This window comes from Halomonas sp. ANAO-440 (genome assembly GCF_019915905.1).
GTDB classification, from domain to species: Bacteria; Pseudomonadota; Gammaproteobacteria; order Pseudomonadales; family Halomonadaceae; genus Halomonas; species Halomonas chromatireducens.
Map to the genome: position 1 here is coordinate 1 of NZ_JAHXBV010000046.1, position 56,976 is coordinate 56,976.

Consider the following 56,976-nt stretch of genomic DNA (forward strand, 5'->3'; position numbering starts at 1 on the left):
TGCACGGTTCGGAGGGCGGGGAGGCTAAGCCTTCCCGACCCCTATCAGCGAGCCTCTCCACCAATGGTGCCACGCCGCTGTTGGAGGAAGCTTCAGCTCCGGTCCGACGTATCGGCGACTGGAGGCCGAAGGACTCCTGGCGGTGTTGCTGGTGTCTGACGATAACCACTGACGTTGCCGCCTCCGCCAGGCACCTGACGAGTCTTATGCGTCATCAGGATATGCTAAGCTGAGCGCTCATTTTTCGAGCGGCAGTACCCTTTCCATGGACGACGTCACGGCGATTCTCGATCAGTTGAACCCGGCTCAGCACGAGGCGGTCAGCGCTCCCCAGGGCAACATGCTGGTGCTGGCCGGGGCGGGTTCCGGCAAGACCCGCGTGCTGGTGCATCGCATCGCCTGGCTGATGCAGGTCGAGGGCCTGTCGCCCTACGCCGTGCTCGCCGTGACCTTCACCAACAAGGCCGCGCGGGAGATGCGCACCCGCCTCGAGGCGCTGCTGGGACTGTCGCTGCGCAACGTCTGGGTCGGCACCTTCCACTCCATCGCCCATCGCCTGCTGCGTACCCACTGGCAGGACGCCCGCCTGCCCCAGCACTTCCAGATCATCGACAGCGACGACCAGCTTCGCCTGGTCAAGCGCCTGCTCAAGGAGAATCACGTCGATGACGAGCGCTATCCGCCGCGCCAGGTGCAGTCATTCATTTCCGGCTGCAAGGAAGAGGGACTGCGGCCGCATCAGGTGGATGCTCATGGCGATGCCTACCTGGCACAGATGGTGGATCTCTATGAGCGCTACCAGCTGACCTGCGAGCGGGGCGGGCTGGTCGACTTCGGCGAACTGCTGCTGCGCAGCCTGGAGCTGCTGCGCGACAATCCGGCGCTGCTGGCCCATTACCAGGAGCGCTTCGGCCACGTGCTGGTCGACGAGTTCCAGGACACCAATACCCTGCAGTACGCCTGGCTCAAGCTGCTCTCCGGCATGAAGACACCGATGACGGTGGTCGGCGACGACGACCAGTCGATCTACGGCTGGCGCGGCGCCCGGGTGGAGAATATCCGCCGCTTCGAGCAGGAGTTTCGCGATACTCGCACCGTTCGGCTGGAGCAGAACTACCGCTCCACCAGCGCCATTCTCGAAGCCGCCAACGCCTTGATCAGCCACAACGCCGATCGCATGGGCAAGGAGCTGTGGACGGCTGGCAGCCGCGGTGAGCCGATCTCGCTCTATGCCGGCTTCAACGACCTGGATGAGGCGCGCTTCATCGTCGATACCATCAAGGAAAAGGTCGACGAGGGGTACAATCGCCGCGAGATCGCCATTCTCTACCGCTCCAACGCCCAGTCGCGGGTGCTGGAAGAGACCCTGATCCGCCAGGGGATGCCCTATCGCATCTACGGCGGCCATCGCTTCTACGAGCGTCTCGAGATCCGCAATGCCCTGGCCTACCTGCGCCTGCTGCTCAATCGCGACGATGACGCCTCGCTGGAGCGCATCATCAACGTGCCGGCCCGGGGCATCGGCACCCGCACCGTGGAGATCCTGCGCGAACGAGCCCGCCATGCCGACGTCACGCTGTGGCAGGCCCTGCACGACGGGCTTGCCGACGCGTCGCTCAAGGGGCGCGCCGGCAACGCCATCCAGGCGTTCGCCGACCTCATCGAGCGGCTGGACAACGAGACCGCCGGCATGGCGCTGCACGAGATCATCGCCCATGTGATCGAGCATTCGGGCCTGGTCGAGCACCACCGCAGCGAGAAAGGCGAGAAGGGACAGGCGCGGGTCGAGAACCTCGAGGAACTGATCAACGCCGCCCGCGCCTTCACCCAGGGCGAGGCACTCGAGCCGCCGGAGACGGGAGAGGGCGGCGTGGCACTGGAGGCCTTCCTTTCCGAGGCGGCGCTCAATTCTGGCGAGCACGAGGCCGACGAGTTCGAGGACTGCGTGCAGTTGATGACGCTGCACTCCGCCAAGGGGCTGGAGTTCCCTGTGGTGTTCATTGCCGGGGTCGAGGAGGGATTGTTTCCTCACAAGATGTCGCTGGAGGAGCCAGGGCGTCTCGAGGAGGAGCGCCGGCTCTGCTATGTGGGCCTGACCCGGGCCATGCGCAAGCTCTACCTGACCTATGCCGAGATCCGGCGCATGCACGGCAAGGAGACCTTCCAGCGGGCCTCGCGCTTCCTGCGCGAGATTCCCGACGAGTATATGGAAGAGGTACGGCTGCGGGGACAGATCTCCCGGCCGGTGACGGCCATGCGCCCTGCGGTCGGGCTCTCCCGCCAGACCTCGGTCAACGGCGGCGGCGATCTCCCCAGCCTGAGCCTGGGGCAGCGGGTGCTGCATCCGGTGTTCGGCGAAGGGGTGATCCTCAACGCCGAGGGCGAGGGAGAGCGAGCGCGGGTCCAGGTCAGCTTCGAAGGCGAGGGTGACAAGTGGTTGGTGTTGGGGTTTGCCAAGCTCACCCCGCTATAAGGAAACGCCGCGTTGCGGCTGCGCTCCCCTGGTACGTTGACGTCTACGTCAAAAGGCGTGCTTGCTGCCTATTTTTTCCTTACGCATACTCTCAGGCGGACACATCGCGCTGCACAAGACGCGAATCAGAATAATCACCCTTGGAGTCACGAACGCCATGCAACGCCGTAAATTCCTCAAGACCGTCGGCCTCGGGGCCGCCGGCGCCGCCGCTGCTCCTTTCGTTTCCACGGCCAGCGCGCAGGAAACCATCACCTGGGACATGGTTACCTCCTGGCCGACCAATTTCCCCGCTCTGGGCACCGGTGCCAATGACTTTGCCGAGCGTATCGAGAAGCTCTCCAATGGCCGCATGCGTGTTCGCGTTCATGGCGCGGGAGAGCTGGTTCCGGCAATGGAAGTCTTCGATGCGGTCGCCGCCGGTACCGCTGAAATGGGTCACTCCGCCGCCTACTACTGGCGGGGCAAGGTCGCCGCGTCGCAGTTTTTCACGGCGGTTCCCTTCGGCATGAACACCACCGAAACCAACGCCTGGCTCTATCATGGCGGCGGTCAGGAGCTGTGGGACGAGATCTACGCCAAGCACAACCTCAAGCCCTTCGCGGTGGGCAATACCGGCGCGCAGATGGCGGGCTGGTTCAAGAAGGAGATCAACTCACTGGCCGATATGCAGGGCATCCGTCTGCGCCTGCCCGGCCTGGCCGGCGAGGCCATGAACGGCATCGGCGTCACCACCGTCAATATGGCGGGTGGCGAGATCTTCACCTCCATGCAGACCGGCGTGCTCGATGCTGCCGACTGGGTGGGTCCCTACAACGACATGGCTTTCGGTCTGCATCAGGTTGCTGATTACTACTACACCTCGGTGTGGAACGAGCCCACGGCCGTGCTGGAAGGTACCGTTAACCTGGATGCCTGGAATGCGCTGCCGGACGATCTCAAGGATGTGGTGCGCGAAGCCGCCAAGGCGTCGAACATCGGTATGATCAGCGAGTTCGCCTACCGTAACGCCCAGGCGCTGGATACCTTGGTGGACGAACACGGTGTCCAACTGCGCACCTTCCCCGAGGATGTCATGGAGGCCCTCTACGAGTCCTCGCAGCAGGTCATCCAGAATCAGATCGACAGCGATCCGGATTCTGCGAAGGTCTACGAGTCTTACCAGGCCTTCCAGACGCTGGTGCGACCATTCAGTGATATCGGTGAGTATGCCTATCTGAAGGGACGCGATGCTGTCGGTGCGTGAGCGAGGCAAGACGTTATGACAAGAAGGGCGCCCAGGTGGCGCCCTTCTTGTGCCTGAAGGCAAGAAAAGGCTTCAGCCTTGCTGATGGACGCTGCGGATCCGCCCCTTGTCGTCGAGTGCCACCATCACGAAGCGCGCCTCGGTGACCTTGTGGAGCTCGTCCCCATCGCGCTCGTGGGGTTGGCGGATCCACACTTCCACGTCGATCTTGACGGAGCTATGGCCAATCTCGCGGACGGCAGTGAAGATATTGACGGTTGACCCAACCCGTACCGGGCAGAGGAAATCCATGGTTTCGATGGCCACGGTGGCAGTGCGGCCATGTGCCTCTCGGCCGGCTGCCAACTCGGCGGCCTGGTCCATGTGGCTGACCAGCCAGCCGCCGGGAATATCGCCATACAGATTGGTGTCCTGGCGAGAGGCCATTAGCTTGAGCGTCAGCTGTCCCTGGGGGGCGGGCACATCGTCGAGGTCGGTCATGGGTAGTCTGCTCGGCTTGTTGTTGTCAGTGGTCGGTACAGGTCGCAAAAGCGTTGAACAATATTGCGCTGCAGCGCATCTGTGCGCCATCTTATACGGCAAAGTCCCTATTGCTCCAGCCTTGCGACAACCTGTCACCCTAGGGCGGCATGCCACTACTACTCTCTTGTCTTGAGGAAAAACGGATGCTGGATGCCCTCACGGCTCTGGTACGCGGTACTCGTCTTGCCTACTCACCGGGCATGCGTCGTTACGTCTTTGTGCCTATTGGCATCAATCTGGTGGTCTACAGCCTGATGCTTTACTACGTGGTCGCCCATTTCGGAGGTTGGCTAGACGGCTGGATGGCCATGGTCCCAAGCTGGCTGGAGTGGCTCTCCTGGCTGATCTGGCCACTGTTCGTGCTCAGTCTGGTGTTGATCGTCTTTTTCACCTTTACGCTGGTGACTCACCTGATAGCTGCCCCCTTCTATGGCTTCCTGGCCGCCAGGGTGGAAGTGGTGGCCACCGGGCGGCCGCCGCTGGACGACCGGGGGTTGGCCAGGACGGCGGTGGATGCGTTGGGGCGCGAACTGGTCAAGCTCGGCTATATCCTCCCCAGGATGGCGTTGCTGTTCGTGGTGAGCTGGATTCCCGCCATCAACCTGATCGCTCCACTGCTCTGGCTCCTGTTTTCCGCCTGGATCATGGCCATCACCTATCTCGACTATCCTATGGACAACAACAAGGTCAGTTTCGCCGACATGCGGCGTCGTCTGTCGTCGCGTCGCTGGCCGACGCTGAGCTACGGGGCCTGGGTTACGCTGATCACCTGGATCCCGCTGGCCAATCTCTTCCTGCTTCCCGGCGCCGTGGCCGGTGCGGTACTGATGTGGGACAGCCACTATCGGGGGCTGCCAACCTCCTGAGCCGGGCAGGCAGCGTCAGGGAACTGCTACCCTCATGGGTGTCTGAGTGTATTCGCAAGCAGCACAAGGATTTCCAATTATGCGTTCTCTGTTTTTGCTGATGCTGGCTACCGCCCTGTCGATGTCCGCCCCGGCCATGGCACAGGAGTATCGGCTGAACGACCTGTTGATAACCCATCCCTTTGCGACCCCGTCTCCACCCAGCGTTGATCACGCTGCCGTCTACGTGGATATCTCCATCGCCAGCGAGGACCCAGATGTATTGGTGGAAGCGAGCACGCCCGTCAGCGCTACCGTCGAGCTTCATGACATGGCCATGGACGGTAGTACCATGCGGATGTTTCCGGTACCGCAGATCGAAGTGCCTGCCAGCACCTTGCTGACCATGCGCCCGGGCGGCGGATACCACCTGATGCTGCTGGACCTTGTCGCGCCGCTGCGCGAGGGGGACAGCTTCCCCATGACCCTGACATTTGCCGAGCGTGGGGAGATCGACATCCATGTGCGGGTCCAGAGCGCAGGCGATGGCCGTGCCGATGCAGGGGAGCTACTGCATCGGCACCGCCATTGATGCCCCAGCGAGTGCCTGGCAAGTGGCGCCAGGCCGCTCGCTCTTGCTACAGCCGCCGCTCTACGTCGATGGCGGTTGCCTGCACGGTCTGGCTGACCGGTGAGAGAGCCATGCTGGCTACGTAGTAGATCACGGCACCAAGAATCGAACCGGTAAACCAGCCATAGTCGTAGAACCAGAACATGGTGCCGGTGGTCAGCGATAGCAGGGTCAGCGAGACGGGTATGCCGAAGGCGATAAAGCCGGCAATGTTGATGGCGGGATAGGCCTTCCCGTCCTGATAGAGGCTCGGCACGTCGAGTCGTTGGCGCTTGATCAGGAAGTAGTCAACCGCCATGACGCCGGCGATTGGCCCCAGCAAGCTGGAGTATCCCAGCAGCCAGTTGGAGTACATGCTCTCGAGGGACACACCGGAGGTGAGGATCCCCGCCTTCTGCATCAAGTCGTAGCCCATCAGCGCCACCCCGAATGCCCCGGTGATCAGAACGCCGCGGGTGTGGTCGATGTAGCGTGGCGCGACGTTCTGGAAATCATTGGTTGGCGAGACGATATTGGCCGCCGTATTGGTCGAGATGGTGGCGATGATGATCATTACCATGGCGAGGCTGACCCAGAATGGATTGTTGATCATACCGATCAGGCTGACCGGGTCGGCGACGGTCTGGCCGACCAGCGATTCCGAGGCTGCTGTCATGACCACACCGAGGGCAGCGAAGAAGAACATGGTCAACGGCAGGCCCAGCACCTGGCCGACGATCTGGTCCTTCTGGCTCTTGGCGAAGCGACTGAAATCGGGAATGTTGAGCGACAGGGTAGCCCAGAAGCCGACCATGGCCGTCAGGCCGGCGAAGAAATAACCATAGACCGGCGCCCCTTCGGGGCGAGATGGCGGCTGCAGCAAGAGCTCGGTCATCGACATGTGTGGCCAGGCCCAGAACATCAATCCGATTCCGACCGCCAGCAGCAGCGGGGCTGCCAGTGTCTCCAGCCACTTGATCGATTCGGCGCCGCGGATCACCACATAGAGGTTCATGGCGCCGAAGATGAAGAAGCCTATGACTTCGCCGATCCCTCCCAGCGCCTGCCAGGGGGGAAAGATCGTCGACAGCAACAGGTGGATGGCAAGGCCCCCGAACATCGTCTGCACGCCGAACCAGCCGCAGCCGACCAGCGCCCGGATCAGGCAGGGTACGTTGGATCCGAGAATCCCGAACGATGAGCGCAGTACCACGGGAAAGGGAATGCCGAACTTGGTGCCGGGAAATGCATTGAGGGTCAGGGGAATCAACACGATGACATTCGCCAGCAGGATCGCAAGCAGCGCTTCACCGACGCTGAGCCCGAAATAGGCGGTCAAGACGCCGCCAAGGGTATAGGTCGGCACGCAGATCGACATACCCACCCACAGGGCGGCAATGTTCCATTTCGACCAGGTGCGCTCGTGCGCCTTGGTGGGTGCAATATCCGCATTGAAACGTGGACTGTCACGAACATCATCGCCTTCCTCGAGTTCGATCAAGCCCTGTTTGTCCAGCATCCTTGATGACTTGGTGGTCATTGTTGTTCTCCACGTCACTAGATGGGTTCATGAACTGCCCGATAGTCCTACCGAGCAGTAAGCAATAAGCGTGCCCAAGTTATGCCCTTTCCCTTGAATCGCCCTCCCGAGAGCGACCTTTCTCCCCTGTGGATGTACTTTTTCAAGGTCATCACCCACTCGATAATCTGAAAAGATGACGAAATCGACAGGATTTTATGAGGCCGGGAGAAGCCAGGAAGAACGACGTCGTTTTCACGCTTCATGTCAGGCTAGTCAAGTTTCAAAATGGTTCAAGATTTGTTAACGAGCTAATAAAATTAGTGCGGAATATATATTAAGATATTGTTTTTATTGATTTAAAAAGAATTCATAAAGGCACCTTTCCGGAGCAAGATTTCACCAAAATGGAGTTCCAGGACGAGGAGATTTCTTATTTTCCTTTTAAAACAATAGGTTGTTTCAAGCTTTCGTGGACGAAGAAAAAGATCTTGAAGGAGCCGCCATCACCGACTAGTTTTGAAAAAGCTGACTGAAGTGACAGCTTTATTGTTTTCTGAATTTTACCTTGGCTCTTGCCGACGTCGTGTCCAGTCGCATGAGCCCGACAACAAACACAACCTTGGGTAAGCGATCATGCAGAAAATGAAAATCGGCCTGATACAGATGGGCCTGAAGGCGAGTACCGACCTGGAACCCGCGGCGATTCGCGATGCTATGAACGAGGCACACCTGCCGCTGATCCAGCAGGCGGCGGATGCCGGCGTGCAGGTCCTGTGCTTCCAGGAAGTCTTCAATCAGCCCTATTTCTGTCCCAGCCAGGATCCCAAGTGGTATGCCGCCGCGGAACGGGTGCCCGAGGGGCCGACCTGCCAACTGATGCAGAAGCTGGCCGCCAAGCACAGCATGGTGATGGTCGTGTCGATCTTTGAAGAGACCGAGACCGGGGTCTACTACAACACCGCGGCGGTGTTCGATGCCGACGGCAGCTATCTCGGCAAGTATCACAAGACGCATATCCCGCAGGTCGCCGGCTTCTGGGAGAAGTTCTTCTTCAAGCCCGGCAAGTCCGAGTGGCCGGTCTTCGATACCGCCTACGGCAAGATCGGCGTCTACATCTGTTACGACCGCCACTTTCCCGAAGGGTGGCGTGCGCTCGCCTTGAATGGCGCCGAGGTGATCTTCAACCCCTCCGCCACCGTAGCCGGCCTCTCCCAGTATCTGTGGGAACTCGAACAACCCGCTTCCGCCGCGGCCAACGGCTGCTTCATCGCCGCCATCAACCGGGTCGGTACCGAAGCGCCATGGAACATCGGCGAATTCTACGGTTCGAGCTACATCGTCAACCCCCGCGGCCAGATCGAGGCCCAGGCCAGCGACAGGGAGGATGAGCTGCTCATCCATGAGATCGACCTGGATATGGTGCGCGAGGTGCGCAACAACTGGCAGTTCTTCCGCGACCGCCGCCCGGATGCTTACGCCCGACTGACCGACGGCGAATGATCCCGACACCAGGAGACGCACCATGAGCCTATTGATTCGCGGTGGCACCGTGGTCACCGACAGCGACACCTATCGCGCCGACATCCTCTGTAAAGACGGCAAGATTCAAGCCATCGGCAACCGTCTCGATGCGCCGCCGGGCGGCGATGTCATCGACGCCGAGGGCATGTACGTCATGCCAGGCGGCATCGATCCTCACACCCATATGCAGCTGCCCTTCATGGGCACCGTGGCCAGCGAGGATTTCTATACCGGCACGGCGGCGGCGCTGGCGGGCGGCACCACCTCGATCATCGATTTCGTGATTCCGAGCCCCGGGCAGTCGTTGATGGAGGCCTTTGATATCTGGCGCGGCTGGGCGGAAAAAGCCGCCTGCGATTATGCCTTCCACGTTGCCATCACCTGGTGGGACGACAGTGTCAGGGAGGAGATGGGAGCCCTGGTGCGTGAGCATGGAGTGAACAGCTTCAAGCACTTCATGGCCTACAAGGGAGCCATCATGGCCACCGATGACATCCTGGTGCAGAGCTTCTCGCGCTGCCTGGAACTCGGCGCAGTGCCCACGGTGCATGCGGAGAACGGCGAGCTGGTCTACCACATGCAGCAGAAGCTGCTGGCCGAGGGCATGACCGGGCCGGAGGCCCACCCCCTGTCGCGCCCGCCCCAGGTAGAGGGAGAAGCCGCCAGCCGGGCGATCCGCATCGCCAGCACCCTCGGGGCGCCGATCTATCTGGTGCACGTCTCCACCAAGGACGCCGTCGACGAGATCGCCTATGCCCGCCAGCAGGGTCATCCGGTCTATGGCGAGTGCCTGGCCGGCCATCTGGTGCTCGACGACAGCGTCTATCAGGATACCGACTGGGGGCGAGCCGCCGCCCATGTGATGAGCCCGCCATTCCGGCCCAAGGGCCACCAGGAGGCGCTTTGGCAAGGCCTGCAGTCCGGTAACCTTCAGACCACCGCCACCGACCACTGCTGCTTCTGTGCCGAGCAGAAGGCTGCCGGCAGGGAAGACTTTACCAAGATTCCCAATGGCACCGCCGGGGTCGAGGACCGCATGGCGGTGCTATGGGAGGAGGGGGTCAACAGCGGCAAGCTGTCGAAGCAGGAATTCGTCGCCCTGACCTCCACCAACACCGCCAGGATCTTCAATCTATATCCGCGCAAGGGCGCGGTGCAGGTGGGCTCCGATGCCGACCTGGTGGTGTGGGACCCCAATGGCACCCGCACCATCTCTGCCACGACCCACCATCAGAACGTCGACTTCAACATCTTCGAGGGCAAGACGGTGCGGGGCATCCCCCGGCATACCGTGAGCCAGGGTAAATGGGTGTGGTGCGATGGCGAGCTGCGTGCCGAACGAGGCGTCGGACGCTACCTGGAACGCCCGGCCTACCCTGGCGTGTTCGAGCTGCTCGAGCGTCGGGCAGAGCTCAATGCACCCAAGCCCGTGCAGCGGGTCTGATCCCGCAAGGTGCGGCCACACACCGTCCGCAATAGCGAGGCGGTGATGACAACAAGATGCGAAACCACCATGAGAGGCCACGACCGTGACCCACTATCTCGATCATCTACCCCGCGTGGGGGATAACCCCGGGGCGACGCCACAGGGGCTTGCCGACAACTTCAGTGACCTGCATCCTCCGCTCACCGAGCGGCAGGCAATCATCGAAAGCCAGCGCTGCCTCTACTGCTACGATGCGCCCTGCATCGAGGCCTGCCCGTCGGATATCGACATCCCGCGCTTCATTCGCCAGATCAGCGAGGACAATATCAACGGCGCCGCGCACACCATCCTCGAGCAGAACATCCTGGGCGGAAGCTGCGCCCGGGTCTGTCCGACCGAGATCCTCTGCGAGCAGAGCTGCGTGCGTAACCACGATGCCGAGTGCCAGCCGGTGCTGATCGGCCTGCTCCAGCGCCATGCCACCGACAACATGCAGTTCGAGCAACACCCCTTCCAGCGCGCGGCGGATAGCGGGCGTCGTGTGGCGGTGGTGGGGGCTGGTCCGGCGGGGCTGGCCTGCGCTCACCGCCTGGCGATGTTCGGCCACCGGGTGAGTCTCTTCGAAGCCGAGGCCAAGCCTGGTGGGCTCAACGAGTTCGGCATCGCCCGCTACAAGATGACCGATGATTTCGCCCGCAGGGAGGTGGCGTTCCTGCTCGAGATCGGCGGCATCGAGATTCGCTATGGCCAGCGGCTTGGCGACAACCTCAGTCTCGAGCAGCTGCGTGACGAGTACGACAGCGTTTTCCTGGGGCTGGGCCTGGGCGCCAGTCGAAGGCTGGGGCTGACCGGTGAGGACGCCCCGGGCCTCATGCCTGCCGTGGACTACATCAAGGAGCTACGCCAGGCAGAGGACCTCGTCGACCTGCCGCTGGCCCGGCGCTGCGTGGTGATCGGTGCCGGCAACACTGCCATCGACATGGCGACGCAGATGGCCCGGCTGGGTGCCGAGGAGGTGACCCTGGTCTATCGCCGGGGCGTCGAGTCCATGTCGGCCACCGGCCATGAGCAGGAGATCGCCAGGGCCAACGGGGTGCGCATGATGACCTGGGCCAGGCCCCTGGAGGTATTGCTCGATGGGGAAGACCGGGTGGCCGGCATGCGCTTCGAGAAGACGCGGGAGGACGGTGGTCGGCTGGTCGGTACCGGCGAAACCCTCGATATCGCCGCAGACGGTGTCTTCAAGGCCATTGGCCAGGGATTCGACGCGGCCAGTCTGACCGACCCGTTGGCGGCACAGCTCGCCCGGGATGGCGAACGCATTCAGGTCGACGGCAACTTCCAGACCTCGCTTCCCCGGGTCTATGCCGGCGGCGACTGCGTCGCACCGGGCCAGGACCTCACGGTACAGGCCGTACAGCACGGCAAGCTTGCCGCCCACGCGATCCACCAGGCCCTGATGGCCAAGCAGGAGGCCGCATGACGACTTTCTCCAACGGGTTCAACGGTATCGACCTCAGCGTCGACTTCGCCGGCATCAAGGCGCCCAATCCCTTCTGGCTGGCTTCGGCACCGCCTACCGACAAGGCCTACAACGTGGTACGTGCCTACGAGGCGGGCTGGGGAGGTGTGGTCTGGAAGACCCTCGGCGAGGACCCGGCGGCGGTCAATGTCTCGTCGCGCTACTCGGCGCACTTCGGCAAGAATCGCGAGGTGCTGGGCTTTAACAACATCGAGCTGATCACCGACCGCTCCCTCGAGATCAACCTGCGCGAGATCGCCGCGGTCAAGAAGGCATGGCCGGACCGGGCGCTGGTCGTGTCGATCATGGTGCCCTGCGAGGAAGCGGCCTGGAAACACATCCTGCCGCTGGTGGAAGCCACCGGCGCCGACGGCATCGAGCTCAACCTGGGATGTCCCCACGGCATGCCGGAGCGCGGCATGGGCGCCGCGGTGGGCCAGAACCCGGACCTGATCGAGAAGGTCACCCGCTGGTGCAAGCAGTATTACCCCAAGCCGGTGATCGTGAAGCTCACCCCCAACATCACCGACATTCGGGCCCCCGCCCAGGCTGCCCTGCGCGGCGGGGCCGATGCCGTGTCGCTGATCAATACTATCAACTCGATCACCAGCCTCGATCTCGATGCCATGGTGGCCAGGCCCACCGTAGGCAGCCAGAGCACCCACGGCGGCTATTGCGGCAGCGCGGTCAAGCCCATCGCCATGAACATGGTCGCCGAGATTGCTCGCGACGCCGCCACCCGAGATCTACCCATTTCCGGGATCGGTGGCATTTCCAACTGGCGGGATGCCGCGGAGTTCATCGCCCTGGGCGCCGGCAGCGTGCAGGTATGCACCGCCGCCATGCTGCACGGTTTTCGTATCGTCGAGGAGATGAAGGACGGCCTGTCACGCTGGATGGCGGAGAAGGATTACCGCACGATTGCCGACTTCACCGGCAAGGCCATTCCCAACACCACCGACTGGAAGCACCTGGACATGAACTTCCAGACCATTGCCCATATCGACCAGGACAAGTGCATCGAGTGCGGGCGGTGCTATATCGCCTGCGAGGACACCTCGCACCAGTCGATCGCCAAGCTGGTCGATGCCAGTGGCGCCCGGCGCTACGAGGTGATCGAGGAGGAGTGCGTGGGTTGCAACCTGTGCCAGATCACCTGCCCGGTACAGGACTGCATCACCATGGTGCCCCAGGAGACCGGCAAGCCCTACATGAGCTGGAACGAGGATCCGCGCAACCCTTACCGGGTGGCGAGCTGAGCCGGCGGCCTGGCATTGTTCACGGTGTCAGGCCGATTCCCCGCAGGATGACCGAGGTCACCGACTGCACCGCCTTCTCGAACTGGATATCGTCCAGCGGGCGGTCGTCGTTCAGCAGGGCGATCTGATAGTCGAAGTCGGCGTAGTGCTGCGTCGAGGCCCAGATCATGTACAGCAGATGCGAAGGCTCCACCGGCAGGATCCGTTCGGCCTCGATCCATTCACGGATCTTGGCCTCCTTGAGCTTGGCCCACTCGTAGAGATTATCGCGAAGGTCTGTCTGGAGAATGGGGGCGCCCTGCATGACCTCCGCCGCCCATACCTTGGAACCATGGGCCCGGTTGCGTGAATGCTGCATCTTGGCGCGGATATAGGTGGAGAGCACGATGCGCGGGTCGTCATAGAGCTCGAAACAGAGCGCATCCTGCTTCCACACCTCCAGCAGCTCCAGCAGCACGGCACGGTAGAGTGCTTCCTTGGTGGAAAAGTAGTAATGGACGTTGGACTTGGGGAGGTCGGCCAGCTTGGCGATATCGCCCATGGAGGCGCCAGCGTAACCTTTTTCGGCGAAGATGCACTCGGCGGCAAGCAAGATCTTTTCCCTGTTCTGGCGTCTAATATCATCCTGTTTTCTTGCCATCTATGGGAGCACCTTGCAGCCGTCCTGGATAACCGGTCAATCGATCCGTAATCCTAAGCATACACAAGGAGGCACCACAGCAATAGCGGTGGTGCCTTGGTTCAGTAGTGCATCGGCTCAAGCGACCGGGGGGATTCAGCTGCCGCTGGAGGGGAAGGAGAACTCCGCCGAACTGGCCTCGAAGTTCGAGGGCCAACGCTGTGAAACGGCCTTGCGCCGGGTATAGAAGCGCACCGAGTCAGGGCCATAGGCGTGGAGGTCGCCGAATAGCGAACGCTTCCAGCCGCCGAAGCTGTGGTAGGCGACCGGTACCGGCAGCGGCACGTTGATGCCGACCATGCCGACCTCGATGCCATCGGCAAAGCGTCGTGCGGCTTCGCCATCCCGGGTGAACAGGCACGTGCCGTTGCCGTATTCGTGGGCATTGATCAACGCCATGGCCTCATCGAGGCTGGCGACGCGAACCACGCAGAGCACCGGGCCGAAGATCTCTTCCCGGTAGATACGCATCTCAGGGGTCACCCGGTCGAACAGGCAGCCACCGACGAAGTAGCCATCCTCGTGCCCCGCCACCTTGATACCGCGTCCATCGGCAACGAGCTGGGCGCCCGAGGCGACGCCGTCCTCGATATAGCCGAGTACCTTGTCGCGATGCTCGGCGGTGACCAGGGGGCCCATGTCGAGGCCGCGCTCGGTGCCGGCACCGACCTTCAGTCCGGCGATCTTGGGCAGCAGTGTCTCCACCAGGCGGTCGGCCGTCTCGTCACCCACGCAGACCGCCACGGAGATCGCCATGCAACGCTCACCGCAGCTGCCGTAGGCGGCCCCCATCAGGGTATTGGCGGCGTTCTCCAGATCGGCATCCGGCAGGACCACGGCGTGGTTCTTCGCGCCACCCAGGGCCTGGACGCGCTTGCCGTTGGCGCTGCCGCGGGTATAGATCGCCTCGGCCACGGGAGTGGAGCCGACGAAGGAGATCGCCTTGACGTCGGGAGCGTCCAGCAGCGCTTCGACGGTCTCGCGGCCTCCGTGCACCACGTTGATCACCCCGTTGGGCAGGCCGGCCTCGTGCAGCAGCTCGGCCACGGCGAGTGTTGACGTGGGATCCTTCTCCGAGGGCTTGAGGATGAAGGCATTGCCGCAGGCGATGGCCATGGGATACATCCACAGCGGGACCATGGCGGGGAAGTTGAACGGCGTGATGCCGGCGACGATCCCGAGCGGCTGGAAGTTGGACCAGGCATCGATGCCGGGGCCGGCATTGTGGGAGTACTCGCCCTTGAGCAGTTCCGGCACGCCACAGGCGTACTCGACGTTCTCGATGCCGCGCTTGAGCTCACCCATGGCGTCTTCCAGGGTCTTGCCGTGCTCTTCGCTGATCAGCTGTACCAGGCGGTCGGCGTGGGTCTCGAGCAACTGCTTGAATCGGTACATCACCTGGGCGCGCTTGGCCGGCGGGGTGTCGCGCCAGGCGGGAAAGGCCTCCCGTGCCGCGGCGATGGCCTGCTCGACCGTGGCCTTGTCACCGTTCGCCACCTGGCGAACGGTTTCGCCGGTGGAGGGATTGGTCACCGGCAGAGTGTTGGGGCTGTGGCACTTTTCACCGTTGATCAGGTGGGAAACGAGGTCCATCGGGCGCTCCTTGTGGCTAGGCTTCAAGTCAGGGAATCGAGGGTCGTGGCCACGGCGTCGAAGAGCCGCTCGAGCTCCGCTTCCGTGGAGCCGAATGGCGGGCCGAACTGCAGGGTGTCGCCGCCGTAGCGCACATAGAACCCCGCTTGCCAGAGCGCCAGGTGGGCGTCGCGAGGCCGCACGGTGGGATCACCGTCACGGGGGGCCAGCTGAATCGCACCGGCCAGCCCGTGGTTGCGGATATCCACCACGTGGGGCCGACCCTTGAGGGCGTGGAGCTTCTCCTCGAATACCGGGGCAATGGTGCGAACCTGGCCGGGGAAGTCCTCCCGTTCGAGCAGGTCGAGGGAGGCCAGGGCGGCGGCACAGGCCACCGGGTGGGCGCTGTAGGTGTAGCCGTGGGGAAATTCGATGGCGTGCTCGGGCCCGCCGGCGTGCATGAAGGTATCGAAGATCTCGCCGGAGGCGATAACCGCGCCCATGGGCACCGCACCGTTGGTGAGCTGCTTGGCGATATTCATCATGTCCGGCGTCACGCCGAAGGCCTCGGCACCGGTGGTCGCACCGCTGCGTCCGAAGGCGGTGATCACCTCGTCGAAGATCAGCAGGATGTCGTGGGCGCTGCAGATCTCGCGCAGCCGTTCGAGATAGCCCTTCGGCGGCACGATGACGCCGCCGGAACCCGACATGGGCTCGACGAGGACTGCCGCGATGTTGGAGGCGTCGTGCAGGGCGATCTGGTCGAGCAGGGCATCGGCGAGCTCGGCGCCGCTCTCGGCCTGGCCACGGGTGAAGGCGAGGTGGGGCTGCAGGGTGTGGGGCAGGTGGGTCACGTCGAGCAGCTGCCCGTAGTGCTTGCGGTTGCCGCCGATCCCGCCAAGGCTGGTGCCGCCGACGTTGACGCCGTGGTAGCCCTTGGCACGGCCGATCAACCGGGTCTTCTCCGGGCGCCCCTTGAGCCGCCAGTAGGCCCTGGCCATCTTCACCGCGGTGTCGGCGGCATCGGAGCCGGAGTTGGTGAAGAAGACGTGGTCGAGGCCGGCAGGGGTCAGGCTCGCCACCTTCTCGGCGAGTTCGAAGGCCAGCGGGTGGGCGACCTGGAAGCCCGGCGCGAAGTCCAGGCTGCCCAGCTGGCGGCTCACCGCCTGCTGGATCTCCATCCGGTTGTGTCCTGCGCCGCTGGTCCATAGACCCGACAGCGAGTCGAACAGTCGCCGACCACGGTCGTCGATGTAGTAGCGGCCTTCGGCACCGGTGATCATGCGCGGATTGGCGTGGAAATCACGATTGGAGCTGAACGGCATCCACAGGTGCCGGTTGAGCCCCGGATGCCCCGCTGCCGCTTCGCGGCCGGCGGATGAGGTTGTGGCTTGTTGGGTATTGACCTCGTACATGGTCCTGTCCTCTGCTGCCTGTCGGGCGTTGTTCACCCGCGTTGTACCTACAGCATGGACCGGAACAAAGGTTTATAAAATCAAACTATACTGTCGTTAACGTCAGTCGGATGATACGTGATTGACGGTAGCACCTTGCCTGATTCAGCCGCTCAGGGTGGGCCAGAGGCTGAGGGCGATGCCGGCGAAGACCAGCAGGCCCGACCAGTGGTTGTTGAGGAACGCCTGGAAACAGCGATCCCGATCCCGGGTACGAATCAGGGTCTGCTGATGCACGAAGGTGGCCGCCATGGCCGCCAGACCCAGCCAGAAGAACAGACCCAGCCCCAGGCGCAGGCCGACCCAGGCCAGCAGGGCCAGTGTGGCCCCCTGCAGCAGGCCGATCATCAGCCGGTCGGCGCGGCCGAACAGCACGGCGGTGGACTTGATGCCGATGCGCAGGTCGTCGTCGCGGTCGACCATGGCGTACTCGGTATCGTAGGCCACGGTCCAGGCCACATTGGCGCAGAACAGCAGCCAGGCCTCCACCGGCACGTGGCCCAGCACGGCGCCGAAGGCCATGGGAATCGCCCAGGAGAAGGCGGCACCGAGGAAGACCTGGGGCAGGTGGGTGTAGCGCTTCATGAACGGATAGATGAAGGCCAGCACCACCCCGACCAGCGACAGCATCACCGTGAACAGGTTGGTGAACAGCACCAGTATGAAGGCGGCCATCACCAGCATCACGAACAGCACCTGGGCCTCGCGCTCACGGATGCGACCGGTGGCCAGGGGGCGGTTCTTCGTGCGCTTGACGTGCCCATCGAAGTGGCGATCGGCGTAGTCGTTGACCACACAACCGGCCGCCCGCATCAGGTAGACGCCGGCGATGAAGATCAGCAGCACGTTGCGCCCGGGGATGCCCTCGGCGGCCACCCACAGCGCCCAGAGGGTGGGCCACATCAGCAGCCAGGTGCCGATAGGGCGGTCCAGGCGCATCAGGTGCAGGAAGTCGGGCACGCGGGCCAGGCCGGTGGGATGCAGCAGGGATCGGTCCATCGGAGCCTCCTCAATCGATGGCGCTCATCCTAACGTGAAGGCAGCGCCAGTTCATCCGCCATGGCGTCGAGGAAGAACTCCTGCACCAGAACGGCAAAGCGACCGTGGCGAAATACCGAGCGACGGCCCCAGGGGCCGCTCTGGCAATGGAAAGGGGGCGGGGAGGCCGTCACTTCGATGGGGCTGCGCTCCAGGCCCGGCTGTCGAAACAGCCAGCTCCCCAGCGAGCGTTCCCCGAGCCGGTCGAGGCGTTGCCCACGCAGCTGCGCCAGCGGTGCCACCGAGCGCGCCACCACCCAGGGGCGTTCGTCCAGGCAGAGTGCCACTTCGCGCAGCCAGGCGAGGCGACCGACGGGCAGGCCCAGGGCCCTGGCCTCGTCGGGGCGTGGCCGCCCCGGGCGCTGGTCGAGCAGGCGCACACGGAAGGCCTTCTCGCCACCGGCCTCGATCAACCGGGCGGTGAGGGAGTCCCGCGAGGCGACCCAGGCCCACCAGGCCGGGCTCATGGCCGGCTGGCCAGCCGCCAGCGGCCGCCAGCTTACGGCTTTCGGGGTCAAGCGGGTGGGGTCGTGGCGCACCGCATGTCTCCGGGTCACCTTGCTCTCCAGGTCGATCGGGGGGCGCATAGTGTAACATGCGGATCTGACTCGATTCCCTGTAGTGGGCGGCATCGAAGGCATGCCAGCCCCCGCGATACGGCAAGGAGTTTCATGACCGCTCCCCTGATCATTGTTGGTTCCGGCATGGCGGGCCTTGGCCTGGCCCGGCAGGTGCGTGCCCGGGATACGGCGCGGCCCATCACCCTGATCACCGCCGATAGTGGCGATGACTACGCCAAGCCACTGCTCTCCACCGGCTTCGCCAAGGGCCTGACGCCCGCTCGGCTGGCCACCCGATCGGCGCTGGAAGCGGCCGACCAGCTGGGGGTGGTGATGCGCACCCATACCCGGGTGGAGGGCATCGACAGGGAGGCGCGTGCGCTGCTCATCGGTGAGGAGCGCCTGCCCTGGAGCGAGCTGGTGCTGGCCACCGGGGCGGCACCGGCGGTGCCCTTCAAGATTCCCGACACAGTGGCCGGGCGCGCCTTCACCATCAATGACCTCGACGACTACCGTCGATTCCATGCTGCGCTGGAGGTGTTGGGCCGCCGCGCCCGCGTGGCCATCGTCGGTGCGGGACTGGTCGGCTGCGAATTCGCCAATGACCTGATCGCCGGCGGACACGAAATCAGCCTGGTGGCGCCGGAGAGTGCACCGCTGCCGCGACTGCTGCCGGAGCCGCTGGGGCGTGCGCTGGGAGAGGCCTTCGTCGAAGCCGGCATGACGCTGGCGCTGGGACGCAACCTGGAAGCGCTGGAGAGCGTCGGCAGCGCCATCGGAATCACGCTCAGCGACGGCAGCCAGCTTGAGGCCGACCTGGTGCTGGTGGCCACCGGGCTGCGGCCGCGGACGGAACTGGCCGCGTCGGCAGCCATCGAGGTCGGCGCGGCGGGCATCCTGGTGGATCGCCGGCTGGCGACGTCGGCACCCGCGGTATACGCCCTGGGGGACGTGGCCTGCGTCGACGGGGTCAACGCCATGTACGTACAGCCGCTTCAGGCCAGTGCCAAGGTGCTGGCGAGAACATTGACCGGCGAGCCTTCCCAGGTGGCCTTCGGGGCATGGCCGATACTGGTCAAGACCCCGCTGCTGCCTGTCGTGGCACTGCCGCCGACCCGGGCACCGGCGCGCTGGCGAATCGAAGGGGAAGGCCGTGATCTGGCGGCCTTTGCCGAGACCCAAGACGAACGTTTGATCGGCTTTGCGTTGACAGGGAGCTGCGTGCGGCGGAAAGTTGAGCTGGCGCGAGCGACACCGCCATTGCTAGGCTAGTGGCGTCAACAGCACTACGGGGCTTTGGGCCCGCAGCTGACGACAGCGTCACCTTGCATGGCGCTTCCCGGGTAGCAAGGGTTTCATGCGTGGCACATCAAGGGTTTCATACCCGGAAGCGAGAGGCGGTTCGTATTACATGAGTCGCTCGTGCGGATAACAACACACCGGCGCCCAGCGTCGGGAAATAGCCAATACCAGGAGGGGATTTATGCGGAAGCCAGAACTTGCTGCGGCGATTGCCGAGCGCGCGGAACTTTCGAAGGACAAGGCGAGTCAGGTGCTCAACGTCATTCTCGATGAGATTACCGGAAGCGTCGCTCAGGGTCAGGATGTATCACTGATCGGTTTCGGGACTTTCACCGTGCGCGAGCGAGCCGCCCGCACCGGCAAGAACCCGCAGACAGGCCAGCCTCTGGCCATTCCAGCCAGCAAGACCGTGGCTTTCAAGCCCGGGAAGGGGCTCAAGGATGCTGTCGGCAAGGGCTGACGCCACGCGGAGCGCTTTCGTGGCGCGGCCTGCCGTTGTTGCAGGCCGCGGTTTCATCCCGTTCCTGATCGAAGCGGATTCGACATGAAGCTGAGACTCATGCTGTGGCTGTTGGGCTGGTTGCTCAAGTTTGCACTGCGCCGCAAGCCACGTTTTCGCGAAACCATCACCGAGATGCGTAGCCTCGACTGGGGTATCGCGACCGAGAATCTCTCCATCGCCCGGCATTACCGCATGTCCCCCAAGGGCATCCACGCCGGGGCGGGACTTCCCGTGGATCTCGACCTGGAGCTGCGCTTCGAGGACGAGGCCACCGCTATCAAGGTGCTTCGCAAGCCGACCCAGCAGGCCTTCCTCGATGGCATGATGGCAGGTAACGTGCGCCTGGTCGGTGACTCCAGTGACCTCAACAAGCTGCAGAAGCTGCTCAAGCACCTGTAAGCCTGCATTCATTGTCCTGACGGCTTACCGGCCCTTGCGTTCCCACCGGTATCGGTCGTGTTGATCAGTTTCCATCCAAATCCTGTGTAGCGGGCATTAAACCTGCCCGTAGCGCCCCGCCTGCTCGCCCAGCCAGCGGCGAATCAACGGCTGGCTGGCCTCGGGGTGGCTGGCTAGCAGCGCATCGGCCAGCGGCGAGACCCGCTCCAGCAGGTCGGCGTCACGTTCCAGGTCGGCGATCTTCATCTGGGCGAGTCCGGTCTGGCGGGTGCCCAGCACCTCGCCGGGGCCGCGCAGCTCCAGATCCTTCTCGGCGATACGGAAGCCATCGGTGGTTTCGCGCATGACGCCCAGCCGCTCCCGGGAGTGGGGTGAGAGCGGACCGCGGTAGAGCAGAACGCAGAAGCTCTCGGTGGAGCCCCGCCCGACCCGGCCGCGCAGCTGATGAAGCTGTGATAGCCCCAGGCGCTCCGGGTTCTCGATGATCATCAGGCTGGCGTTGGGCACATCGACCCCAACCTCGATTACCGTGGTGGCTACCAGCAGGTCGATTTCGCCGGCCTTGAAGGCGTCCATCACCGCGGCCTTCTCCGCTGCCTTCATGCGGCCGTGGACCAGGCCGATGGCAAGCTCCGGCAGCGCCTCGCCGAGCTCTGCGTGGGTCGCCTCGGCGGCCTGGCACTGCAGGGCTTCGGACTCCTCGATCAGGGTGCAGACCCAGTAGGCCTGGCGCCCCTCGGCGCAGGCATGGCGGATGCGTGCCACTACATCGGGCCGGCGCTCGTCCGGGACTACCACCGTCTTGACCGGGGTCCGCCCCGGTGGCAGCTCGTCGATGATAGAGACATCCAGGTCGGCATAGGCGCTCATCGCCAGGGTGCGTGGGATCGGCGTGGCGGTCATCACCAGTTGATGGGGGGTCAGGCCGCCGGCCTCGCCCTTCTCGCGCAGCGCCAGGCGCTGGTGTACGCCGAAGCGGTGCTGTTCGTCGACGATGGCCAGGCCCAGGCGCTGGAAATGCACGTCTCCCTGAAACAGGGCGTGGGTTCCTACCACCATGCGCGCACGGCCGTCCTGGATGGCGGCCTTGGTATCCAGCCGTGCCTTGCCCTTGAGCTTGCCGGCCAGCCATGCGACTTCGATGCCGAGCGGCTCGAACCAGGCGCGGAAGGTCCGGTAATGCTGTTCGGCCAGGATCTCGGTGGGCGCCATCATCGCCGCCTGGCAGTCGCCGCCAATGGCCGACAGCGCCGCCATGGCCGCCACCACCGTCTTGCCCGAGCCCACGTCACCCTGGACCAGGCGCAGCATGGGCACCTCGCGGCCCAGGTCGGCGCCGATCTCGTCGAGCACCCGGCGCTGGGCGCCAGTCAGCGAGAAGGGCAGCTGGGTGAGGAAGCGCGTCTGCAGGCTGCGTCCGCCAGGCAGAGCCGGGGCGCCGTCCTGCTGGATGCGCAGGCGTACCTCGCGCAGGCTGAGGCGGTGGGCGAGCAATTCTTCCAGGGCCAGCCGCCGGCTGGCGGGATGCAGGCCGCTGGCCAGCTGGTCGGGGTCGGCATCCGGCGGCGGTTGATGCAGCACCTTCAGGCAGTGGTGCAGCTCGGGCAGGCCGAAGCGCTGTCGAAGCGAGTCGGGTAGCCAGTCGGGAAGCGCCTCGGGGGCGGCGTCGAGCTGCGTCAGCGCCTGTTCGATCAGCGCCCTTAGTCGCGTCTGGTGGAGCCCTTCGGTGGTGGGATAGATCGGCGTCAGGTGGTCCTCTACCGGCGGGGCATCGGTGCTCAGCAGCCGGTACTCGGGATGATAGATCTCGAGTCCGGTGGCGCCGGCCCGGGCCTCGCCGAAGGCGCGTATCCTCGCGCCCGGACGAAACTGCTGCTGCTGGACTGGCGAGAAATGGAAGAAGCGCAGGCTCAAAATACCCGATCCGTCGCGCAGCCGCACCAGCAGGCTGCGACGCCGGCCGCGCACCACTTCGCTGGCCATGACCTCTCCCTCCACCACGGCTTCGTGTCCGGCACGCAGGGTGCCGATGGGCGTGATACGGGTACGGTCCTGATAGCGCAGGGGCAGGTGAAAGAGCAGGTCCGCCACGCAGGCCACACGCAGCCGGGCCAGCTTCAACACCAGCGCCTCGCCAACGCCCTTGAGAGAGGTGACCGGCGCGTCAAGCGCCTTGGCATCAGCGTTCATGCTGTCTCGGGGAGTGCCTCATGACACTGGGTAATGGCATTGGTCACAGCGTCGATGGCGCGCGGTCGCGGGAAGCTGGCTCGCCAGGCAATGGCCACGGTGCGTGAAGGTGCCGGGGCGCTGAACGGCCGGCTGGTGAGCAGGCCTGTCTCGTAATGGACGGTACCGATAGCGGAGCGGGGCAGTACCGTGATGCCGAGCTTGGAGGCCACCATATGCCGGATGGTCTCCAGGGAGCCCCCTTCGGCCGTCAGGGTGTTGTGGGGGCTGTTGAGCTTGTGGCTGATGGCCGGACACGCCTCGAGTATCTGGTCGCGGAAGCAGTGCCCTTCACCCAGCAGCAGCAGGCGCTCGTTGAGGAGGTCCTCCTTGTCGATATGGTCGCGCTGGGCCCAGGCATGGTCGGCGGGGATCAGCACCTCGAACTCCTCGTCGTAGAGCGGCTTGGTGACGACGTCGGTTTCGTTGAACGGCAGTGCGATGATGATGGCGTCGAGTTCCCCGCTCCTCAGCTTGTGACGCAGGCTGGCGGTGAAGCCTTCCTCGATATAGAGCGACATCTGCGGTGCGCTGCGTGCCAGTGCCGGCACCAGGTGTGGGAAAAGGTAGGGGCCGATGGTGTAGATGGCACCGATGCGCAGGGGGCTGGCCAACTGATCCTTGCCGGCGTTGGCCAGCTCCTTGATCACGCTGCTCTGCTCCAGCACACGCTGGGCCTGCTCGACAATCCTCTCACCCATGGGGGTCACCTGAACGGTGGACTTGGAGCGTTCGAAGAGTGCAACCCCAAGCTCCTCCTCGAGTTTCTTGACCGCCACCGACAGTGTCGGCTGGGATACGAAGCAGCGCTCAGCGGCGCGGCCGAAGTGGCGCTCCTGCGCCAAGGTTACGATATAGCGAAGTTCTGTTAGAGTCATGGTTGGTGCCCTTCGGGCATCCTCTCGGACGATAGATGTATGGATATCAATAGGGACTTTTTATCAGGGGGCGAGAGAAAGGTGAAGAAAACGACATTGATTCTAGGTTGTGGCGACATCGGCATGGTGCTCGGCGGCGAGCTGATCGCGGCGGGTCATCGGGTCATTGGTGCTCGACGCGGGGTAGCGGCACTGGAGGGCAGCGGCATCGAGCCCCTGGCACTGGACCTCAGCGACGAAGCTGCACTGGCCAAGCTTCCCGACGCCGATTTCGTGGTCTATGTACTCAGCGCCGACCGCTTCGAGGAGGCCGCCTACCGTGCCGCCTATCTCGATGGTCTCCAGTCGGTACTGCGTACCTACGAGGGGCGCGATAGCGCGCCGCAGCGAATTCTGTTCGTCTCTTCAACCAGCGTCTACAGCCAGAAGGAAGGCGAGCTGGTGAACGAAGAGAGCCCTGCCGAGGCACCCGGCTTCTCCGGGGTGCTGATGCGGGAAGCGGAACAGGCTCTTCATGATAGCCCGATACCCGGCACGGCGGTGCGCTTTTCCGGTATCTACGGGCCAGGCCGTGACCGCCTGATCCGACAGGTGCTGGAAGGCCGCATTGCGCCGGCGACCCCGCCCATGTACTCCAACCGCATCCATCGCGACGACTGCGCCGGCGTGCTCAAGCACCTGATCGAACTCAGCGAGTCAGGAAAGCCGCTGGAGGACCTCTATCTGGCCAGCGACTGCGCCCCGGACCCGCTCTACGAAGTCATGGCCTGGATGGCGGGCAAACTCAAGGTGGAGCCCACGGAAGTCATCCAGGCGCCGTTGCGCAAGCGTGCCAGCAAGCGCTGCGACAATACCCGACTGCTTGAGACCGGCTACACCTTCCGCTACCCCAGCTACCGTGACGGCTATGCCCAGGTGATGAAAGAGGGTGGCTTCCTGCCGGAGCCGGTCTAGGCCGGTTCACCGTTGCGAGCGCTCGGCGATAGTCCAGAGTTGATACCTCGAAGCCATCGCCGGGTCGCTTGATGCTGCGTTTGATTCGCTGATCGCTCCGCCAGCCACATGCAGGTCGGCTTCACTGTCGGCGATCGTCTGACAGCCCAGAGCGGGGGCATCGGTATTGTCCGAAGTGCCTTGCTCTCCATTTGTTGGAGCGCCAATAATTGGTAAGCGAATTATTGGTGCGCTTTTTCTAAGGCCTCAGCCCTTCGATACGGCCAGGGTGCGGTAACGCGCACCGTGTTTATCGGTGAGGGATTGGATCAGCTCAACTTCCTTATACGGCCAGCCAAGGTCCGATTCTGGAAAGCAGTCAGTATCGAGTGAGGCAGCGCGCCGCAGCAGAGTGACATGAGGGACGAACCTGCCGGGACGGCCGGTCAAGCCACGGGCCTCCAGGCCTTGCCAGAGCTCGTGCTGCAGCTCTGCCAGCGTCGGGTCGGGTGCCTGGCTCCCGACCCAGACGATACCGGGGCGCTTGAAGCAGCCCCAGCCATCGAGGCGCCACTCGCCGGGCGCGATGGCAAGGCCCTGCACCCATCCGGCGAGCTCGAGGGCCTGCCCCTCCTCAACCTCGCCGAGAAAGGCGAGCGTCAGGTGCAGGCTCTCGTCCGGCATGCGTCGCCCGCCGCAGCGGGCGTGGGCGAAATCCGCCAGCTCACCGAGCCGCCTGCGCAGCTCGGACGGTGGCACCAGGGCAATAAAAAGTCTCATAGTCCTGTTTCGGAAAGAGGTGGATTTACGTTACGAGCGAAGAGAGGCTGGCCGCCGCCGGAGCGCAGCTGCCGGAGTGTAGCTCGCTACATGAGGACAGCGAGCACCGCCGGCGGCCAGGATATCGAGCGCAGTAGCAAATCCGCCCTTTCCTAGTCGCCGATGACCATAACTGCTTCCGCCTCGAACTGGGCGCCCTTGGGCAGCGCCTTGACGCCCACCGCGGCGCGGGCAGGGTAGGGCTTGTCGAAGAACTCCTCCATCACCTTGTTGACGATGGCGAAATTGTCCAGATCCACCAGGTAGAGGTTGAGCTTGACGATTTCGCCCAGCGAGCCGGCGGCCTCTTCGCAGACGGCCTTGAGATTGGTGAATACCTGACGGGCCTGGTCCTCGAAATCGTCGGACACCAGCGCCATGGTGGCCGGATCGAGGGGAATCTGGCCGGATAGATAGATGGTATTGCCGGCCTTGATCGCCTGGGAGTAGGGGCCGATGGCAGCGGGTGCCTTGTCGGTGTTGATGACGGCCTTGTTGCTCATGGAGAAGCTCCTTCTGTTCGTAGTGAATGAAAAGTGGGATCGTCGAAGTGACGCTGCTGACCGCACCATGGGCGGCCAGTGGATCGAATGACGTCAGTTGCCGACGCGGGTGATCTTGCCGACCTGTGGCAGGTTGCGGATACGCTTGATGATACGGGCGAGATGCACACGGTTATGCACCGCCAGGGTCAAGTGGACGATGGAGAGTCGTACGTCGCGCTCCTCGATGCCGATGCGCTCGATATTGGCATCGGCATCGGTGACCAGGCTGGCCAGTTCGGCAACCAGGCCACGGCGGCTCTCGATTTCCAGTCGCAGGGCCACGGGGAAGTCCTCGTCGATATCGGCGGACCACTCCAGGGCGAGCAGCTTGTCGGGGTCGCTCTTCAGCTCATCGAGATTACGGCATTCGGTGCGGTGTACCACGATCCCTTTGCCCACCGAGAGGTGTCCGATCACCGGGTCGCCGGGCAGCGGGTGACAGCAGCGGGCAAACTTGATCACCATGCCTTCGGCACCGCTGATCACGATGGGACCGTGGGGCTGTAGGGAGCGCGGGCTGTCGTCGGCTTTGTCGCCGTGGAGGGCATCGACCAGGTGCCTGGCCACCACATAGGCCACCCGTGTCCCCAAGCCGATGGCCTCCAGCAGGCTATCCTCCTGCTTGAGCGACAGGTCGTCCAGCACCTGAGGCAGGACATGCTCCGGTAGCTCCTCCAGGCTGGTCTCGAATTCGCTCAGAGCCTTGTTGAGCATCCGTCGGCCCAGTTGCACGGCTTCGGTATGCTGCTGGTGCTTTAGCGCATGGCGGATCGCCGAGCGTGCCTTGGCGGTAACCACGAAATTGAGCCAGGCGAGATTGGGTTTGGCGCCGGGAGCAGTGATGATCTCTAGCGTCTGGCCGCTTTCCAGGCGGGTGGAGAGCGGAGCCAGGTGACGATCGATGCGACACGCGATGCAGTTATTGCCGATGTCGGTGTGTACCGCATAGGCGAAGTCGATGACCGTGGCGCCCTGGGGCAGCTCCATGATGTCGCCGCGGGGCGTGAAGACATAGATGTCGTCGGGAAACAGGTCGTTCTTGACGTGCTCGATGAACTCCAGCGAGTCGCCGGCGTGGCGCTGCATTTCGAGCAGGCCCTTGACCCACTCCCGGGCGCGGGCGTGGCTGCCTTCGGCGATGGGGTGATCGGTCTGCCCCGCCTTGTAGAGCCAGTGGGCGGCGATGCCGTTGTTGGCCATGGCCTCCATCTCGCGGGTACGGATCTGTACCTCAATCGGCATGCCACCGCTGCCGAACAGGGTGGTATGCAGGCTCTGGTAGCCGTTCGCCTTGGGTATGGCGATATAGTCCTTGAAGCGCCCGGGAACCGGCTTGTAGAGGTTATGCACCACGCCGAGGATGCGGTAGCAGCTGTCGACGTCCTCGGTGATGATACGAAAGCCGAACACATCCATGATCTCGGCGAACGGCTTGCGCTGGTCGCGCATCTTCTTGTAGATGGAAAGCAGGTGCTTCTGGCGACCGATCACTGTGCCGGAGAGTTGTTCGTCATCGAGGCTTTGCTGCAATGCGTTCTGGATCTGGCGGATCGCCGAGCGACGATGACCGCGGGCGCTGGAGACTGCGCGCTTGATGCGCTCGGCACGCATCGGATGCAGTGCCTGAAAGGAGAGGTCCTCGAGCTCCACCCGAATGGTGTTGATGCCCAGCCGGCTGGCGATACGGGCGTAAATTTCAAGGGTCTCGCGGGCGATGCGGCGCTTTTTCTCGGGACGCAGGGCACCCAGGGTGCGCATGTTGTGCAGCCGGTCGGCGAGTTTGACGATAATGACGCGAATGTCCCGCGACATCGCCAGCACCATCTTCTGGAAGTTCTCGGCCTGGGCGACCGCCTTGTCCTCGAAGGTGATCTGGGTCAGCTTGGATACGCCATCGACCAGTTCCGCCACCGGCTTGCCGAACTGTTCGGCAAGCGCTTCCTTGGAGACCCCGGTATCCTCGATCACGTCGTGCAGCATGGCCGACATCAGGCTCTGATGGTCCATATGCATGTTGGCGAGGATATTGGCAACGGCCAGGGGGTGAGTCACGTAGGGCTCGCCTGAACGCCGCCGCTGCCCGTCATGAGCCTGCTCGGCGTAGTAGAAGGCGCGCTTGACCTGCTGGATCTCGTCGGAAGGTAGGTAGCCGCCGAGTCGGTCGGCCAGGTCGTCGATGGTGAACATTAGCGCGCCTTGAGTGCTGGCCTTACTCCTCGATGGCGATGCCCGGTTCGCCTTCATGGCGAATTCGGACCGGTGCCTCGATCGGCTCGTCCAGCACGCTCTTGTCGACCAGGCCGGCGGCAATTTCGCGCAGGGCCATCACGGTGGGCTTGTCGTTTTCCCAGGGCAGCTGGGCGTCGCGGGAGCCGCGAGCGAGTTGGCGAGCGCGCTGGGTGGAGATCATCACCAGCTTGAAACGGTTCTCGACGTTTTCCAGACAATCTTCGACGGTGACACGCGCCATGTAGGTATTCCTGAAAAGCAGTGGATGTCCCCGGCCGCAACCGGAAATTCGAAATGGAACAGGACAGACTAGATTACTCGACGTCCGGCGTCCCTGACAAGCGCCCGTGGCTGGTCAGGACAAGCCACACAGCCGTTATGACAAGCGCCCGGGGCTGGTTATGATAAAAGCGCCGCCAACAGCGGGCCGTGCTCTTTCTGAACCCGGGCAAGGCTCAAGCGTCGGCTGATCACCAGCGACTGCAGTTCGCGCAGGGCGGTGGTGAAATCGTCGTTGACCACCAGGTAGTCGTACTCGTCGTAATGTGACATCTCGCTGACTGCATCGCGCATGCGTCTGGCGATGGTGGCGTGCTCGTCGGTGCCGCGGCTGGCCAGGCGGCGCTCCAGCTCGTCACGGGAGGGCGGCAGGATGAAAATCGATACCGCATCGCGCATCTGCTCGCGTACCTGGCGGGCGCCCTGCCAGTCGATCTCGAGGATCACATCCTGTCCGGCATTGAGCATCACTTCAACCGATGGGCGCGACGAGCCGTAATAGTTGTCGAACACCCGGGCGTATTCGAAGAACTCGCCGCGCTCGATCATTGCCTCGAAGGCCGCCACGTCGACGAAATGGTAGTTCACCCCGTCAACCTCGCCACGGCGTTGTTTCCGGGTAGTATGCGACACCGAGACCTGGATGCCGTCGAGGCTTTCGATCAGCTCTCGCACCAGTGTGGTCTTGCCGGCGCCGGAGGGGGCGGAAATGATGAAGAGCGTACCCTGGGGCATGGTCAGCATCCCTGATTGGCAACTGGGTGGAGCGGCGTGTGCCGTGAGAAAAGTGCGAAGTATCGCATGAATCCGCATCGCGCTGAATCGTGTCGGGTCTTGTGAACTCCTCGAGGCCGATTGATGAAGGCATCTGGAGGGTCCATGAGTCAGCAGCGGAACACCAGCGAATCCTAGAGAGGAGAGGTCCTCTGGTCACGGAGGGGCGTTCCGTCGCCAAGAGCACCACCCCTCAAGCCTGTACCAATGGATATAGCCTAGCTGAATAGCTGCAGGTTGTTTACGTGATAGGGTATTTCGCAGGAAAACATGATACATCAGGGCCGGCTCGATTTTCGATATTGCCTGGGGGATAGCCCTGTCCATGTTTTAAACGCATGATTAAATGCGCTTTGCTCTGAGTATCCCAGCAGCAGCGCAATCTCGGATATGGGAATTGTAGTACTGGTTAAATAGTCCTTGGCCATCTCCTGCTTTACCTCACGAACAATTTCTTGAAACCTGACCCCCTCTGATTTAAGCCGTTGTTGAAGCGTCCTCGAGCTGATGCCAAGATTGCGGGACACCGTGTTTATATCCATATTCAGGGACAGTCCAGGGTGAGAAACTACCGATCTAACCTTCTTTTTCCATGAATCGGGTTCCTGCAGTGCGTCTAGTTGAGTGTCTGCGTACTGAAGCAAGGTAGAGAGCAGAAGTTCGTCTGCGTAGGGAATGGGTGTGTCCAAGGTGGCATTGGCAAACTCAAGGGCTGTGACACTCGAATCGAAATGTACCGGGGCTTTTAACACAGATTCATGTGCCGCGGTGTAGTTCGGAGCGGGCCACGAAAAATACACTGCATTAGGATAAATCGGCTGCTTGCATAGTACATCAAGAATCGTCACGATTGCGGAAAACATGCATTCACACATGTGCCGCATCACAGCTTGATCAGCACCGATGGATAGGTCGGGCACAGTAATGGCCGCGGTGTTGGGTCTCCGTTCCAGTGTCGGATTATAGACATCGGAGCACAGCTCATGATACTGGCAGAAATGTTCCAATGCCTCTCCAACGGTTTTGCTGTTGGCGGTCAATGTTGTCAGAAAGTGCCCGTTAAGATGCTGTACTAAAGCTTTTCCAGCATTAAGGCCAAGGTATTCGTCATCGCTTAAATCCAGTGCTAGCTGCCATATTTCATGGGCCTCCTTTTCCAGCAGCGCGGCTTCTATCGGAAGAGTCGTTGCCCCGGGCTCGCTGATACCCCGGCGTTGCCATTTGTGATACGCACCGATGATTTGTAAAGCAAACCTGGAGTGGTTTTCTTTGAGGGAATGACCCCTCTGGTCCGGCACTTTATCCATGATGGCCATACTCCCTAGATGATATCTCTCCGTGCTTTCGTGAATTATCAAATTTCTTGGCTTGAATATCAATACGGCGTCAGTTCGAGAAAGTAGGCTAGGTAGCAGTTTTCAGCGGAAGATTGCACCTATGAAACCGAAGAGTTGGATGCCGAACGTCGCCGGTTGGACCTTCGACCACCCGCTGGTGAGCCTGCTTATCGTGCTTGGGCTGAGCCTGGTCTTGGGGGTGGGCCTGCTAAGGCTGGAGATGGATTCCAGCAATGAATCCCTATTCCAGACAGGCGACCCAACGCTTCAAGCTTACCAGTCTTTCCAGCGTGAATTTGGCCGCAACGACGTGGTAGTTGTCGCCGTGACCACCGATGAGCCCCGTGCCGCTGCGTTTCTGGGCCAGCTGCAGCAGTTGCATCGTGACCTGGAGGATCGAGTGCCCTGGCTCGACGATGTGACCAGTCTGGTCAATGCGGATTGGATGGCAGCACAGGAAGGTGACGGACTAAGCGTTGGGGATCTGGGCGATTTGTGGCCGGATGAGGGTAGCCTGGAGCAGGCGCGCTGGAATGAAATCGTCACGAGCTCCTTGTACCGGGATACGCTGGTGTCCAGCGATGGGACGATGGTCTTGCTGGTAGTGCGCGCCGTGGCGCAGGCCCCTGATGAGGTTAACCAGACTAATCAACACGATTTCTTCAGCGCCGAGACTCAACCTACAGCCCAAGCAAGAAATGCTGCGGATGAACAGCCACGGTTATCCAGCACTCAATTAAACGAGTTTGCTAGCACAATCCAGGATGTCGTCGCCGAGTACGAAGCGCAGGGCATGCAGGTTCGAGCGGCGGGTGGCCCACTGTTGGACAAGCTGCATCACGATGCCATCCACCATGATGTTGCAGTTCTGATGTCTGCTGCCCTGTTCACAATCATACTGGCGCTTTACGTGCTGTTCAGACGCATCACTGCCGTGGTTATCCCGGTGGCAGTCATTACCCTGGCGCTTGCCAGCACGCTGGGCCTTATGGGCTGGATCGGGATTCCGTTTACGCCTGTTACCCAGGCCCTGCCGGCCCTGTTGTTAATGGCCGGGGTGTTGGATGCCGTGCATTTATTCGGCCTGTTCTATGTAGAGAGGCGCAAAGGTATCGATACGCGCAGCGCAATATTGAGTGCCGTGACGCACAGCGGTATGGCGGTATTGTTCACCAGCTTGACAACGGCAGCAGGATTTCTCGCCTTCACTGTGGCGCGCATGAAGCCCATTGCAGACTTTGGTTGGCTCGCTGCATTCGGGATTATGATTGTATTCGTATATACCCTGGTGCTGTTGCCGGCGTTTATCCGGATCATCCCCGGACGGGTTGCCGCATCAGACAACGCCACTCACACGCTCTGGCCGCGACTGACGGAAAAAATGATGAAGCTGTCGGCCATCGGTGTAAGACATCCATTGAAAGTCCTGATGGTTGTTGCGGTGCTTATCGTCGGGGCTATCCCAGGAGTCATGAAAGTAGAGTTCTCATACGATGTGCTCAACTGGTTTCCCGAAGACACTCCGATAAGGGTCGACACGCTGGCGATCGACGAAAAAATTCAGGCAACAGTGCCGCTGGAAGTGGTTGTGGATACGGGCCAGGAGGACGGCATTCTCACGCCTGAATTCATGACAGCGCTGAGAGAGTTTCAGAATTACTCTGAGTCACTTGACCCAGGGGCGGTGAAAGTGGGTCGGGCTACCTCCATTGTCGACGTTCTGGAAAGAATTCACTCACAGCTGACTAATGTGCCGCCGGGGTCGGTGCTTCCCGAGAGCCAAAATCTGATACATCAGGAGATGCTCCTATACGAAAGTGGCGGTCCTCGAGAGATAACGCGGCTTGTTGATCGCGACTACTCCAAGGCTCGCATAACCCTTCGTCTCGCCTACGCGGATGGGCGTGACATGGTACCTCTGCGCCAAGCAGTTGAAGACAGGGCACAGGAAATTTTCTCAGGGTTGGGAGAGGTGACCGTGACCGGGACCGTGGATCTCGTGGCGACAGGTACTATCGACCTTATTGCAAGCATGACAGATAGCTATTTATTCGCCGCAATCAGCATCAGTTTCATGCTGATCATTCTCTGGAAGTCGATAAAATTAGGTGTCCTTGCCATTATTCCCAATTTCATTGTGATTTATCTGGCTCTTGCAGCCATGGGATACGCGGGTATGGACATTAACTTGATAACGGTGCTCCTGGGCGGCATCGCGTTAGGTCTGGTCGTGGACGATACCGTACACTTGATCAACGGCATACAATACAAATTACGTCGCTCCGGACATTCTCTTGAAAGAGCCGTACGTGAAACGATCAGGGTGATAGCGCCTTTGCTTCTAATCACTAGCGTTGTCCTGGCTGGTGGCTTCTCCCTGTTCTCTCTCTCAATGATGTCGGCATTACAAAGCTTTGGGATTCTTTTGGCTTTTACGATATTGCTGGCTTTTTTATTCGACTTGATTGTGATTCCGGCGATTATGGCGATATTCGCTGCCCGCTCTAATGAGCTCGCTACGCAAGCTGATGGTTTGACACGTGATGACATAGACCAACAAGTTAAATAACATTGGAGTGATGATTGCTATGCTTTTTTTAAAAAATGTAGTTTCAGCCACTTTCATTGCCTTTTTTCTTCCCTTGGCGTTAGGGGTTTCTTCTGGGCTACATGCTGACGAAGAGGGCTTCCAAATAATGACGGATGTTGATAACCGATACCGTGGCGATAGCTGGACCATGGATGTCTATTTGTTATTGACGGATGAAAATGGCAGAGAAAGAGAAAGAAGTCTGCGCATGCTGGGCAAGATGTACGGTGACGACGAACGAACCCTTACCTATGTTCGGGCACCTTCGCGCCTACGAGAAACTGGCATTCTAACCTACGATTGGGCGGACCCCGGACGAAACAATGAGTCCTGGCTTTACCTGCCAGACCTTGGAAGGGTAACTCGCCTGACAACCGCCAACCGTGCGGATTATTTTCTGGGTTCCGATTTTACCTATGGTGACTTGGAAGGTCTCGAAGTGGAGGATTTTTCCTATGAAGTTGACAATGAGCTCAGCAATGATAACGAGGTTGTCGTTATTGCGACACCCAAAAGCCGCGCAATTGTCGATAAATACGGCTATACCAAGGTTCAGTACTGGGTCGACACAGAGAAGGATGTGTACACCAAGGCACAGTACTGGCTAACGAACGAGGGCTGGATAAAATATTACAGTCAATTTGATTTTGAGAAAATTGACGGTGTCTGGCTTTCTGGAAGAGAGCAGATGGTAATGACAAGAAATAATAGGAGGGTGCATTCAACTATTATCACGCGAGGTGAGGTTACGATAAATCCCGATATTCCCGACAATGCTTTTACGACTAATGGCTTGGAGAGGGCTGCAGAATGACCTTGCGAAACTGGGCCGCTGCAATGCTTTTATTTTTCTGGGGGCATGCTGCGGCAGCTGAGGATTTTTTCCAGATAACTGAAGATAAACCCAGCCGCGCTGTTGAAGACACAGGTGGGGGTATCGAATTTTCCGGTGCCCTTACCCATCGTTTTCACTACGCCCTCACTAACCCAAGAGATCAATTTGCTTTTCGTCGTGAAGGTACAGGAGCAGTTTCCAATCGTTACGATCTGCTGCTGGAGACGCGATACAGGAGCGAAAACAACATAAATATGCAGTTGGCTGGACTTGCGAGTTATGATGCGGAGCTGGAGGATACTTCTTATGTGGAAGTGGATCAGTCTTATATCGAATGGGGGCCTACCCCGTCGCTAAATATTAAATCCGGTCGCCAGATAATCTCTCTTGGAGAATCTAATTTTTTTCAGATTGCTGATCGAATCAATCCCGTCGACGAAAGAGCCTTCGGGCTTTCAGAGCTGCGTGAGACACTCTTGCCCGTGGCGGCAACTCGTTTAAGTCATTATCAGTCAAGATGGGGCGTTGATTTGATTGCTCTGCATGAATTCCGCCCTAATCATTATGACGAACCTTATGGTGATTTTGATCCCTATATTGAGTTTCGCGATATGCCCTTGGCGATTCAAGAGAATCGACCCGATGTGAGGCTAACTTCGCCAGATGTGGCCGGTCGTTTTTTCCTATCGCGACCCTGGGGAGATATAGCCATCTTTGCATCTAGGCTGCATAGTCGCGAGGCAAGGCCTACGGCCGTGGGTGAAAATACTCTGAATTTTGACTATTCTGAGCTCACCTTGCTGGGCGCCAGTGCCAATCGCGTCCTCGGTAGCTGGCTGCTTAAAAGTGAGTATGCGTATAGTGATGGAGATCTTTATCTTCGCGATCACGGTGGCGAAAGAGCAGCGCAGGATTCCAGTGCATTATCCGTGACAGGGTCCACGCATCAGTGGATGGTTGGGGGGCGTTATACGGGGGCTCGCAACTTGACCTTGGACCTTGAGCTCTTGAGTTCTCACATTGTCTCAGTGGATGGCCCCTTGGGAGAAGACAGGTCACAGCTCAAGGGGGTCGCTAGTATTGAACGGCAGATGTTGAATGAGAAGCTTGTGGCGAACCTAACCTATATGGGCTGGGAGGACAATCTCGCTTCAATGGTTCGGGTGCGGCTGGATTATGCGCTTCAAGATGACGTTGTCTTGTTTGCGGGCGCGGTAAATTATAGTGCCAGTTCAGAGGATCAAATGCTGGCGCCGTATAGAAATAATGACCGCATGTTTGTAGGGTTTACGCTGAGTTTCTAGCTGTCGAGAGGAGACCACCCACGTAAGTATACGAATACAACGTGAAGACTTGCATGGGTGGGTCTGGCTATCATTCGATATTCTGGATCTGCTCGCGCATCTGTTCGATCAATACCTTGAGCTCCACTGCGCAGCGGGTGGTGTTGGCGACCACTGACTTCGATGACAGGGTATTGGCCTCGCGATTGAGCTCCTGCATCAGGAAGTCGAGCCTGCGTCCCATGGGGCCTTTCTGTTTCAGCTGGCGCTCCACTTCGCTGACGTGGGTCGCCAGACGGTCGAGCTCCTCGTCGACGTCGGCTTTTTGGGCCAGTAGTACCAGCTCGGCCTCGAGGCGCTGAGGGTCGAGCTCGGCCTTGACCGTCTCGAGCCGCTCCAGCAGCTGGGTACGCTGACGCTCCAGTATCGTCGGCATCAGGCGGCGCACCTCGACTACCTGCTCGCGCACGCCGACCAGCCGGTCGCGGATCAGGACGGCAAGTTTCTCGCCCTCCCGTGCCCGTGCCTCGATCAGCTCGTCGAGAGCCGCCTGAAAGAGCGCATTGGCCTCGGCCTTCACCGCGTCCAGGTCCACGCCCTGGGATTCGAGCACGCCGGGATGGTCCAGCAGCGCCAGGGCGTCCGGCATTGGCGACTGGGGAAGGGCGTCGCGTACCTCGCCGAGGGCCTGGGCGAGGGCACTTAGGCGCGAGTGGTTGACCGCCAGCGTCTCACTGGCGCTGGTTGGATCGAAGCGAAGGTTGCACTCTACCTTGCCGCGGCCCAGCCGGGTGCGAAGCGTTTCGCGGAAGGCGGGCTCCAGGTCGCGCAGCGCCTCGGGCAGCCGGAAATGGGGCTCCAGGTAGCGTTGATTCACCGAGCGCAGCTCCAGCTGAAGGCTGCCCCACTCGCCTTCCCGGCTCTGCCGTGCGAAAGCGGTCATGCTGTGAACTCTGCTGCTGCTGTCAGCCATAGCGACTCCCCGATACAGCGAGCTGCGGCCATTCAGCCACAGCGGGTGAAATGTCTGGCAAGGAGTGTACCCGATTCGGTGCGCCGACCGTGTAGAATGGCCGCTTTTCCGCCCTCACCCCCAACCCAAGTATTGAGAGGTAACATGGCTTCTGACCTCAAGCGCTCCAGTGGACGACGGCCCGACCAGCCTCGCGAGATACGGCTCACCCGTGACTACACGCGACATGCCGAGGGTTCCGTGCTGGTGGAGTTCGGCGACACCAAGGTGCTGTGCAACGCCAGCGTGGAAGCCGGGGTGCCGCGATGGCTGCGCGGCAAGAGCCAGGGGTGGGTAACCGCCGAGTACGGGATGCTGCCGCGCGCCACCCATACTCGCGGCGGTCGTGAGGCGGCCCGGGGCAAGCAGGGTGGCCGGACGCTGGAGATCCAGCGCCTGATCGGACGCTCGCTGCGTGCCTCGGTGAACCTTAAGAAGCTGGGCGAATTCACCATTACCGTGGATTGCGATGTCATTCAGGCCGATGGCGGCACCCGCACCGCCTCGATCACCGGCGGCTGCGTGGCGTTGATCGATGCGATCCGCTACCTGCAGCGCGAGAAGAAGATCAAGGGCGACCCCTTCGAGCAGTTGGTCAGCTCGGTGTCGGTGGGTATCGTCAAGGGCGTGCCGGTGGTGGATCTGGATTACCCCGAAGACAGCGGTGCCGATACCGACATGAACGTGGTAATGGCCCAGAAGGGCGGCTTGATCGAAGTGCAGGGCACCGCCGAGGCGGGCACCTTCTCCCGCGCCGAGCTCGACGCCATGCTCGACCTGGCCGAGAAGGCCGGCGCCGATCTCTTCGCCCACCAGCAGGAAGCGCTGGGTATTCGTCGCTAAGGTTATCCCAATGACAAGGGGAACGCTGATTTATGTCGCGAGCGATGAGAGGCTGGCCGCCGCCGGAGCGCAGCTCCCGGAGTGTAGCCCGCTACATGAGGAGAGCGAGCACCGCCGGCGGTCAGGATATCGAGCGCAGCAATAAATCAGTGTTTTCCTAAAGCATTGCGCCGGCCTTGATAGGCCGGCGCAATGCGTTCCGGGCAGGCCCGGCCGCGACGTAAGGGAAAGCGTCAGAGCGTCAGGTCGTACTCGACGAACAGCGGAGCGAACTCGCTGAAGGTAGCGTCGTAGTCGATCCAGGCGTCGGTCACGTGTCGACGCAGATTGGGGCCGACGATCTGGTAGTCGATGCGCCAGCCCTCCTGGCGTGAGCGCGGCTCGTCCTGGTCGAGCTTGGGCCACCATGTATACTCGCCGGCGTCGCGGTTGATCTCGCGGAAGGTATCGATGAAGCCGGTGGGGCCGAACACCTGGTCCATCCAGGCGCGCTCCTCGGGCTTGAAGCCCGGGGTCGCCTGGTTATCCGCCCAGTTTTCCAGATCAATGGTCTTGTGGGCGATGTGCCAGGTGCCGCAGATGATGTACTCGCGGCGCTTGCGGGCCATCTTCGACAGGTATTCCTGATACTGCGCCATGAAGGCCTGCTTGGCGGTGTAGTCACTGCCGTCGGGCATCAGGAAGCTGACGATGCTGAAGCGGTCATAGTCGGCCTGCAGGAAGCGGGCTTCATGGTCGCACTGGGGAAAGCCCAGCCCGTACATGATCGCCTTGGGAATCTTGCGGCAGTAGATACCCACGCCGGAGAAACCGTCCTGCTCGGCATCCAGGAAGTAGCCTTCGTAGCCTTCCGGATAGAGAATACTGTCGTCCAGCTCGAAGCTCTTGGCCTTGAGGTTTTGAACGCAGATGACATCGGCATCCTGTTCGGCCAGCCAGTCGAGGAAGCCTCGGCCGACGGCTTCTCGGATACCGTTGACATTGATGGTGGCAATTTTCATACATGGTCCCTTTGACGTCGCGCGTGTATGATACCCGACGTTTCGACGTTTGGGTAAATGGCCCGCCCTGATAATCGTGTTAGGGCGTAGATTTCATGAATTTCGGGCCTGTACAGAGTGAGGGAAGCGCCGTGTCGGCCAGCATGCAAGCCTACCAGCGACATTTTATCGAATTTGCCATCGAACAGGGCGTCCTGAAGTTCGGTGAATTCACGCTCAAGTCGGGCCGAGTCAGCCCCTATTTCTTCAATGCCGGCCTGTTTCGCAGCGGCCGTGCCCTGGCCCGCCTGGGTCGCTTCTATGCCAGCGCCATCCAGGCGAGCCAGCTGCCGGTGGACGTGCTGTTCGGCCCCGCCTACAAGGGTATCCCCCTCGCTGCCACCACCGCGGTGGCATTGGCCGACCATCATGACCGCGATCTTCCCTTCGCCTTTAATCGCAAGGAGGTCAAGGCGCACGGTGAAGGTGGTAATATCGTCGGTGCCGAGCTGGCAGGACGTATCCTGATCATCGATGACGTCATCACTGCCGGCACCGCCATTCGCGAAGTCATGGCACTGATCGAGGCCGCCGGCGCCCAGGCGGTGGGAGTTGTCATCGCTCTGGACCGGCAGGAGTGCGGTGCGGATGAAGGTGCAGGCAAGCATCAGAGCGCCATTCAGGAAGTCGAGGCACGTTACGGCATGCCGGTCATCAGCATCGTGACGCTGGATATGGTGCTCGCCTACCTGGAAGAGCAGGGCGGCGAGGCGTTCAGCGGCCATGCCGAGGCCATCCGCGACTACCGTGCCCGCTACGGTATCGCTGTCGATTAGTCGTTGTCGATGAGATGTCACCAATAAGGAGCATTCGATGAAAACCCTCACGAGGCAGTTTGCCCTTGCCACCTTCGCGGGCGCCCTTCTGGCAGCGAGCGGGGCGCACGCGGCTTCCGGTAGCCTGGACTTGAACCTGGGCCCGGATGCGGTGCAGTTCGAGGCAAACGGCGAGCTGGCGCATGGTATCAACCTGGGGGGCGGCGTGCTTCACAGCGACTATCGTGACGATGCCACCATTTATCATGCCCAGCTGCTCGGCGTTCAGCGCAATCGTGACCGTGATATCGGCGTGGGCGCGCGCTGGACCCATTACGATACCGATCATGGCAACGGCGGCGGTCTGGGCCTGGGGGGTTATGGCTATGTCTTCCTGCCCCAGATGCCCGATGTCTCGGTGGGCGGCTACGGTTTCTATACGCCCAGCGTGGTGACCAGCAGTGACCTAGACGACGGCTACGAGCTGGGTGTTCGTGCCCGTTATTCCTTTACTCCCAACGTGGATGGCTACGTGGGCCTGCGCCAGGCGGCGGCCGATTTCGACAATGGTCGCGGCAACCGCACCCTGGACCGGGGCGCGCAGGTGGGCGTGCGCCTGAGTTTCTGATACCGGCAATATGCCCTGTATCGGCGGGCCCCTGCGGGGGCCCGCATGCGTTCACACTGGCAGGTCGCCATGCTCGATGTCGTGCTGTACGAACCCGAAATACCGCCCAACACCGGCAACCTGATCCGGCTGTGCGCCAATACCGGCTTCCGGTTGCATCTCATCGAGCCGTTGGGCTTTGTGCTCGACGACAAGCGCCTGCGGCGCGCCGGGCTCGACTACCATGAATGGGCCGCGGTGAGGGTGCATCGCGACTGGCCGGCCTTTCTCGATGCGGTAGCGCCCAAGCGGGTGTTCGCCGTCTCGACCCGGGGCCGCACCGGCTATCATGAGCCGGCCTACCGCGAGGGCGATGCTCTGCTCTTCGGCCCGGAGACCCGCGGCCTGCCACAGGCAATGCTCGATGCGCTGCCCCCCGAGCAGCGTCTGCGCATTCCCATGCTGCCGGACAGCCGCAGCCTCAATCTTTCCAACGCCTGTGCGGTGATCGTCTTCGAGGCCTGGCGTCAGCTGGGCTATCCGGGCGCGCTCGATCTCGCCGGCAAGGAGTGAAGCATGTCGATCAAGCAGCGCCTGGCCAAGCTCAACCCTCGCCAGCAGGAAGCGGTGCGCTATATCGACGGCCCCTGCCTGGTGCTGGCCGGCGCCGGATCCGGCAAGACCAGCGTTATCACCACCAAGATCGCCTACCTGATCCAGGAGTGCGGCATGAGCGCCCGCCGCATCGCCGCGGTGACCTTCACCAACAAGGCCGCCCGGGAGATGAAGGAGCGCGTGGGGACGATGCTCAAGGGCAAGGAGGGCCATGGCCTGACGGTCTCGACCTTCCACACCCTGGGGCTCAACGTCATTCGCGGTGAGCTCAAGGCGCTGGGCTACAAGCCGGGCTTCTCGCTGTTCGACCCCGAGGATGCCAAGGCGCTGCTGCGCGACCTGATGAACAAGGATGCCCAGGTCGACGCCGATCAGATCAACCAGGTCCAGCATCAGATTTCCGCGTGGAAGAACGACCTCATCCTGCCCGGCCAAGCGCTCTCCCATGCCGCCGACGAGAACGAGCAGTATGCCGCCAGGGTCTACGAAGCCTACGTGCGTCACCTCAAGGCGTACAATGCCGTGGACTTCGATGACCTGATCCTGCTGCCGGTGGTGCTGCTGCGCGATAACCCTGACGTGCTGGCACGCTGGCGGCGCAAGATCCACTACATGCTGGTGGACGAGTACCAGGACACCAATGTCTCGCAGTACCTGCTGGTCAAGCTGCTGATGGAAGAGCGCAAGACCTTCACCGTGGTGGGCGACGACGACCAGTCGATCTACGCCTGGCGCGGTGCCCGGCCGGAGAACCTGGTGACCCTGGGCGAGGACTTCCCGCGGCTCAACGTGATCAAGCTGGAGCAGAACTACCGTTCCACCGGCACCATCCTGCGGGCGGCCAACACCCTGATCGCCAACAACCCCCACGTCTACGAGAAGACCCTGTGGTCGGAGATGGGCCAGGGGGCGGCGATTCGCGTGGTGGTCAACCGCCACGAGGAGGCCGAGTCCGAGCGGGTGGCCAGCGAGATACTCACCCGGCGCATCAAGGAGCGGGCGGAGTGGCGCGACTTCGCGGTGCTCTATCGGGGCAACTTCCAGGCGCGGCTGCTCGAGCTCAAGCTGCAGCACTACCAGATTCCCTACAAGCTCTCCGGCGGCACCTCCTTCTTCTCGCGCAACGAGATCAAGGACGCCATGGCCTACCTGCGGCTGCTGATCAATCCGGCCGACGATAACGCCTTCCTGCGTATCGTCAACGTGCCGCGCCGGGAGATCGGCCCCGGCACCCTGGAGAAGCTGGCCAACTACGCCACCGAGCGCGGCGCCTCGCTGTTCGCCGCCTGTCACGAGCTGGGCCTGGAGCAGCAGCTTCCGGCCCGGGCGGTGGAGCGCCTGGGGCGCTTCACCCACTTCATCGACGGCGTGCGCCGCCGGATGGACGGCGGGGATGCGATTGCCGCCATCCGCAGCATGCTGCACGAGATGGACTACGAGGCATGGCTCTACCAGAACGCCAGCGCGCCGACCATCGCCGAGAAGCGCATGGGCAATGTCTGGATCCTCATCGACCAGCTCGAAAAGTCGATGCGGACCGACCCTGAAGACATCAGCCCGGAAGAGAGCACCGCCAGCGAGGAAACCGAGACGGATACGGTGGAAGCCGCCATCTCTCGGTTGGTGCTGCGTGACATCCTCGAGCAGCAGGCCGAGGAGGACGACACCGACAAGGTACAGCTGCTGACCATGCACGCCTCCAAGGGGCTGGAGTTTCCTCACGTTTACCTGATGGGGCTCGAGGAGGAGCTGCTGCCCCACCGCAACGCCATCGAGGCAGGTACCGTGGAGGAGGAGCGACGCCTCGCCTATGTGGGCATCACCCGCGCGCGACGCACCCTGACGCTGACCCTGGCCCGCCAGCGCAAGGCCTTTGGCGAGCTGATGGACTGCGCCCCCAGCCGGTTCCTCGACGAACTGCCGCAGGAGGATCTGGAGTGGGAAGGCCAGCCCGACCGGGAAGACCCGGAGAAAAAACAGGCGCGGGGCAAGGACGCCATTGCGGGGCTGCGCTCACTGTTAGGCTGAGTTGGGTCGAAGGGAAATGCAAACGGGGCGCCAATGGCGCCCCGTTTGGACTAACGTGACTCGAATCAGCGAGTCGGCTCGACCAGATAGTCGGTAGCCGCGCGCACCTCGTCGTCGGACAGGTTGGCATGGCCACCCTTGGGCGGCATGGCGCCGATGCCGGTGATGGAGTTCTCGTAGAGAGTCTCCATGCCTTTCTCCATGCGCTCGGCCCAGTGGCCTTCATTGCCGCGAATCGGCGCGCCGGCGGCCCCGGTCATGTGGCAGGCCATGCAGGCCTGATTGTAGATCGCCTCGCCGTCGATATCGGCCCATGCTGGCTCGTCATCGACGGGAGCCGCTTCTTCCGTAGCAGCTTCTTCAACGGCTTCGTCTTCGACCGCTTCTTCGGCTGCGACGGCTGCAGCTTCGGCTTCCTCTTCCACCGGACCTTCTTCGGTCACGGCTTCTTCGTCGGCTGCAGCATCCTCGGCGGGTGCTTCGTCAGCTGCCGGCTCCTCATCGGCGGCGGGCGCTTCATCAGCCACCTCTTCGTCACCCACTTCCGGCACGTCCATCACCGGCTCGAGTAGATAGGCGGTAGACGCGGCCACTTCCTCGTCGGAAAGGTTGGGGTTGCCGCCACGGGCTGGCATGGCACCGATGCCGTTGATGGAGTTGGCCAGCAGCTCGTCCCAACCCTTGTCGATGCGGTCTGCCCAGCCGTCCTCGTCGCCGCGAATCGGCGCGCCGGCAGCCCCGGACTCATGGCAGGCCGCACAGACATTGCCATAGATGGATCCACCATCGATGCCGTTCGCGGGTGCATCCCCTTCCGCTTCGCGGGCGGCAGCGGTGCCGCAATCCTCACCCTGCAGGCAGAGGTTGCCGGCAGGCTTCAGGCGCTCGGCAATGGCATCCCGGTCCACTTCGGCATGGACGGACGAGGCGCCCGCGGTCAGGCCCAGGGTGGCCAGACACCCCATGATCAACTTGCTGGATTTCACTCTCACCACCTCCCGACGGTCCTGTAATCGTTATCAGCTCGTGGCGCATCGGCACACGAAAGCCGCGGACACCATGAAGCACACAATGCAGCGTAGTATACCGATAACCCAAACCGCTGGAAAACGCCGTTGCCCATGTCTTTGGCATGAGAGGCGGGCCACGACACGGCTGCGGCTGTCGCAGGGGGCGTCCGGGCGCTTCCTGGCACAGTTCTATGGCCGCTGTGGCCTGCAACAGGGTATCGTGGGCATCCTATCCTGATATGACTCGATGACGACAGGGGCGCGCGTGTACGATTTCACTATCATTGGCGGCGGGATCCTGGGGCTTTCCACTGCCATGCAGCTGATTGAACGCTTTCCTGAGAAGAAGATCGTGCTGCTGGAGAAGGAGGCGGGGCCCGCCCACCACCAGACCGGCCACAACAGCGGCGTGATCCACGCGGGCGTCTACTACGCCCCCGGCAGTCTCAAGGCGCGCTTCTGCCTGGAGGGCAACCGCGCCACTCGCGAATTCTGCGAGCGTCACGCCATCGACTTCGAGATCTGCGGAAAGATGCTGGTGGCGACCAATGGCCAGGAAATGCAGCGTATGGAAGCGCTGTGGGAGCGCACCGCGGCCAATGGGCTGGAGCGGGAGTGGCTTTCGGCCGGGGCGCTCAAGGAGCGCGAGCCCAATATCACCGGCATCGGCGGAATCTTCGTTCCCTCCAGCGGCATCGTCAATTACGCGCGGGTCGCCGAGGCCATGGCGACCGAATTCGAGCGCCACGGCGGCCAGATCCGCTATGGCCATGACGTGACGGCGCTTGCCGAGCGAACCGGTGAGGTGATTGTCACCACCTCCCAAGGAGAGTTCAACAGCCGCTACCTGGTGAGCTGTTCGGGATTGATGGCCGACCGGGTCGTGCGCCTGCTGGGCCGGAACCCGGGCTTCACCATCTGCCCGTTTCGCGGCGAGTACTACCGTTTGCCCGACAGGCACAGCGGAATCGTCAACCATCTCATCTACCCCATTCCCGACCCCTCCATGCCCTTTCTGGGCGTACACCTCACCCGCATGATCGATGGCTCGGTGACGGTGGGACCCAATGCGGTACTGGCACTGAAGCGGGAAGGGTATCGCAAGAGCGATTTCTCGCTGCCCGACATGGCACGCATGTTCACCAATCCGGGAGTGCTAAAGGTTCTGGGCCGCAACCTGAAGCCGGGCCTCGCCGAGATGAAGAACTCGCTGTTCAAGAAGGGCTACCTTGCGGAGGTGCGCAAGTACTGCCCCAGCCTGACCCTGGAAGACCTCGAGCCCTGGCCCGCCGGGGTGCGTGCCCAGGCGGTTTCCCGGGACGGTCGACTGATCGACGACTTTCTGTTCGTGAACACCCGCCGTACGGTGAATGTCTGCAACGCCCCTTCGCCGGCGGCCACTTCGGCCATTCCCATCGGACACCATATTCTGGAAAAGGTCAGCGAGATGGTGCAGTCCACCTGAGTTTCACGGCACCTCATATCTCGCCGTGGGCGATAACGTACGCTTGCAGCAGCGCAACACGGGGGACGCCAAATGATCAGGCACGCAACCGCACGCTGGCGCCCTTGGGTTCGTCGCGATGGTCACCTGGCCCTGGTCGTGGCCATCCTGCTGGTCTGGTCAGTGGTTGGCTCCGGCATTGCCAGCATGCTGTTGCTCCCGGCCTGGGTCATCACGACCCAGCTGATATTTGCCGGCAGCCTGGAGACGGCACGGCTCAGGCGGCGAGCCTGGCTGGGCCAGTACCTCCAGGCAGCCTCACCTTGGCATCGCTGGCTGCGAGGCGGGCTGGTGATGATTGGCTGGCATCAGCTGCTGGGTATCCTGCTGGCCCTGCTGCTATTGGTGAAACTACGCCTGCTCTCGCCGGTCTACTGGCCTGTGCTGTTGATTGGCGTAGCGGGGCTGATTTGGCTGCGCTCCGTCATGCGTCGTCGCCTGGCGCGCCACGTCATCGCCGAGTATCTGCCGGCGGTGACGCGACGACTGCAGGCCTGGCCGCTGGGCCTGCTGTTGACGGTGTTGCTGGTGCTGCTGGCACTGTGGCTGCCCCAGCACTACCTGGTGGGGCTGGGCTGGGATGAGGCGCTGATGCGCCATGTGCCCGCCGATGGCCATGATTCCCTGCTGGGGTTCTTCGAGCGGCTGGCCAGGGCACTTGAGGTCACCCAGTACTGGGCAATGCAGAATGCCACCGAGCGAGGCGAGCTAAGCGAAAGCCTGGCTCTGGTGGGCTGGCTGCTGCTGTTGCTGGTGCAAAGCGCCTTCGCCTGGGCCTACGTGCGTTTGCTGATGGGGGCCGAAACACTGCGCGAGGCCACCCTGGAGGCCCTGCCGATGAAGAGAGGGAAGGAGCGCGAATGACTGCACCGCGGGAGAGCGCCGGCTTGGGAGCTGCCGTAAGTCTACCTGCGGCTCGGTGGTGGCGGGCGCGTGGCTGGCAACCGTGGGGCGTCTCCCTGCTGCTGGTTGTGCTGCTGATGGTGGCGCTTACCCAGGGGTACCGTGCCCTGCAGGACCGAAGCGACGCCCCGCTGTTCCGGGTCGTGGTCAGCGGTGAAACCCTGATCCTGGATGCAGAGACCCATGCCGCCTTCGGCCGGGAGCTTGCCGAGCTCACTCAGGCTGCGCACCCCCGGTTGCTGCAGGAGATGCAGCTCTGGATCGACGAGCGGGTCGATGCCAGCTTTGCCCCCCTGGAAGCGGCCGTGCCGGCTTATCTCGACTGGTACTTCTCGCTCCGGGGTAGCTATCACAGGTTGGGTGTCGCCATTGTTGGCGATCTGGACGAATGGCTCGAAGCGCAGCTCACCGAGCGACTCATCGAGGAGAGCGGCTTCGCATCGGCACTGGCTGAGCTTCAGGCGGATTTCCCGACCCAGCTGGCATTGACCCACCAGGTCCTGGTGGAGGATATCGGCCGGACGCTGCACGCCCGCTTCGCCGACCGCCAGGCTGCGGGAACCTCGGACAGCGCCGATGCGATTCACACTATCGATCTCGACCTGTCGCTGAGCCAGGCCTTCCAGGGGCAATGGGATACGGCCCGCTGGGGCACGGCCGGGGCAGGTGCAGTGGTGGGCTTTGTCACCAGTCGCGTTCTTGTCCAGCGGCTCGCCTCCGGTGCCGCCGCAAGAGGCGCACGTGTGGTGGCCGGCAGGGTCGTGGCGCGGCTGGGGGTCCATGGCGCTCGCTCGTTGGCGGCCGGCGGCACTGCGGCGGTTGCCACCGCACCCACCGGGCCGGGCGCGTTGCTGACCGGGGCTGCGGTGGCATTGGCCGGCTTCGCCGGTACGGAGTACGCCCTGCTAAAGGCCGAAGAGGCGCTATACCGCGCCGAGATGGCGGTGGAACTCGAAGCCGAGGTGACCCGGGCCAAGGCCGAGGTGAAGGGGATGCTCGAGAGCGGCACGACGGGCAGCGCCACCGTGCTCGAGCAGCAGCTCGAAGTGGCGACGCGTCGCGCCGAGGCGTCCGGCGGGGTGAGTGAGCGGTACCGTATCGTCGGGGGCGACGGATAACGACGGCTGCGGGACGACCAGGCTGGACAGTCCGGGCGCTGACGGTTACGATGTTGCCGCTTCATAGCAAGCAAGCGCCCATAGCTCAGCTGGATAGAGTACTGCCCTCCGAAGGCAGGGGTCGTAGGTTCGAATCCTACTGGGCGCGCCAATAACATCAGCAAAAACGGTCACTTAGCTTCTAACGGCGGTGGCCGTTCTTGTCTCTTTCCGAGCACTGAGCTCGCTCAGCTTGGATTTGCCTGATTTAAGGTGCCCGGATACTGTCGGTTTACCTCGAGCAGCCCCTGGGCTCAGCGCCACCGCGCATAATGCCAGCCCCACGGAAGCAAGGAAGATTCGCACGCTAGTCGAATCCTTGGTGGTGATAGCCAAGAGCAAGGCTATTGTTCCAAGTGCTAGTGCAAAGATGAATTTCATAACATTTCCTGATTACGCATATTAGTCAGCTATCGCGCGGCTCGGAGCGATATCGATCCTCCATGTATTTAATTTGATATTTCATGACATCAACACCTGTCTACTGGCAGAAGTAACTCACCTGCCGCTTTACTGGTGTTGTTCATAAACAGGTTGGGCGTTGCTTAAAGCAGCCGGAGACTCAGTCAAGATAGGCGGAAATTGCGTCCATGTAAGATAGTTGAATCCGCGCCCGTTCGCCCCAGAAATCCAGGGCTTCAGCATCAAGCGAGGTTGATTTAATTTGCACGAAAGAACTGGCTTTAAGGTTCATGGTTTTCATGAGTGTTGCTCCCAATAGGTTTGTATTATCACGCCTCTAGCGCTGAGCGCCACATCCTGTGTAGGCACTTCCTTTGCCACGCTCAACCGAGGATGGACCTTATGGCACTCACTCACTGTGCGCTGGCGAACGCAGCGTTGTGGAATCGCGCGTATATAATGGGATCGATGCCTCTACTACTCCAAGAATATCTTCGAAGTAGGCTCACTATGACATCGTCCGGCGTGCCCTGGGCGTGGCGAGGTGCCTACCCCGGTAATGGAGCCTCTTTCACCGTGGAATGCCCACCTCAGGTGGCGCTTCGGTGATCGTAAATGCCCCCAGCTCCCCCCCAAGCCTATGAAATGCCGGGGCATTGCTATGGCCAATGGGCCGATTTGCACTAGTGATTGGTGTTGTCTCCTCCCGCTGGCCATATTCGTCCGTACAGCAGAAAAGCACGCCATGAAGCAATTCAGGCTGGGTCAAAACCCCGCGACGCAGGTCGCTTGAGGACGAAGGAGACAACAAGATGCAACTTCCATCGCTGATCGAGATTCCCAACGGGCAAAAGGTTTTTCCCACCTTCTCGGACGCCGAGATGCAAGGAAGGCTGGCGCGCCTCAGGAAGGCCATGGCAGCCAATGATATCGACGCTGTGGTGATGACGTCATATCACAACATCAACTACTTCAGCGATTTCGTCTATTGCAAGTTTGGGCGTGACTATGGCCTTGTCGTCACGCAAGACCGCTTCACGACCGTCACCGCCAATATCGACGGCGGCCAGCCTTGGCGGCGCAATCGCCTGGGCGACAATATCGTTTATACCGACTGGCAAAAGGACAACTTCTTCAAGGCGGTCAAGCAGCTCTGCGAAGGCCGCCGCCGGGTCGGCGTCGAGTTCGATCACCTGACGCTGCAGAACCAGCAGAAGTTCCTGGCGGCCCTGGGTGAGGTGGAGCTGGTGGATATCGGCATGCCGACCATGCAGATGCGCATGATCAAGTCTGCCGAGGAGATCGCACTGATTCGCCAGGGCGCGCGTGTTGCCGACGTGGGTGGCGTGGCCGTGCGCGATGCCATTACCGCTGGCGTGCCGGAATACGAAGTGGCGCTGGCGGGCCAGGCTGCCATGGTGCGCGAGATCGCCAAGACCTATCCGAACAGCGAGCTGATGGATACCTGGGTCTGGTTCCAGTCGGGCATCAACACCGACGGCGCCCACAATCCGGTGACCAGCCGTCGCGTCCAGCCCGGCGACATTCTGAGCCTGAACACCTTCCCGATGATCTCGGGCTACTATACCGCTCTGGAGAGGACCCTGTTCTGCGAACACGCCTCCGATGAGCACCTGCGGCTGTGGGAGGCAAACTGCGAGGTCCACCGCCGGGGCCAGGAGCTGATCAAGCCCGGGGTGCGCTGCTGCGACATCGCCCATGAGCTCAACGACATCTTCGCCAAGCATGACCTGCTCCAGTACCGCACCTTCGGCTACGGCCATTCCTTCGGTACCCTGAGCCACTACTATGGCCGTGAGGCGGGCCTGGAACTGCGCGAGGATATCGAGACGGTGCTCGAGCCCAACATGGTCGTCTCCATGGAGCCCATGATCATGGTGCCGGAAGGGCGTCCGGGGGCCGGCGGCTACCGCGAGCACGACATCCTGGTGGTCAACGAGCATGGGGCCGAGAACATCACCGGCTTCCCGTATGGGCCGGAGCACAACATCATCAAGTAATTGAGCGAGGGGGCCTCTGGCCCCCTTTCTGCGTATAAGAATAAAAGAAAATATAGGAGTCTGGATATGGTCCTGCACTCGGGCCCCTTCAAAGGGGTGAATCCGCTGGTCTCTCTGGTGTCTGTCGCCCTCATAGCGGCCTTCATCGCTCTCGCCATCCTCTTCCCTCAAACGACCACCGAGCTGATCGACCGGGGAAGAACCTATGTGACCTTCTACTTCAACTGGTGGTATGTCGGGCTTGCAGCGAGCTTTCTCATTTTTCTTGTTGCCCTGGCGTTCAGCAAGTATGGACGACTCAAGCTGGGCGCTGACGATGACAAGCCGGAGTTCGGCTACTTCACCTGGTTTGCCATGCTCTACGCGGCCGGGCAGGGCATCGGCATCATCTTCTGGTCCATTGCCGAGCCGATCATGCACCTCTCCCACGGGACCCCCTTCTCGTCGGCGGTGGGCAACGGCGAGGCAGCCGATGTGGCGATGCGCCTTGCCTACTTCCACTGGGGGCTAAATGCCTGGGCCATCTACTGTATCGTTGCTCTCAGCCTGGCGCTGATGGCCTATCGCTACGGAAAACCGCTCAGCATTCGCTACACGCTCTATCCCATCCTTGGAGAGCGAGTCAATGGCTGGATTGGTAACCTCATCGATATCATTGCTGTCTTTGCCACCCTGTTCGGCATTGCTACCTCTCTGGGGCTTGGCGTACAGCAGATCAATGCTGGGCTTAACTATCTGTGGGGTGTGCCTGTCAGTAGCCTGGTACAGGTTACGCTGATTGCCGGCATCACCGTGCTGGCACTGATTTCGGTACTGACGGGCCTGAAGCGGGGTATCAAGTATCTCTCCCAGGCTAACATGTGGCTGACCTTCCTGCTGCTGGCCTTCTTCTTCATCTTTGGCCCGACCCGCTACATCATCGGCGGCTTCCTGGACTCCATGGGTGACTACCTGAGAACGGTGATACCCCTGAGCTTCTATACCGGCAGCAACGCTACGGCTGCCAATGGGGGCGACTCCTGGCAGGACTCCTGGCAAGGCTGGTGGACCGTCTTCTATTGGGGGTGGTGGATGTCCTGGGCACCGTTCGTCGGGGTCTTCGTGGCGCGTGTCTCCAAGGGAAGGACCATCCGAGAGTTCATCTTTGGCGTGGTAGGTGTCTCGTCACTACTCTCGTTTGTCTGGCTGTCTGCCTATGGAGGCACGGCCATCTATCAAGAGCTCTTCGGCAGCGGGGGAATTTCCGATGCGGTCGCCAATGATGTCTCCCTTGCGCTCTATGCCACTTTCTCGGCGATGGACTTGGGCATTCTCGGGGTCTTGGCCGGGTTCTTCGGCACGGTACTGGTGGCAACCTATTTCATAACCTCATCCGACTCGGGCACCCTGGTCATCACCACCATACTCAGCGAAGGTGCCCCGCATCCGCTGGCACGGCACCGCATCTTCTGGGGCGTCACGGAAGGAGCCATAGCCGCCGTACTGCTTCTGGTGGGGGGCACCTGGGCATTGTCGACCCTGCAGACGGCAGCCATCCTCTCGGCGCTTCCCTTCTCGATCATCATGGTGCTGATGGCCTACTCGATCCTGCGAGCCGTTCAGCAAGACAGCTACTTTCTCGAGCAGCATGCGCTAACGTCCGCTGCGGAGGCAAAGATCTGATGAATAGCGTCAAGATAGCGGAAATGGACTGGGTAACCTATCGCGACACGGTGGGGCAGGGTACCTGCAAGATCCTGCTGCCCGTTGGTGCCATCGAGCAGCATGGGCCCCATATGTCGTTGAACCCTGATGTGCTGATCCCGGAGCATATTGCCTGCCGGGTGGCCGAACGAAGTGGCAACATGCTGGTTGCCCCGCCCATCGCCTATGGCTACAAGTCCCAGGTCAAGTCGGGTGGAGGAAACTTCTTTCCAGGCACCACCTGCGTGAGTGGCCGCGCCCTGGAGGAGTACGCCTATGACGTGATCCTCGCGTTCATGGCGCACGGGAACCGTGAGTTCATCGTCCTCAACGGCCACTACGAGAATTCGATGTTCCTGGTGGAGGCCGCCGACCGTGCCGTGAAACATGCCAGACTCGCCGGCATCGAGATCAAGGTCGTGCTGCTCTCCTACTGGGACTTCATCAACGAGGCCACCATCGAGAAAGTCTTTCCGGACGGGTTCTCGGGCTGGGCGGTCGAACACGGGGGCGTGCTCGAGACCTCGATCATGCTCAAGATCCATCCCGACCTGGTGGACATGTCGAAGGCCGTGGATATTGCACCGGCCGAGTTCCCACCCTATGACGTCTTCCCGCCCGACCCCAGTTGGGTGCCGAGTTCGGGAACCCTGTCATCACCGGCGAAAGCAACGGCCGAGAAAGGCGGATGGATACTCGATGAGTGCATAGAGAAGATTTCTCGAACCTTCGGTTAAGCCACAGGCACTGCCAGCCCATGCGCTGGCAGTGCGCCGCTCATATATTGGCCAGTCCCGAGCGCAGGAAATCGAGCACGTGGCGGGATGCGACATTGAGCTCGCGCTCCTTGTAGTACAGGCCGATGCAGACGCTCTCGAGTTCCGGCAGGTCCCTGGCACTGCTGGCATGCTTCAGGTTGTCGGGTATGACCGATTTGGCCATGGCCGTGATCCCTAGGCCCTCCTCGACCGCCGAGAAGATGCCCAGCAGGCTGGTGCTCGTGTACATGAACCGGAAGGGGTGTTGCTGGCCCTGCAGGGCCTCCTCCATGATGGCGCGGTAGACACACCCCTGGGGGTAGGCAATTAGCGGGATGGGCTCCTCATAGCCATTGATGAGGCGGCTGTCCTTGTAGACCCATTCCAGATTCTCCAGCCGGTAGTCCCGGGCGTCCCTGTCCTCGTTCTCCTTGGCGCGCTCCATGGCCAGGGCGATGTCATAGTGCCCCTTTTGATAGCGCTGAAGGATCACCTTGCTGATTTCACAGTCCACTTCCACGATGATGTTGGGATAGACCCGGGACAGGTTTCGCAACGCCTTGGGCAGGAAGGCCAACTCGAAGTCATTGGGAATGCCGAGCCTGACCTTGCCGGAAACATTGTCTCCCCTGACCTTGGCAATGATCTGATCATTGACCTCCAGAATCCGCCGCGCAGCCTCATAGAGATATTCCCCATCCTCGGTCAGCTCGAGGCTGGAGCCCCGCAGGAAAATCTTGGTATTGAGTATCTCTTCCAGCTTCTTTATCTGGAGGCTGATCGCCGGCTGGGAGCGGCCGAGTAGCTCGCCGGCGCTGGTGAAGCCTCCCAGATCCTTTATCGTGACGAAGGTCCTCAGCAGGTCGGTCGGTATATTCGTCATAGGCTTACCTTTGTCATGTCTGACGCGCCGGGCCATCGAGCTGGAAAGCAACACTAATTCCGAGTGCATCGTCTCGAGTATATCGCACGGAGCCACGCCAGCGGCGTCATGGGGCGTGCCCAGGTGTTGGAGAGGGTTGCGACAGCATGCAGGCAGGGAGGGGACTCCCCTGGTGCGCATATTGGTTGCCTGCCCTGGCGAATGCGTTAGAGTCGAGCCATGAACGATATCAAAGGCACTACCCGTGCTGCAGACCGAGCCCCTAAGAGCGCCTCGTTGATCGATATGGCAGCAGGTGCGTCGCTCTCTGTCGGTTTCGTCCTGCTGCACCGCTTTACCCTGTTCCCCTTTGCGGCCTTTGTCGACTGCCTGCGACTGGCGGCCGACGAGGGTGATCGCAGCCGCCAGCTGCGCTGTCACTGGACCTTCATGACCAGCACTGGTCAGGAGGCCGTTTCCAGCTGCGGTGCTGCGGTCTCACCCTGCCTGACGTACCGGGATCCCGCTGAATTCGACTACATCGTGGTGATCGGCGGTGTCCAGGACCAGCAGGACCGGGTCGATACCACGGCGCTGGCCTACCTGCGCCAGGCGGCGGCTGCCCAAGTGCCGCTGGTCGGGCTGTGTACCGGGGTATTCGCCCTTATCCAGGCGGGGCTGATGAAGGATCGGCGCTGCTGTGTCAGCTGGTATCACCACCACGACATGGTCCAGCGCTTTCCCGCCATCGAGCCGGTGGCCGATCGGCTCTTCATCGATGATGGCGACCGCATCACCTGCGCGGGAGGCGCGGCAGGGGCGGACCTGGCCGCCTACCTGGTCGAGCGGCACCTGGGGAAAGCGTGGGCCATGAAGAGCCTGCATATCATGCAGCTCGACGAAGCGCGCACCGGGGTCCATGCGCAACCGCAGCCGGTGGTCTTCGGCAAGGTCGAGGATCGCCTGGTGCGTCGCTCCATCGCCCTTCTCGAGCAGCACCTGGGTGAAGCGATCTCGATGGAGGTGCTTGCCGAGCGCGTAGGGACGTCGCGTCGCAATCTGGAACGTCGCTTCCGCGAGGTGCTGGGCGTCGGCCCCCAGAAGTTTGCCCGAGACCTGCGGCTGCGCTACGGGCTCTGGCTGCTGCACTACACCGGCAAGAGCATCACCGAGATCGGCGAGCGCTGCGGTTTCGCCGATACGCCGCACTTTTCCCGCCACTTTCGTAGCGCCTTCGGCATGACACCATCACAGATGCGCAAGCGTGCCAGCGAGCCCGGCGGTGACAAGGTCGACCCCTTCTTCCTGCATGTCGAGGGCCGCCCGGCGCTCTGAGCCGCCTTCCCCCTTCCCCTCGCCCTGTTCCTTCGGCTTCAAGCCAATGCAGCTTCCCGGGCCCCGGTCCGGTCATGGCCGCGTTCTGAATCGGCTCGCGCGTTCAGGGAGTCTGTCGCATTTATTCAATCTTTCTCCCTCCCCCAGGCCTTTAATCGCTGCATGAGCTGAATACCTTCGCGCTGATTATCTGCGCATAAGGATTTCAAATTTTTCATGCAGGCAGGTTGCCGATAGATTCGAAGACACACCCTGCTCAGTACCGATAACAACAGGAGTCAGTCATGAACCAGGTTGGCCTCACCACATTCGATTCCCAGATTGCCGCTGCAATCGCCGACGAGGTGGCCCGGCAGGAAGCCCACGTCGAGCTGATCGCTTCCGAGAACTACGCCAGCCGCGCGGTAATGGAGGCCCAGGGCACTCAGCTGACCAACAAATACGCCGAGGGCTATCCTGGCAAGCGTTACTACGGCGGCTGCGAGCACGTCGATGTGGTCGAGAAGCTTGCCATCGAGCGCGCCTGCGACCTCTTCGGTGCCGACTATGCCAACGTCCAGCCCCACTCCGGCGCCCAGGCCAATGCCGCGGCGTTCATGGCCCTGGTGAAGCCGGGTGATACGGTACTTGGCATGAGCCTGGCCCACGGCGGCCACCTGACCCACGGGGCGGCACCCAACTTCTCCGGCAAGCACTACCACGCCGTGCAGTACGGCCTGAACCCGGAGACCGGCGAGATCGACTACGAGGAGGTCGAACGCCTGGCTCGCAGCCACAAGCCGAAGATGATCATTGCCGGCTTCTCGGCCTACTCCCGGGTAGTCGATTGGCGCCGCTTCCGCGCCATCGCCGACGAAGTAGGCGCCTGGCTGCTGGTGGACATGGCCCACGTGGCAGGCCTCGTGGCGGCCGGCCTCTATCCGAGCCCGCTGCCCCATGCCCACGTGGTGACCACCACCACCCACAAGACCCTGCGCGGCCCGCGCGGTGGCCTGATCCTCTCCGCCCATGGCGATGCGGACCTCTACAAGAAGCTCAACGGCGCGGTCTTCCCGGGCCAGCAGGGCGGCCCGTTGATGCACGTGATCGCGGCCAAGGCGGTGGCATTCAAGGAGGCCATGAACCAGGACTTCGTACGCTACCAGCAGCGGGTGATCGACAACGCCCGGGCCATGGCTGGAGTCTTCGTCGACCGGGGCTATGACGTGGTCTCCGGCGGCACCGATGACCATCTGTTCCTGGTCTCGCTGATCAAGCAGGGCGTCACCGGCAAGGATGCCGACGCGGCGCTGGGCCGTGCCCATATCACCGTCAACAAGAACGCCGTGCCCAACGATCCCGAGAGCCCCTTCGTCACGTCGGGTTTGCGTATCGGCACCCCGGCAATCACCACGCGCGGTTTCGGTGAGAGCGATAGCGTCGAGCTGGCCGGCTGGATCTGCGACATCCTCGACGTGCTGGCCGAACGCGGCAATACCGATGCCGTGGAAGCCGAGGTGCGCGAAAAGGTCGCCGAGCTCTGCGAACGGCATCCGGTCTACGGTGCTGTTGCCCCGGCAACGGCCGACGAAGCCGCCACTGCCTGAACCCGTATGGGCTGGCCCCGCCCGCGGGGTCGGCCGAGGAGAGAGAACATGCAACGCTATTCAGGATTCGGGCTGGCGAAGCACGCCCTCAGCCATCACGAGAACTGGGAGCGCCAGTGGCGCAATCCCACGCCGAAGAAGCAGTATGACGTGATCATCATTGGCGGCGGCGGCCACGGTCTGGCCACAGCCTACTACCTGGCCAAGGAGCACGGTATCACCAACGTTGCCGTGGTCGAGAAGGGCTGGCTGGGTGGCGGCAACACCGCACGCAACACCACCATTGTACGCTCCAACTACCTTTGGGATGAGTCGGCAGCGCTCTACGAGCATGCGATGAAGCTGTGGGAGGGGCTCTCCCAGGACATCAACTACAACGTGATGTTCTCCCAGCGCGGCGTCATGAACCTGGGCCATACCCTGCAGGACATGCGTGACATCCAGCGCCGGGTCAATGCCAACCGCCTCAATGGCATCGACGGCGAGGTGCTCAACCCCGAGCAGATCCAGAAGATCGTGCCGATCATGGACTGCTCGAAGAATGCCCGCTATCCGATCCTCGGTGCCTCCTGGCAGCCGCGGGCCGGCGTGGCGCGCCACGATGCCGTGGCCTGGGGCTATGCCCGCGCCGCCGATGCGCTCGGCGTGGACCTGCTGCAAAACACCGAGGTCACGGGCTTCAAGATCCGCGACGGTCGCGTCTTTGGCGTTCATACCAATCGTGGTGATATCGAGGCCAATACCGTCGGGTGCGTGGCGGCGGGAAATTCCGGCGTGCTGGCCAAGATGGCCGGCTTCCGCCTGCCGCTGGAGTCCCATCCGCTGCAAGCGCTGGTCTCCGAGCCGCTCAAGCCGGTGCTGGATACGGTAGTGATGTCCAATCATGTGCATGGCTATATCAGCCAGACCGACAAGGGCGACCTGGTGATCGGTGCCGGCATCGACGGCTATAACGGCTATGGACAGCGCGGCAGCTTCCCCACGGTGGAACACACTCTGCAGGCCATCGTCCAAATGTTCCCGATGTTCTCGCGAGTGCGGATGAACCGTCAGTGGGGCGGGATCGTCGACACCTGTCCGGACGCCTGCCCGATCCTGTCGAAGACGCCGGTCAAGGGCCTGTTCTTCAACTGCGGCTGGGGCACCGGCGGCTTCAAGGCCACCCCGGGCTCGGGGCATGTCTTTGCCTGGACCCTCGCCAAGGGGCAGACGCATCCGCTTGCCGCTCCTTTCTCTATCGACCGTTTCCATACCGGAGCCCTCGTCGACGAGCATGGCGCCGCTGGCGTAGCCCACTAGAGGAGCAAGTAACATGTTTCATATCTATTGCCCCTACTGCGAGGAACTCCGTGAGGAAGAGGAGTTTCACCCCAAGGGCCAGGCGCACATTGCCCGTCCCGCAGACCCGGACACCTGCAGCGACGAGGTATGGGGCGACTACCTGTTCTTCCGCGACAATCCCCGCGGTATCCATCATGAGCTTTGGGTCCACGCCGTCGGCTGCCGCAAGTTCTTCAACATTACGCGCAACACCGTGACCTACGAGATCCTCGAGACCTACAAGATGGGTGAACAGCCGACGATCACTGCCGAAAGTCTGGCTAGCCGGGAAATGCAGGGCAACGTCCAGGTCGCCGATGGCGGCCTACAGACCGTGGGCGCCAGTAACGCC

50 protein-coding genes and 1 tRNA gene (1 of these 51 only partly in view) are annotated in these 56,976 nt (G+C 61.9%); 31 read left to right on the top strand and 20 right to left on the bottom strand.

Going from position 1 to position 56,976, the window contains the following annotated elements:
• Positions 1-265: 265 nt before the first annotated feature.
• Together uvrD and KZO25_RS19055 are read left to right on the top strand one after the other, a co-directional pair.
• Positions 266-2,473, top strand: a complete 2,208-nt coding sequence (gene uvrD / locus KZO25_RS19050; RefSeq protein ID WP_223138128.1) for a DNA helicase II — start codon at positions 266-268, stop codon at positions 2,471-2,473.
• 157 nt (positions 2,474-2,630) lie between these two features.
• A complete protein-coding gene (locus KZO25_RS19055; protein ID WP_066449087.1) occupies positions 2,631-3,719 on the top strand; it encodes a TRAP transporter substrate-binding protein in 1,089 nt (362 codons plus the stop codon).
• 72 nt (positions 3,720-3,791) lie between these two features.
• On the opposite strand, the gene KZO25_RS19060 is transcribed toward KZO25_RS19055, so the two are convergent.
• Entirely contained in the window at positions 3,792-4,199 is a 408-nt protein-coding gene (locus KZO25_RS19060; protein ID WP_066449084.1) for an acyl-CoA thioesterase, read from the bottom strand.
• A 185-nt stretch (positions 4,200-4,384) separates the two neighbouring features.
• Here KZO25_RS19060 and cysZ point away from each other — a divergent pair, with 185 nt between their 5' ends.
• Positions 4,385-5,107: a sulfate transporter CysZ gene (gene cysZ / locus KZO25_RS19065; protein WP_223138129.1), complete on the top strand. Its 723-nt coding sequence runs from the start codon at positions 4,385-4,387 to the stop codon at positions 5,105-5,107.
• 79 nt (positions 5,108-5,186) lie between these two features.
• Positions 5,187-5,678, top strand: coding sequence for a copper chaperone PCu(A)C (locus KZO25_RS19070; protein WP_223138130.1), 492 nt, complete (start codon positions 5,187-5,189; stop codon positions 5,676-5,678).
• A 46-nt stretch (positions 5,679-5,724) separates the two neighbouring features.
• On the opposite strand, the gene KZO25_RS19075 is transcribed toward KZO25_RS19070, so the two are convergent.
• Positions 5,725-7,236 carry an NCS1 family nucleobase:cation symporter-1 gene (locus KZO25_RS19075; protein ID WP_223138131.1) on the bottom strand — a complete coding sequence of 504 codons (1,512 nt, stop codon included), beginning with the start codon at positions 7,234-7,236 and terminating at the stop codon, positions 5,725-5,727.
• A gap of 615 nt (positions 7,237-7,851) precedes the next feature.
• Between KZO25_RS19075 and KZO25_RS19080 the strand changes: the two genes are divergently transcribed.
• The 4 genes from KZO25_RS19080 to preA all read left to right on the top strand — a co-directional run bounded on the left by KZO25_RS19080 (position 7,852) and on the right by preA (position 12,946).
• Positions 7,852-8,718 (top strand): nitrilase-related carbon-nitrogen hydrolase, encoded by an 867-nt coding sequence (locus tag KZO25_RS19080; protein WP_223138132.1) that lies wholly within the window; start codon positions 7,852-7,854, stop codon positions 8,716-8,718.
• Between the two features lie 22 nt (positions 8,719-8,740).
• Positions 8,741-10,183 (top strand): dihydropyrimidinase, encoded by a 1,443-nt coding sequence (gene hydA / locus KZO25_RS19085; protein WP_223138133.1) that lies wholly within the window; start codon positions 8,741-8,743, stop codon positions 10,181-10,183.
• Positions 10,184-10,268: 85 nt separating this feature from the next.
• On the top strand, positions 10,269-11,648 hold the full coding sequence (locus KZO25_RS19090) for an NAD(P)-dependent oxidoreductase (RefSeq protein ID WP_223138134.1): 1,380 nt from the start codon (positions 10,269-10,271) through the stop codon (positions 11,646-11,648).
• Positions 11,645-12,946, top strand: coding sequence for an NAD-dependent dihydropyrimidine dehydrogenase subunit PreA (gene preA, locus KZO25_RS19095; RefSeq protein ID WP_223138135.1), 1,302 nt, complete (start codon positions 11,645-11,647; stop codon positions 12,944-12,946). The genes KZO25_RS19090 and preA overlap by 4 nt, the downstream gene beginning before the upstream one ends.
• Before the next feature lie 19 nt (positions 12,947-12,965).
• Here the strand turns inward: preA and KZO25_RS19100 are convergent, their stop codons facing one another.
• The 5 genes from KZO25_RS19100 to KZO25_RS19120 form a co-directional block, all read right to left on the bottom strand.
• A complete protein-coding gene (locus tag KZO25_RS19100; RefSeq protein WP_043518641.1) occupies positions 12,966-13,586 on the bottom strand; it encodes a TetR/AcrR family transcriptional regulator in 621 nt (206 codons plus the stop codon).
• A 135-nt stretch (positions 13,587-13,721) separates the two neighbouring features.
• Positions 13,722-15,218 carry a CoA-acylating methylmalonate-semialdehyde dehydrogenase gene (locus tag KZO25_RS19105; RefSeq protein ID WP_223138136.1) on the bottom strand — a complete coding sequence of 499 codons (1,497 nt, stop codon included), beginning with the start codon at positions 15,216-15,218 and terminating at the stop codon, positions 13,722-13,724.
• Between the two features lie 23 nt (positions 15,219-15,241).
• A complete protein-coding gene (locus tag KZO25_RS19110) occupies positions 15,242-16,612 on the bottom strand; it encodes an aminotransferase class III-fold pyridoxal phosphate-dependent enzyme (RefSeq protein ID WP_223138137.1) in 1,371 nt (456 codons plus the stop codon).
• A 144-nt stretch (positions 16,613-16,756) separates the two neighbouring features.
• Positions 16,757-17,650: a 4-hydroxybenzoate octaprenyltransferase gene (gene ubiA, locus KZO25_RS19115; protein WP_223138138.1), complete on the bottom strand. Its 894-nt coding sequence runs from the start codon at positions 17,648-17,650 to the stop codon at positions 16,757-16,759.
• Between the two features lie 29 nt (positions 17,651-17,679).
• Complete coding sequence (locus tag KZO25_RS19120; RefSeq protein WP_316935917.1) at positions 17,680-18,246, bottom strand: chorismate--pyruvate lyase family protein; 567 nt, start codon at positions 18,244-18,246, stop codon at positions 17,680-17,682.
• Between the two features lie 114 nt (positions 18,247-18,360).
• Between KZO25_RS19120 and KZO25_RS19125 the strand changes: the two genes are divergently transcribed.
• The 3 genes from KZO25_RS19125 to KZO25_RS19135 all read left to right on the top strand — a co-directional run bounded on the left by KZO25_RS19125 (position 18,361) and on the right by KZO25_RS19135 (position 20,452).
• The gene (locus KZO25_RS19125; protein ID WP_223138140.1) at positions 18,361-19,521 is read left to right on the top strand and encodes an FAD-dependent oxidoreductase; all 1,161 of its coding nucleotides are present in this window, start codon (positions 18,361-18,363) and stop codon (positions 19,519-19,521) included.
• Positions 19,522-19,732: 211 nt separating this feature from the next.
• A complete protein-coding gene (locus tag KZO25_RS19130) occupies positions 19,733-20,011 on the top strand; it encodes an HU family DNA-binding protein (protein WP_010625919.1) in 279 nt (92 codons plus the stop codon).
• A gap of 84 nt (positions 20,012-20,095) precedes the next feature.
• Complete coding sequence (locus tag KZO25_RS19135) at positions 20,096-20,452, top strand: hypothetical protein (protein WP_066449070.1); 357 nt, start codon at positions 20,096-20,098, stop codon at positions 20,450-20,452.
• A gap of 96 nt (positions 20,453-20,548) precedes the next feature.
• Here the strand turns inward: KZO25_RS19135 and recG are convergent, their stop codons facing one another.
• A complete protein-coding gene (recG, locus tag KZO25_RS19140; protein WP_223138141.1) occupies positions 20,549-22,642 on the bottom strand; it encodes an ATP-dependent DNA helicase RecG in 2,094 nt (697 codons plus the stop codon).
• Positions 22,639-23,559 (bottom strand): hydrogen peroxide-inducible genes activator, encoded by a 921-nt coding sequence (locus KZO25_RS19145; RefSeq protein WP_223138142.1) that lies wholly within the window; start codon positions 23,557-23,559, stop codon positions 22,639-22,641. Before KZO25_RS19145 ends, recG begins: the two co-directional genes overlap by 4 nt.
• 81 nt (positions 23,560-23,640) lie before the next feature.
• On the opposite strand from KZO25_RS19145, the gene KZO25_RS19150 reads away from it, so the two are divergent.
• Entirely contained in the window at positions 23,641-24,513 is an 873-nt protein-coding gene (locus KZO25_RS19150; RefSeq protein WP_066449064.1) for an NAD-dependent epimerase/dehydratase family protein, read from the top strand.
• Between the two features lie 246 nt (positions 24,514-24,759).
• Here KZO25_RS19150 and thpR read toward each other — a convergent pair whose 3' ends face one another.
• From thpR to KZO25_RS19180, 6 genes are all read right to left on the bottom strand, one after another.
• Positions 24,760-25,272 (bottom strand): RNA 2',3'-cyclic phosphodiesterase, encoded by a 513-nt coding sequence (gene thpR, locus KZO25_RS19155; protein WP_223138143.1) that lies wholly within the window; start codon positions 25,270-25,272, stop codon positions 24,760-24,762.
• Between the two features lie 152 nt (positions 25,273-25,424).
• Positions 25,425-25,814, bottom strand: a complete 390-nt coding sequence (locus tag KZO25_RS19160; RefSeq protein ID WP_066449054.1) for a RidA family protein — start codon at positions 25,812-25,814, stop codon at positions 25,425-25,427.
• Positions 25,815-25,907: 93 nt separating this feature from the next.
• The gene (locus tag KZO25_RS19165; RefSeq protein WP_066449051.1) at positions 25,908-28,043 is read right to left on the bottom strand and encodes a RelA/SpoT family protein; all 2,136 of its coding nucleotides are present in this window, start codon (positions 28,041-28,043) and stop codon (positions 25,908-25,910) included.
• Between the two features lie 22 nt (positions 28,044-28,065).
• Complete coding sequence (rpoZ, locus tag KZO25_RS19170) at positions 28,066-28,326, bottom strand: DNA-directed RNA polymerase subunit omega (RefSeq protein ID WP_066449048.1); 261 nt, start codon at positions 28,324-28,326, stop codon at positions 28,066-28,068.
• Between the two features lie 158 nt (positions 28,327-28,484).
• Complete coding sequence (gene gmk / locus KZO25_RS19175) at positions 28,485-29,099, bottom strand: guanylate kinase (RefSeq protein ID WP_066449045.1); 615 nt, start codon at positions 29,097-29,099, stop codon at positions 28,485-28,487.
• A 317-nt stretch (positions 29,100-29,416) separates the two neighbouring features.
• Entirely contained in the window at positions 29,417-30,445 is a 1,029-nt protein-coding gene (locus KZO25_RS19180; protein WP_223138144.1) for an AraC family transcriptional regulator, read from the bottom strand.
• Positions 30,446-30,575: 130 nt separating this feature from the next.
• On the opposite strand from KZO25_RS19180, the gene KZO25_RS19185 reads away from it, so the two are divergent.
• From KZO25_RS19185 to KZO25_RS19195, 3 genes are read left to right on the top strand one after another with little or no spacing between them, the layout of a single operon-like run.
• Complete coding sequence (locus KZO25_RS19185; RefSeq protein WP_223138145.1) at positions 30,576-33,044, top strand: efflux RND transporter permease subunit; 2,469 nt, start codon at positions 30,576-30,578, stop codon at positions 33,042-33,044.
• A gap of 19 nt (positions 33,045-33,063) precedes the next feature.
• The gene (locus tag KZO25_RS19190; protein WP_223138146.1) at positions 33,064-33,879 is read left to right on the top strand and encodes an outer membrane lipoprotein-sorting protein; all 816 of its coding nucleotides are present in this window, start codon (positions 33,064-33,066) and stop codon (positions 33,877-33,879) included.
• Positions 33,876-35,204: a DUF1302 domain-containing protein gene (locus KZO25_RS19195; protein ID WP_223138147.1), complete on the top strand. Its 1,329-nt coding sequence runs from the start codon at positions 33,876-33,878 to the stop codon at positions 35,202-35,204. The genes KZO25_RS19190 and KZO25_RS19195 overlap by 4 nt, the downstream gene beginning before the upstream one ends.
• 70 nt (positions 35,205-35,274) lie before the next feature.
• On the opposite strand, the gene KZO25_RS19200 is transcribed toward KZO25_RS19195, so the two are convergent.
• Entirely contained in the window at positions 35,275-36,126 is an 852-nt protein-coding gene (locus KZO25_RS19200) for a YicC/YloC family endoribonuclease (RefSeq protein ID WP_410505427.1), read from the bottom strand.
• Between the two features lie 174 nt (positions 36,127-36,300).
• Between KZO25_RS19200 and rph the strand changes: the two genes are divergently transcribed.
• On the top strand, positions 36,301-37,038 hold the full coding sequence (gene rph / locus KZO25_RS19205) for a ribonuclease PH (RefSeq protein WP_223138149.1): 738 nt from the start codon (positions 36,301-36,303) through the stop codon (positions 37,036-37,038).
• 233 nt (positions 37,039-37,271) lie between these two features.
• Here rph and KZO25_RS19210 read toward each other — a convergent pair whose 3' ends face one another.
• Positions 37,272-38,039: an exodeoxyribonuclease III gene (locus KZO25_RS19210; protein WP_223138150.1), complete on the bottom strand. Its 768-nt coding sequence runs from the start codon at positions 38,037-38,039 to the stop codon at positions 37,272-37,274.
• Between the two features lie 143 nt (positions 38,040-38,182).
• Here KZO25_RS19210 and pyrE point away from each other — a divergent pair, with 143 nt between their 5' ends.
• From pyrE to rep, 4 genes are all read left to right on the top strand, one after another.
• Positions 38,183-38,854 carry an orotate phosphoribosyltransferase gene (gene pyrE / locus KZO25_RS19215; protein WP_223138181.1) on the top strand — a complete coding sequence of 224 codons (672 nt, stop codon included), beginning with the start codon at positions 38,183-38,185 and terminating at the stop codon, positions 38,852-38,854.
• Positions 38,855-38,891: 37 nt separating this feature from the next.
• On the top strand, positions 38,892-39,461 hold the full coding sequence (locus tag KZO25_RS19220) for a YfaZ family outer membrane protein (RefSeq protein ID WP_066444421.1): 570 nt from the start codon (positions 38,892-38,894) through the stop codon (positions 39,459-39,461).
• A 69-nt stretch (positions 39,462-39,530) separates the two neighbouring features.
• The gene (trmL, locus tag KZO25_RS19225; RefSeq protein ID WP_066452173.1) at positions 39,531-40,013 is read left to right on the top strand and encodes a tRNA (uridine(34)/cytosine(34)/5-carboxymethylaminomethyluridine(34)-2'-O)-methyltransferase TrmL; all 483 of its coding nucleotides are present in this window, start codon (positions 39,531-39,533) and stop codon (positions 40,011-40,013) included.
• A 3-nt stretch (positions 40,014-40,016) separates the two neighbouring features.
• Positions 40,017-42,083 carry a DNA helicase Rep gene (gene rep, locus KZO25_RS19230; RefSeq protein ID WP_223138151.1) on the top strand — a complete coding sequence of 689 codons (2,067 nt, stop codon included), beginning with the start codon at positions 40,017-40,019 and terminating at the stop codon, positions 42,081-42,083.
• 65 nt (positions 42,084-42,148) lie between these two features.
• On the opposite strand, the gene KZO25_RS19235 is transcribed toward rep, so the two are convergent.
• Entirely contained in the window at positions 42,149-43,069 is a 921-nt protein-coding gene (locus KZO25_RS19235) for a c-type cytochrome (RefSeq protein ID WP_316935927.1), read from the bottom strand.
• A 289-nt stretch (positions 43,070-43,358) separates the two neighbouring features.
• Between KZO25_RS19235 and lhgO the strand changes: the two genes are divergently transcribed.
• The 4 genes from lhgO (at position 43,359) to KZO25_RS19255 (ending at position 46,769) form a co-directional block, all read left to right on the top strand.
• Complete coding sequence (gene lhgO / locus KZO25_RS19240; protein WP_223138152.1) at positions 43,359-44,558, top strand: L-2-hydroxyglutarate oxidase; 1,200 nt, start codon at positions 43,359-43,361, stop codon at positions 44,556-44,558.
• A gap of 72 nt (positions 44,559-44,630) precedes the next feature.
• Positions 44,631-45,461 carry a hypothetical protein gene (locus KZO25_RS19245; RefSeq protein WP_223138153.1) on the top strand — a complete coding sequence of 277 codons (831 nt, stop codon included), beginning with the start codon at positions 44,631-44,633 and terminating at the stop codon, positions 45,459-45,461.
• Positions 45,458-46,618, top strand: a complete 1,161-nt coding sequence (locus KZO25_RS19250) for a hypothetical protein (RefSeq protein WP_223138154.1) — start codon at positions 45,458-45,460, stop codon at positions 46,616-46,618. The genes KZO25_RS19245 and KZO25_RS19250 overlap by 4 nt, the downstream gene beginning before the upstream one ends.
• Positions 46,619-46,692: 74 nt before the next feature.
• Positions 46,693-46,769: transfer RNA gene (locus tag KZO25_RS19255), tRNA-Arg, on the top strand.
• Between the two features lie 450 nt (positions 46,770-47,219).
• On the opposite strand, the gene KZO25_RS19260 is transcribed toward KZO25_RS19255, so the two are convergent.
• On the bottom strand, positions 47,220-47,360 hold the full coding sequence (locus KZO25_RS19260; protein WP_223138155.1) for a hypothetical protein: 141 nt from the start codon (positions 47,358-47,360) through the stop codon (positions 47,220-47,222).
• Positions 47,361-47,871: 511 nt separating this feature from the next.
• Between KZO25_RS19260 and KZO25_RS19265 the strand changes: the two genes are divergently transcribed.
• The 3 genes from KZO25_RS19265 to KZO25_RS19275 all read left to right on the top strand — a co-directional run bounded on the left by KZO25_RS19265 (position 47,872) and on the right by KZO25_RS19275 (position 51,500).
• Complete coding sequence (locus KZO25_RS19265) at positions 47,872-49,080, top strand: M24 family metallopeptidase (protein ID WP_223138156.1); 1,209 nt, start codon at positions 47,872-47,874, stop codon at positions 49,078-49,080.
• A gap of 66 nt (positions 49,081-49,146) precedes the next feature.
• The gene (locus tag KZO25_RS19270) at positions 49,147-50,742 is read left to right on the top strand and encodes a BCCT family transporter (protein WP_223138157.1); all 1,596 of its coding nucleotides are present in this window, start codon (positions 49,147-49,149) and stop codon (positions 50,740-50,742) included.
• A complete protein-coding gene (locus KZO25_RS19275) occupies positions 50,742-51,500 on the top strand; it encodes a creatininase (protein WP_066444366.1) in 759 nt (252 codons plus the stop codon). Before KZO25_RS19270 ends, KZO25_RS19275 begins: the two co-directional genes overlap by 1 nt.
• 40 nt (positions 51,501-51,540) lie before the next feature.
• Here the strand turns inward: KZO25_RS19275 and KZO25_RS19280 are convergent, their stop codons facing one another.
• A complete protein-coding gene (locus KZO25_RS19280; protein ID WP_223138158.1) occupies positions 51,541-52,404 on the bottom strand; it encodes a LysR family transcriptional regulator in 864 nt (287 codons plus the stop codon).
• Positions 52,405-52,623: 219 nt separating this feature from the next.
• Between KZO25_RS19280 and KZO25_RS19285 the strand changes: the two genes are divergently transcribed.
• The 4 genes from KZO25_RS19285 to KZO25_RS19300 all read left to right on the top strand — a co-directional run.
• Positions 52,624-53,718, top strand: coding sequence for a GlxA family transcriptional regulator (locus KZO25_RS19285; RefSeq protein ID WP_262489141.1), 1,095 nt, complete (start codon positions 52,624-52,626; stop codon positions 53,716-53,718).
• A gap of 284 nt (positions 53,719-54,002) precedes the next feature.
• Complete coding sequence (glyA, locus tag KZO25_RS19290) at positions 54,003-55,304, top strand: serine hydroxymethyltransferase (protein WP_223138159.1); 1,302 nt, start codon at positions 54,003-54,005, stop codon at positions 55,302-55,304.
• Positions 55,305-55,352: 48 nt separating this feature from the next.
• The gene (locus KZO25_RS19295) at positions 55,353-56,603 is read left to right on the top strand and encodes a sarcosine oxidase subunit beta family protein (RefSeq protein ID WP_223138160.1); all 1,251 of its coding nucleotides are present in this window, start codon (positions 55,353-55,355) and stop codon (positions 56,601-56,603) included.
• Positions 56,604-56,616: 13 nt separating this feature from the next.
• Positions 56,617-56,976, top strand: partial view of a sarcosine oxidase subunit delta gene (locus tag KZO25_RS19300; protein ID WP_223138161.1) — the 5' portion only. It continues 33 nt past the right edge of the window; only the first 360 of its 393 coding nucleotides appear in the window; the start codon lies at positions 56,617-56,619; its stop codon lies off the right edge, out of view.

What these genes read in the sequence shown, in the direction of transcription:
- trmL (WP_066452173.1), top strand. Translation starts at nt 39,531, where the DNA reads ATGCTCGATGTCGTGCTGTACGAACCCGAAATACCGCCCAACACCGGC.
- recG (WP_223138141.1), bottom strand. Translation starts at nt 22,642, where the DNA reads ATGAACGCTGATGCCAAGGCGCTTGACGCGCCGGTCACCTCTCTCAAG.
- uvrD (WP_223138128.1), top strand. Translation starts at nt 266, where the DNA reads ATGGACGACGTCACGGCGATTCTCGATCAGTTGAACCCGGCTCAGCAC.
- KZO25_RS19250 (WP_223138154.1), top strand. Translation starts at nt 45,458, where the DNA reads ATGACTGCACCGCGGGAGAGCGCCGGCTTGGGAGCTGCCGTAAGTCTA.
- glyA (WP_223138159.1), top strand. Translation starts at nt 54,003, where the DNA reads ATGAACCAGGTTGGCCTCACCACATTCGATTCCCAGATTGCCGCTGCA.
- KZO25_RS19055 (WP_066449087.1), top strand. Translation starts at nt 2,631, where the DNA reads ATGCAACGCCGTAAATTCCTCAAGACCGTCGGCCTCGGGGCCGCCGGC.
- KZO25_RS19110 (WP_223138137.1), bottom strand. Translation starts at nt 16,612, where the DNA reads ATGTACGAGGTCAATACCCAACAAGCCACAACCTCATCCGCCGGCCGC.
- KZO25_RS19125 (WP_223138140.1), top strand. Translation starts at nt 18,361, where the DNA reads ATGACCGCTCCCCTGATCATTGTTGGTTCCGGCATGGCGGGCCTTGGC.
- KZO25_RS19195 (WP_223138147.1), top strand. Translation starts at nt 33,876, where the DNA reads ATGACCTTGCGAAACTGGGCCGCTGCAATGCTTTTATTTTTCTGGGGG.
- KZO25_RS19275 (WP_066444366.1), top strand. Translation starts at nt 50,742, where the DNA reads ATGAATAGCGTCAAGATAGCGGAAATGGACTGGGTAACCTATCGCGAC.
- KZO25_RS19135 (WP_066449070.1), top strand. Translation starts at nt 20,096, where the DNA reads ATGAAGCTGAGACTCATGCTGTGGCTGTTGGGCTGGTTGCTCAAGTTT.
- KZO25_RS19100 (WP_043518641.1), bottom strand. Translation starts at nt 13,586, where the DNA reads ATGGCAAGAAAACAGGATGATATTAGACGCCAGAACAGGGAAAAGATC.
- thpR (WP_223138143.1), bottom strand. Translation starts at nt 25,272, where the DNA reads ATGAGACTTTTTATTGCCCTGGTGCCACCGTCCGAGCTGCGCAGGCGG.
- KZO25_RS19075 (WP_223138131.1), bottom strand. Translation starts at nt 7,236, where the DNA reads ATGACCACCAAGTCATCAAGGATGCTGGACAAACAGGGCTTGATCGAA.
- KZO25_RS19145 (WP_223138142.1), bottom strand. Translation starts at nt 23,559, where the DNA reads ATGACTCTAACAGAACTTCGCTATATCGTAACCTTGGCGCAGGAGCGC.
- KZO25_RS19070 (WP_223138130.1), top strand. Translation starts at nt 5,187, where the DNA reads ATGCGTTCTCTGTTTTTGCTGATGCTGGCTACCGCCCTGTCGATGTCC.
- KZO25_RS19180 (WP_223138144.1), bottom strand. Translation starts at nt 30,445, where the DNA reads ATGGATAAAGTGCCGGACCAGAGGGGTCATTCCCTCAAAGAAAACCAC.
- KZO25_RS19210 (WP_223138150.1), bottom strand. Translation starts at nt 38,039, where the DNA reads ATGAAAATTGCCACCATCAATGTCAACGGTATCCGAGAAGCCGTCGGC.
- KZO25_RS19060 (WP_066449084.1), bottom strand. Translation starts at nt 4,199, where the DNA reads ATGACCGACCTCGACGATGTGCCCGCCCCCCAGGGACAGCTGACGCTC.
- KZO25_RS19080 (WP_223138132.1), top strand. Translation starts at nt 7,852, where the DNA reads ATGCAGAAAATGAAAATCGGCCTGATACAGATGGGCCTGAAGGCGAGT.
- KZO25_RS19185 (WP_223138145.1), top strand. Translation starts at nt 30,576, where the DNA reads ATGAAACCGAAGAGTTGGATGCCGAACGTCGCCGGTTGGACCTTCGAC.
- ubiA (WP_223138138.1), bottom strand. Translation starts at nt 17,650, where the DNA reads ATGGACCGATCCCTGCTGCATCCCACCGGCCTGGCCCGCGTGCCCGAC.
- hydA (WP_223138133.1), top strand. Translation starts at nt 8,741, where the DNA reads ATGAGCCTATTGATTCGCGGTGGCACCGTGGTCACCGACAGCGACACC.
- KZO25_RS19190 (WP_223138146.1), top strand. Translation starts at nt 33,064, where the DNA reads ATGCTTTTTTTAAAAAATGTAGTTTCAGCCACTTTCATTGCCTTTTTT.
- KZO25_RS19265 (WP_223138156.1), top strand. Translation starts at nt 47,872, where the DNA reads ATGCAACTTCCATCGCTGATCGAGATTCCCAACGGGCAAAAGGTTTTT.
- rep (WP_223138151.1), top strand. Translation starts at nt 40,017, where the DNA reads ATGTCGATCAAGCAGCGCCTGGCCAAGCTCAACCCTCGCCAGCAGGAA.
- rpoZ (WP_066449048.1), bottom strand. Translation starts at nt 28,326, where the DNA reads ATGGCGCGTGTCACCGTCGAAGATTGTCTGGAAAACGTCGAGAACCGT.
- KZO25_RS19295 (WP_223138160.1), top strand. Translation starts at nt 55,353, where the DNA reads ATGCAACGCTATTCAGGATTCGGGCTGGCGAAGCACGCCCTCAGCCAT.
- cysZ (WP_223138129.1), top strand. Translation starts at nt 4,385, where the DNA reads ATGCTGGATGCCCTCACGGCTCTGGTACGCGGTACTCGTCTTGCCTAC.
- KZO25_RS19165 (WP_066449051.1), bottom strand. Translation starts at nt 28,043, where the DNA reads ATGTTCACCATCGACGACCTGGCCGACCGACTCGGCGGCTACCTACCT.
- KZO25_RS19280 (WP_223138158.1), bottom strand. Translation starts at nt 52,404, where the DNA reads ATGACGAATATACCGACCGACCTGCTGAGGACCTTCGTCACGATAAAG.
- KZO25_RS19285 (WP_262489141.1), top strand. Translation starts at nt 52,624, where the DNA reads ATGAACGATATCAAAGGCACTACCCGTGCTGCAGACCGAGCCCCTAAG.
- pyrE (WP_223138181.1), top strand. Translation starts at nt 38,183, where the DNA reads ATGCAAGCCTACCAGCGACATTTTATCGAATTTGCCATCGAACAGGGC.
- KZO25_RS19130 (WP_010625919.1), top strand. Translation starts at nt 19,733, where the DNA reads ATGCGGAAGCCAGAACTTGCTGCGGCGATTGCCGAGCGCGCGGAACTT.
- KZO25_RS19270 (WP_223138157.1), top strand. Translation starts at nt 49,147, where the DNA reads ATGGTCCTGCACTCGGGCCCCTTCAAAGGGGTGAATCCGCTGGTCTCT.
- KZO25_RS19220 (WP_066444421.1), top strand. Translation starts at nt 38,892, where the DNA reads ATGAAAACCCTCACGAGGCAGTTTGCCCTTGCCACCTTCGCGGGCGCC.
- KZO25_RS19200 (WP_410505427.1), bottom strand. Translation starts at nt 36,126, where the DNA reads ATGACCGCTTTCGCACGGCAGAGCCGGGAAGGCGAGTGGGGCAGCCTT.
- KZO25_RS19245 (WP_223138153.1), top strand. Translation starts at nt 44,631, where the DNA reads ATGATCAGGCACGCAACCGCACGCTGGCGCCCTTGGGTTCGTCGCGAT.
- rph (WP_223138149.1), top strand. Translation starts at nt 36,301, where the DNA reads ATGGCTTCTGACCTCAAGCGCTCCAGTGGACGACGGCCCGACCAGCCT.
- preA (WP_223138135.1), top strand. Translation starts at nt 11,645, where the DNA reads ATGACGACTTTCTCCAACGGGTTCAACGGTATCGACCTCAGCGTCGAC.
- gmk (WP_066449045.1), bottom strand. Translation starts at nt 29,099, where the DNA reads ATGCCCCAGGGTACGCTCTTCATCATTTCCGCCCCCTCCGGCGCCGGC.
- KZO25_RS19160 (WP_066449054.1), bottom strand. Translation starts at nt 25,814, where the DNA reads ATGAGCAACAAGGCCGTCATCAACACCGACAAGGCACCCGCTGCCATC.
- KZO25_RS19260 (WP_223138155.1), bottom strand. Translation starts at nt 47,360, where the DNA reads ATGAAAACCATGAACCTTAAAGCCAGTTCTTTCGTGCAAATTAAATCA.
- KZO25_RS19105 (WP_223138136.1), bottom strand. Translation starts at nt 15,218, where the DNA reads ATGGACCTCGTTTCCCACCTGATCAACGGTGAAAAGTGCCACAGCCCC.